Genomic DNA, 55,591 nt, shown 5'->3' with positions numbered 1-55,591 from the left:
GTGGCCCAGGGCAAGAGCGCGAAATCCTGGAACACGAAGGTCAGCGGATTGAGGCTGTCCGCCGGCGGCGTCCCGCGCAGTTCGGGCGCACCGGAGCTCGGCTGCAGCAGGCCGCCCAGGATCGACAGCAGCGTGCTCTTGCCGCAACCGGAGGGACCGACGATCGCCACCACCTCGCCGGCGCTGACCGTAAAGGAGACGTCGTCGAGCACGGCGAGATCGCCGAAGCGGTGGCAGATGTGGTTGGCGATCAGATCCATGCGGCGAGCCCGCCTTCTTCACCCTCCCCTGGAGGGGGAGGGTCGGTTCGTACTGAGCGAAGCGAAATGCGAACCGGGGTGGGGTGACGGTCTATCCGCATTGACGCTGACGATGCCTGCTCTCGCGCTTTCCGCGAACGATCGGTGCAAACGACGGACAGACCGCCGCCGTGGCTCACCCCACCCCGCTCGCCCCGGTCGATGCTGTGCATCGCCGGTGCGATCGACCCTCCCCCTCCAGGGGAGGGTGGCAGATCGCTCGCCGCAAGAGTCTGTATCGTCAACATCAATCCGCCTTCACATAGTCCTTCGCGATGATCGCGTTGGCATCAAAGCCCTTGTCCGCAAAGCCCTGCTCCTGCAGCCATTTGATCTGGTTGTCGACGTTCTTCACGTCCAGCTTGCCCTCGGGGTCGATATAGGCGCAGTTGCCGACCACCTGCTCGACCGGCAAGTTGGTGTACTTGGCAATGATCTCCAAGAGCGGCTTCGTCTTGTCGTTGATCGGCGCGACGCCGTCCTTCATCGCGGCGAGGATGACGTCGTGATATTCGCGGTCGGCCTTCGCGAGCGCGCCGAGCAGTTTTGTCACCAGCACCTTGTTGGTCAGCGTCTTCGGCGAAGCAAACACGGCCCCTAGCTGCCACGGCGTCTCGTCACCGACCCAGCCCAAAAACTTTGCGCCGCCCTCGTCCATCAGCTTGCGCGCGGTGGAGATCGGCAGCAGAGCGGCGTCGACGGTCTCGCCCTTCAGCGCAGCCGCCGCATTCGACAGCGATTGCAGCGGCACGATTTTCACGTCCGTAAGCTTGAAGCCGTATTTGTCGGCGAGCAGGCCGAGCGAATAGTGAAAGCTTGATCCGACCTGCGTCACCGCCACGCGCTTGCCGGCAAGATCCTTCGGCGTCTTCAGGCCGGCGGCATAGGCGTTGTTGCTGGCGAAATAGCCGATCAGGGGATAGCCGGCCTTCTCGCGGCTCATGCCGCCGATCACCTTCAGCGTGCCCTTGCCGGCGAGATTGTAGAGACCTGCGGTGAAGGCGGTGATGCCGAAATCGACGTCACCCGAGGTGGTGGCGACCGCGATCGGCTGTGCCGCGTCGAAGAATTTCAGCTCGACCTCTAAGCCGGCCTCGCGAAAATAGCCCTTGTCCTGGGCGATGAAGACCGGCGCGGAGGACGACAGACGAAGCACGCCGATCTTCGCCTTCAGCGCGTCTTCGGCCCGGGCCGTGCTCATTGCCATGATCGCCAAAAGGCCCACTAGCGCGAGCCGCGCAATCCCGATCATCCCGTTTCCTCCAGTGGTGCTCTTGGTCGTTCTTGCTGTCTGCTACAGGCCCTCGGGCACCATCTGGTCCCGCCCGATGAAGGCGCCCTGTTGTTTCAACGTTTCCTGCAATTTTTCAACGGGGATGTCACGCGGGATCCGGTTTCCGGACAGCGCCAGCGCGGCGGCGGAACCGGCGGCCTCGCCCATCACGAAGCAGGCCCCGGAGACCCGCGCCGCCGACTGGCCCTCATGGGTCATCGAGGCACAGCGGCCAGCGACCAGGAGATTGTCGACGCCTTCGGGCACCAGCATGCGATAAGGCAGCTCGTTATAGCCGCGCGATTCCGGGATCGGCGGGAAGGTGAAGACGACGTCGCCGGGCACATGGGCCTCGATCGGCCAGCCATTGACGCCGATGGAATCCTCGAACGAAGCGCAGCCGAGCACGTCCTCGCCGCTGAGCTGATAGCCGCCCTTGATGCGGCGGGTCTCGCGAATGCCGAGCTGCGGCGGCAGGTCGACGATGTAGGACTTTTCGAAGCCTGGCACGGTGCTACGAAGGAACTCGTACGCGGCAAGCGCCTGCTTGCGGCCCTCGATCTCGCCGCGGGTGAGATCGTCGGGCTCGACGCCGTTGATGGCGTGGCCGTCCTCGCGCGCCACTTGGGTGAAATTCACCCGCCATTCGATGCCGGATTTTTGCGGCCGCACGATCGCGCTCTTGCGCGGGAATGTGTGGGTGCCGGCCGCGATGGCCTTTTCCATCAATTGCGGAATGGTGCGCCAGGCATCGCCCGCCTTCTCCGGATCGATGCCGTTGAGACGCAGCATCATCGAGGGATACATCGGATGGCCGTGCTCGTCGCCGATTTCGAACCGCGCACCGGCCCACACCGCGAGATCGCCGTCGCCGGAGCAGTCGATGAAGATCTCTGATCGCACCGCCTGCCGGCCGGCCTTGGTCTCGACCATCAGCGCGTCGATGCGGCGGTCATCGCCCATCACCACGCCGGCGCCGAGCGCGTGGAAGAGGATGTTCACCTTGTGGCTGGCAAGCAGCTCGTCGGCCGCGATCTTGTAGGCGGCGGTGTCATACGCCTGCGCAAAGACCTTGCCGAGGATCAGGTGCGGCGCATTGAGACCGTTGAGTCGATCGATCCGCGCCAGCAGCTCGGACGCCATGCCCTGCACCAGCCGCCGGTGCTCGCCATGGACATTGCCATGCAGGCCGCAGAAATTGGTGACGCCGGCCGCCGTGCCCATGCCGCCGAGAAAGCCATAGCGCTCGACCAGCAGCGTCTTCCGCCCGGCGCGCGCGGCTGAGGCCCCGGCGACGATGCCGGCGGGGCCGCCGCCGAGCACGACAACTTCGTATTCGCCATAGAGCGGCACCTGTCGTGCCGGTTCTTCGATCATCATGGCCCGCATGGCGCGTCCGCTCCCGAAATCCTTTGCTTAGGGACGACTATGAATTAACGCGCGAGGGGCTACAATCCACCAAAATACGCGATCAGCTTTCGCGAATCGAGAAAGGTCGCCATGGACATCCTCGTGAACCTGCAAGCCTTCCTCGCCACGGCGGATGCGGCGGGCTTCTCCGCCGCCGCGCGAAAACTCAATGTCTCGACCTCGGTCGTCGCCAAGCGCGTCACGCAGCTGGAGGCGCGGATCGGCACGCCGCTGTTTCATCGCTCGACCCGGCAGTTGCGACTGACCGAGGCCGGACAGCGCTACGTGCATCGCGCGCGCGGCCTCGTGGCTGACGCCACCGACCTGCTCTCGCGCATGGGCGAGAAAGGCCACGATCTCGTCGATCACCTCCGCATCAAGGCGCCGACCTCGCTGACTGTGGCGCGTCTCGCCGACGCCTTCAGTGCCTTTCAGACCCAGAACCCGCGGTTGAAGCTCGAGATCGTGCTGATCGATCGCCCGGTTGATCCCGTCACCGAAGGCTTTGACATCGCCATTGGCGCCTTCCCGCATTCCTTCGGCGGCGTGGTCGACGAGCCGCTGTGCCCGCTGAAGCGGCTGCTTTGTGCTTCACCGGCCTATTTGAAGAAGCACGGCACGCCAAAACATCCGCGCGACCTGGTCGAGCATCGCTGCCTCAGCTTCATGCCGACCGGCCCCGAATGGGTCTTCGACGGACCGCGCGGCCGCATCAGCATCCAGGTCAGCCCGCTGCTCTCCTCCAACGAGGGGCACGTGCTGGCGCGCAGCGCCATCGCCGGCAACGGCATCGCGCTGATGTCGCATTATCTCGTCGCGGATGCCTTGCGCGACGGTAGCCTCAAGCCGGTGCTGCGCGATTTCCCGATTCCGGAATTGTGGGTGAAGGCCGCGATTCCCGAACGGCGCCGCAACGCCGCTGCGGTGCAGGCGCTGCTGAACCTGCTGAAAACGTCACTGGCGACGTCGCTGTGAGCCTTGCGGCGCGCCGTAGCCCGCATGGAGCGCAGCGGAATGCGGGGACACCGGCCCCGGATTTCGCTTCCGCTCCATCCGGGCTACATGCTTGCCTCGAGACGGTTGCCCGAGAATGACGGACCTGACAGAAGTGCCAGCATGGACTCGACGCTTATGAAATTTCCCCTCCCCGCTTTGATCGCCCTGCTGATCTCAGTCGCTCCCGTCGCAGCCCTTGAGCAAAACTGCCGCTTCATCCAGGCCAAGGTCGATCGCGAGGCCTGCTACAAACGGCAGGAGGACGAGCTGGCGGCCAAGCGCAAGCCTGCACCGGCCACCGACGAAAGCAAGACACTCGAAACCCTACACCAGATGCGGCAGGAGGACGACGCCGTCCATCGCAGCATCAACAACATCTGCCGCGGCTGCTAACGCTGCGACGACTTCGTATAGATCAGTGAGATCACGAAGGCCTCCACCGGCTTGCTGCCGGGCGGCAGCGGCGGGAACGGCTGCGCCTGCTTGAGGGTATTGAGCGCCGCCTCATCCAGCATGGCCGAGCCTGAGCTAGTTTTCACGCTACTCGCCGCAAGCAATCCCCAGCGGGAGATGCGAAAGGAAAGTTCGGTCGTCCCTTCGACCTTGTCATGAGCGGCCTGCCGCGGATAGGATTTTTCGATCTGCAACCGCGCAAACAACATGCGACCATATTCATCGAGGGATCTCACACTTGCGCCCTTCGCCGCGCGCACACTGTCACGCGCCAGCGTGCTGCGGCCGTCGCTTGGGTCAAGCTTGAGCATGCGGTCATAGTCCGAGATCGCGAGATCGAATTCCTTCTTCCGGCTGTAAGCCCATGCGCGATCCGCATAGGCGTCCCTGGAACGAGGATCGAGCTTGATCGCCCGTGTCATGTCGGCGATCCCAGCATCAAACTGTCGCAGCGAAATGTATCTCCGCCCCCGGGACAACAGGCGCGATGGCGTCGGATCGAGCCGAAGCGCCGCATCAAAATCCTTGAACGCGGCGTCATCTTCGAGACGGTACCAGTGCAGGAAACCGCGACGCATGAAGGCGTCAGCATTCCCCGGATGATTTGCAATCGCTTCGTCGAAATCGGTCAACGCATGTGCGAAGTCGTCCTTGTCAAAATAGGCATCGGCGCGGCGGGCCAGCAGTCGGGATCGGCTCTCCTTGTTCTTTTCGTGATCGAGCAGATTTGTGCAGACCTCGATGCGTATGTTGGAGGCGACCTTCTCGTCGTTGCAGACGACGCTGTCATCGGAGCTTGCATGACCGGGCCAGATTGCGACGATCAACGGTAGTGCAAGAATGAACTTCCGACGCATGACCTCTCAGCCCCACACTCTCGATAGTGGTGGCCATCCTGCACATCGCCGGAGCAAAATCTACCCTTGGTTGCTCCAGCGCCCCGCACGCTTCTCGGCAAACGACGCCAACCCTTCCGCCGCCTCTGCGCTCTGGCGCTTGACCGAATGCAGGTGTACGAGCCGCGTGTACGCGGCATCGTCCACCGCCATGCCGCCGAACGAGCTCTCCAGCGCGAGGCGCTTGGTCTCGGCCATCGCCTCCGGCCCGTTGGCGAGCAGCTGCTCGACCACCTTGGCGCCGGCGACTTCGAGATCGGCGAGCGGCACCACCTCGTGAACGAGGCCGATGCGGCGGGCGTCCTCGGCGCCGAAGCGCTCGCCGGTCAGGGCGTACCGGCGAACCTGGCGTACGCCGATGGCGTCGCAGAGCTGCGGAATGATGATCGCCGCCGTCAGGCCCCAGCGCACCTCGGTGATCGAGAATAGGGCATTTTCGGCCGCGATGACGACATCGCAGGCCGCGATCACGCCGGTGCCGCCACCAAAACAGCCGCCCTGCACCAGCGCGACCGTCGGAACTGGCAGCGTGTTGAGCCGCTGCACGGCCTCGAAGGTCGCTCGCGACGCGGCCTCGTTTGCCTCGGAAGATTGCGGCCGCACGCCATTGATCCATTTGAGGTCGGCGCCGGCCTGGAAATGCTTGCCGTTGCCGCGGAGCACCACGACACGCAAGTTCGGCTTGTTGCCGAGATCGTCCATGGCCGCGAGCACGCCCGCGATCAGCGCGCCGTCATAGGCGTTGTTGACCTCGGGACGGTTCAAGGTGACGGTCGCGACGCCGCGCTCATCTGATGTCCACAGGACGGGGTTGGCGGTCATCGGCGATCCTCCGGTCAGTTTGTTTGCTGTGCACTATGGCCGAGGGTGCGTGTCCTGATCCATATCTTTCCGGCGTAGGGCGGCCGCGTCCATCGCATGGCGGCTTGTGTCATGCTGGCAGCTGATGGCACCAAGGGATCAGGACGGGACATCACATGCGCATCTGCATTTTCGGCGCGGGCGCCGTCGGCAGCCACATTGCGGTCCGGCTCGCACGCGCCGGCCATGAGGTCTCGTGCGTGATGCGGGGCGCACATCTGGAGGCGGCGCGCGCAGGCGGCCTCAAGCTGCGCGTCGGCGATTCCGAGGTCAGCGCCAAGGTAAACGCGTCAGGCGATCCGGCCCAGCTCGGCCCGCAGGACATCGTGATCTCGACGCTGAAGGCAACCGCACTTCAGGGACTGGTTTCCAACATCAAGCCGCTGCTCCAGGACGACACAGCGATCGTGTTCGCGCAGAACGGCATTCCCTGGTGGTACGGCATCGGCCTGCCGCCGCGGCACCCGACGCCGCCGGATATCTCGTTCCTCGACCCCGGCGGTCGGTTGCGTGCCTGCATCCCGAAGGAGCGGATCGTCGGCGGCGTCGTCTTCTCCTCCAACGAGGTGATCGCGCCCGGCGTGGTGCAGAACCTGACGCCGGACCGCAACCGCCTGCTGATCGGGGAATGCGACGACCGCAATTGCGAGCGCATCACCAAGCTGCGCGGCGTCTTCAACGATGCCCGGCTGGAATCGCCGCCGGTGGCCGAGATCCGCGAGGCGATCTGGTCAAAGCTGCTGACCAACATGTCGCTGTCGGTGCTGTGCCTGCTCACCGGCCAGACCGCGCGCGGCGTACGCGACGATCCCGCCTTCACTGAAGTCATTCCGCGCATGCTGAACGAGGCCAACGACATCGCCCAGCATTTCATTCCCGAGGTCAAGCGCGTGACCCGGAGCGGCCCCGCCCCCAACCACAAGCCGTCGCTGCTGCAGGACTACGAGCTCGGCCGCGCCATGGAGATCGACGTCTTGGTGAAAGCGCCTGCCGCTTTCGCCCGCACCGCCGGGCTGTCGACGCCGACGCTCGACCTGATCGCCGCGCTCGCGATCCAGAAGGCGCGCGACAAGGGGCTTTACTCGGCCTGAGATTCAGGCGAGCCCGTCGATCCAGGCCGCCAGCGTGTCGAGCACCTCTGTCAGCGCCTCGTCATTGGTCCGGCCGGACTTCTTTAGCACCGCAAACGAATGGTCGCCGGCTTCGACCTGATGCAGCGTCGCCTTCGGGCCGAGCTTCTCGACGACAGGCTTGAGATAGCTCAGATCGGCAAGCCCATCGCGGGTGCCTTGCAGGAACAGCATGGGAATAGCGATGCCGGCGAGGTGCTCGGCGCGCTCGGAGGACGGCTTCTTGTCGGCGTGCAGGGGGAAGCCGAGGAAGGCGAGCCCTTTGACATCAGGCAATGGGGCCTTGGACTGCGCCTGTGATGTCATGCGCCCGCCGAACGATTTTCCGCCGGCGATGAGCGTGATGCCGGGGCAGAGCCGGGCAGCCTCCGCGACCGCCGCGCGGATGGCGGCGTGCGCGACGGCCGGCTGGTCGGGACGCCCCTTCTTCTCCTCCATGTAGGGGAAATTGAACCGGAATGTCGCAATGCCGCGCTCCGCAAGGCCCGCCGCGACCTTCTCCATGAAGGAATGCCGCATGTCCGCACCCGCGCCATGCGCAAGGACGTAGCAGGCGCGCGCATGGGCCGGCAGCGTCAGGATTGCGGAGACCGTGCCGATGCGTTCGATGTCGAGCTTGAGCTCGGTCGTCTTGCTTGTCATGACGTCGTCGGGCCCTCACTCAACGGCGCGTGCCGCTCGCCGGCCATAGATAGTTCAGGACTTGGTCGAGCGTCATCATGATCTCGCGGCGTCCGGCCTCGTTCTTCACAGAGCCGAATTTCTCCTCGAGCGCAAGCTTGGCAAAGCCGTGAACGGTGGACCAGGCCGCCGCAGCCGCTGTCTTCGCCTCCTTCGCGGTGCCGCCGACCAGCTCGGCGACGACGATCTCGAACGCGTGACCGGCGGCCCTGCTCGCCTGCCTCAGACGCGCATCGTCTGCCATGAGGCGCTTGTTCGCAAACATCATCTGGAACCGGCCGGGATGTGTCAGCGCAAAATCGACATAAGCAAGTCCCTGGGCATGGAGCTTGTCGCGCGCACCCTGCTTGCCGGATGCCGCCTCGCGCAAGGCGCCGGCAAGGGCGTCGTAACCGCGGATCGCGACTTCGGTGAGAAGCCCCTGCGCGTTGCCAAAATGATGCGACGGGGCAGCTGGCGAAACCCCGGCGCGGCGCGCGGCTTCGCGCAGCGTGAAACCCTCGGCACCCTGCTCGGCGAGAATGGCTTCGCTCGCAGCAATCAACGCCTCCTGCAACTCACCGTGATGATAACCGGGCTCCGGCTTTGGCCGCGTCGCACCGGCACCGCGCTTGGCGTGTTTCTTCATGTAACTTGACACTGTTCAGATTGCGGCATATCTATCTTAACACTGTTTAGATAGGTGGCTCCGGAGTTCGAAATGACCGAAATGCAGGATATCACCGCAAGCAGTCCCGTAAAGCGGCGTCATCTGGTCGGAGGCGCCGCGCTCGGCATGCTCGCGGGCGCCGTCGGCGGCCTCGCCGGCGGCGTGGCGCTCGGCCAGAGCGCGACGCTGCCGCAGCAGAAGCCCAGCGGCAAACGCCGGTTCGAGGGCAAGGTCGTCATCGTCACGGGCGGCACCTCCGGCATCGGCCGCGCCGCGACGCTGATGTTCGCGGCCGAAGGCGGCCAGGTCGCCTTCTGCGGCCGCAACGCCGAGCGCGGCAAACAAGTGGAGAACGAGGTGCGCGAGGCCGGCGGCGACGCGATCTTCATTCGCGCCGATGTCCGCAACGAGGCCGAGATCAAGGCGCTGGTCGACAAGACGATCGAACGCTACGGACGGCTCGACGTCGCCTTCAACAACGCCGGCATTTCCATCGAGCGTCCCCTTCACGAATACAGCGCGGCCGAATTCGACGACGTGATCAGCACCGACCTGCGCGGCGTATTCCTGTCGATGAAGTATGAGATCCCTCACATGCTGGAGAAAGGCGGCGCGATCGTCGTCACGGCTTCGTCGAACGCCATTGCCACGACAGCCAAACGCTCGGCCTATTCGGCGGCCAAGCGCGGACTGGTCGGCCTGGTCCAGGCCGCGGCACTCGACTACGCAAAGCATGGCATCCGCATCAACACGCTGGTTCCCGGTACCACGGACACGCCGATGATTCGCCGGCTCGCCGGCATGGAGAATCTGCCCGATGCAGCCTGGCACGTCGGCATTGCACAATGGGCCAAATCCAACGTTCCGGGCTTGCAGCGCGTGGCAACGCCCGAGGAGATCGCCGCATTTGCGCTCGTGCTGGCCTCCGACGATCATCCCTACACGACCGGCGGTCAGTTCGTCATCGACGGCGGCAAGACCGCACATGGCGGCTAGATCGGGCGCAGCCTGAAAACACAATTCGCGGCGATCTCGAATGGCATACCAAGGGGAGTAGCCTTGCGCCCATGCCGGCCGTTGTGGCAGGCCTGACGCGCTGGCTGTCGCAAGGCGCGACATCACCGATCGAGGTTTCCATGTCCTACCGCTCCTCCTGGATGACCGAAGAGCTCGAAATCTTCCGCGACCAGTTCCGGAAATACCTCGCCAAGGACCTGGCGCCGCACGCCGAAAAATGGCGCGAGCAGAAGATGGTCGACCGCTTCGCCTGGCGCGGGCTCGGCGAGATGGGCGCGCTCTTGGCAAGCATGCCGGAGGAATATGGCGGCCTTGGCGCCACTTTCGCCTATGACGCCGCCGTGCTGGACGATCTCGAGAGCACGGTGCCGGAGCTGACGACCGGCGTCTCCGTGCACAGCGCCATCGTCGCGCACTACATCCTCAATTACGGCTCGGAGGAGCAGAAGAAGCGCTGGCTGCCGAAGATGGCCTCGGGCGAGATGGTCGGCGCCATCGCCATGACCGAGCCCGGCACCGGTTCGGATTTGCAGGCCGTGAAGACCACCGCGAAGAAGCAGGGCAATTCCTACGTCATCAACGGCCAGAAGACGTTCATCACCAACGGCCAGGCCGCCGATCTCGTCATCGTGGTCGCACGCACCGGCGATGCTGGTGCCAAGGGTATTTCGCTGATCGCGGTCGAGACCGCCGGCGCGGACGGCTACAAGCGCGGGCGCAACCTCGACAAGATCGGCCTGCACGCCTCCGACACGTCGGAACTGTTCTTCGACAACGTGACCGTGCCGCCGGAAAACCTGCTCGGCAAGGAGGAAGGCCAGGGCTTTGTGCAGCTGATGCAGCAATTGCCGCAGGAGCGCCTTGCGCTCGCGGTCGGCGCCGTTGCAGCGATGGAGCGCGCGATCAAGCTCACCACCGACTACACCAAGGAGCGGAAAGCGTTCGGCAAGCCGCTGATGGACTTCCAGAACACCGCCTTCACCCTCGCCGAGCGCAAGACCGAGGCGATGATCGCCCGCGTCTTCGTCGACTGGTGCATCGAACGCCTGATCGCAAAAGATCTCGACACGGTCACGGCGTCGATGGCGAAATATTGGTGCTCGGAGAAGCAGGTCGAGACCGCCGACGAATGCCTGCAGCTGTTCGGCGGCTACGGATACATGCAGGAATATCCGATCTCGCGCATCTTCATCGATTCCCGCATCCAGAAGATCTACGGCGGCACCAACGAAATCATGAAGCTGTTGATTGCAAGGTCGTTGTAGCCGTTCACTTCATCCGCTTGTCGGCGGCGATGAAGTCGATGAAGGTCCGCACCTTCGCTGAGAGATATTTGCGGCTCGGATACACCGCGAACAGCTTTCCCTCGAAAATGACCTGCTCGGACATGAGGTGCTCGAGACGTCCGGCGGCGATGTCATCAGTGACCAGCCATTTCGGCAGGAAGGCGAGGCCCATGCCCTCCAGCGCGGCCATGTGCAGCAGCGTTTCGTTGGCGCTGCGTAGCACCGGATTGAGCTTTACGGTCTCGGGGCCGTGCTCGCCCTGGAAGGAGAAGCTCTCGCCGGGATAAAGCGCGTAGTGCAACAGCGCTTGTCCGGAGAGATCGGCAAAGGTCGCCGGGCGGCCCGCGCGTTTGAGAAACGCAGGGGCTGCAACCAAATAGAACGGGACTTTGGTGATGGGCCGCGCGATTAGCGCCTCGTCGGGCGCGCCGGTCGCGCGCAAGGCGAGGTCGAATCCCTCCTCGACCAGATTGACCAGCCGTCCGCTGAGATCGACATCGAGGCGCACGTCCGGATAGCGCGCCTGATAGTCTGCCAGCACGCCGGCAAAGATCGCGTTCGCCATCCATACCGGCGCGGTCAGCCGCAGCGTGCCGCGCGGAACAACGGTCGCCTTGCTGACGGCGGCCTCGACCTCGTCGAGCGAGTCGAGCATCTGCCGCGCCTGCTCGAAATAGAGCGCGCCGCTTTCGCTCAGGCTGACGCGCCGGCTGGTCCGATTGAGCAGCCGGGTGCCGAGCCGCTTCTCGAGCTGCATCACATGCTTGCTCGCCATCGCGGGTGAGATGCGCAGGCGCTGCGCCGCGGCCGCAAAGCTCTTCAGCTCGGCGACCAGGCAAAACACCCTCATGCTGACCAGAGTGTCCATGAGATCATCAATATCCAGGAAATGAACCAATCCTGGAGCAGATAATGATCAAGAATAAGGAAACTATCAAATGGTGGCCACCCTCACATCCCCCTGGAGAACCACCATGTCCACCACCATCATCGAGACCGCCGTCCCCGGCCGTGCTTTGCGCATCGGCCTCTGGGTCGCGCAGGTCCTCCTCGCCTTCGTCTTCATCTCGGCGGGGCTGGTCAAGCTGACGACACCCATTCCCCAGCTTGCGGCGATGATGCCCTGGGCCGGCCAATATTCCGAAACGTTCGTTCGCGCGATCGCGCTGGTCGATCTCGCCGGCGGGATCGGCATTCTGCTGCCGGCCCTGACACGGATCCTGCCGCGGCTGACCGTGCTGGCCGCGCTCGGCTGCGCCGTGTTGCAGGTCATTGCGCTCGTCTTCCACCTCTCGCGCGGCGAGGCTCCGATCGCGCCGCTCAACGTCGTCCTGCTGGCGCTCAGCCTGTTCGTGCTGTGGGGACGCAACAGCAAGGCGCCGATCGCACCGCGTCAGTTCTGACCGGTCGCCACAGCCATGATCTCAGCCAACGGATGGTCCCGCAGGGGGCTGCTCGCCGGCGCATCAATCCTCACGGCCGGCGGCACCGCCGCGGCCAAGGAGGATCGTCTCGTCGACGGCGTCGTGATCCTGATCGACAGCAACGAGCCCTACGTCATGGGACACGCGATCAGTTATTCCGCCAATCTCTCCAAGCATTTTGCCGAGAGGGGTGCGAGATTGCTGATCGAGGTCGTCGCCAACGGCAAGGGCATCGACGTCTTCCGGGCCGACAAGACTCCGCTGGTCGAGCCGCTGGCGACGCTAAGACAGTCGCTGTCGAACCTCACCTACAGCATGTGCGCCTCGTCCAAGGCGATCGCGGAGGCCAAGGAGCAGATCTCGATCCCGCTGATATCGGGCGCGAGCCTCGTCCCGTTCGGCATCGGGCGCGTGGTCGACCTGCAACTGAAAGGCTGGGCCTATATCCATGCGTGAGACAGCGCGCGAAGGAGGCTCAGTGCTGTCGCGACGATCGATCCTGATGGCCGCGGCAGCCTCTCTCGCTGTCCCGCATGCAAGCGGCGCGCAGGACAGCTGGCCGCCAGTGTTCGAGGCCGGCCGCAGCCAATTTACTGTGGTGCGGCCCCGCGCGCCGATGCCACAGCTCAGGCTTCAGGACCCGCACGGTCGGGACGCGGTCGTGACGGCCAAGCCGGGCCACATCACATTGGTGAACTTCTGGGCCACCTGGTGCGCAGCCTGCCGGCTCGATCTACCCATGCTCGCAAGTCTGGCGGCATCACGGCCTGACCGGCTCGACATCGTCGCGATCTGCACTGACACCAGGGACCTGCGCAAGATCCGCACATTCCTTGGCGGCCTCGCCGTGCAAAATCTCGCCTGCTATATCGATGCCTATGGCACAGCGGCCGAAGCATCTACCGCGATGTTCTCGCTCGTCGGCATGCCCATCACCTATCTCGTCGGAATGAGCGGCCGCGTCGAGGGCTACATCACCGGTGCGCCCGACTGGCTCTCGCCGGCGGGCGCGCGCCTGCTCCAATTCTATCGCGAGCAGGGCTAGCGATCATCAATTCGGATGCCACCAGCGGCCGCCGATAACGACGCCTTCGGAGACGATCTTCCTGTTACCGATCAGGTGCTCGCCGACGACGTCCTCATAATCGAACTGACCTTGTTTGACCGAGATCAGCGTGGCGTCGCCGACGCTGCCCGGCTTGAGGCTGCCGAGCTCCGGGCGCCGCAGCGCCATCGCCGCATTCACCGTCGAGGCGGCGATCACATCCGGCAGCTCCATGCCCATGCACAGGAATTTCGACATGGTCGTGACTTGGTCATAGGCGGGACCGTCGATGCACAGCATGTGGATGTCGGAGGAGATCGTGTCCGGATAGAAGCCGTTGGCGAGCATGGCGCGCGCGGTCTTGAACGCGAACGAGCCCTTGCCGTGGCCGATGTCGAACAGCACGCCGCGCTCGCGTGCGTCCAGCACCGCCTTCTTCACCGTGCCCTGCGCGGTCGCCGGCGTGTTGGGGAACGGCCGGAACGCGTGGGTGAGCACGTCGCCGGGACGCAGGCGCGCCAGCACCTCCTCATAGCTCGGCGGCGGATGATCGATATGCGCCATCAGGGGCATGCCGACCTCGTCGGCAACCTGAAGCGCAATGTCGAGCGGCACCGTCCCCGATGTGCCCGAGGAATGCAGGCCGACGCGCACCTTGATGCCGACGATGAGGTCGCGGTTGGCATCGGCCACCTTGGCGGCATCGACCGGATTCATCAGTCGCAGTTCCTCGCTCTCGCCGACCATGATCCGGTGCGAGAAGCCGAAGATGCCGGCATGCGAGACGTGCAAATAGGCAAGGATGCGGACCTGGCTCGGCTCGATCACATGCTTGCGGAAGCCGGCGAAATTGCCCGGCCCCGCGCTGCCGGTGTCGATCGCCGTGGTGACGCCGGAGAGGCGGCAGAATTCCTCGGCATCGATGCCGAGCGAGGTGCCGCCCCAATAGACATGGGTGTGGAGATCGATCAGCCCCGGCGTGACGATGTATTTCGAAACGTCGCGCACATCCGTGCCGGGATCCGCCTTGAGTCCTGTGCCAATGGCGGCGACCTTGCCACCGGCAAAGGCGACATCGGTCACGGCATCGAGCTTCTGGGACGGATCGACCACACGGCCGCCGCGCAGGATCAAGTCGAAAGGCATTGTGGTCTCCGGAATTGTGGCCAGGCATTGCAGATGGCGGCCGTGCGACCTTAGTCGCCGTCCTGCCTATAGCAAATCTTGTAGCAAATCTTGCACCAACCGGGCAAAGCGCGGAGGTGATCGGAGCCCGCCGCTCGCCGGTCAACCGTTTCTGCGCCACTCCTTGAAATCATCTTCGACGAATGCGGCGGCGGCCTTTGCAGCAGCATGCAGCCAATCGTTGTCGCGTTTAATCAGGTCTGCGGCGATCGTGGTCGATGCGCCTGCCGTCGCGGCGTGAATGGCGCCGATGTCAAAGCCCATGACGTTGAGCAGATCGAGCTCCAGGCTCATGTTCGCGTGATCCCCGAGATTGATCTTGCGGGAGTCGGGCGCAAGGCGCCGGATCACGAAGCCATTTTGGCGTTCGAGCACGAGATGTGGATCGGGAGCTCGATACGAACCTTTTGCGAGGTCGAGAAAGCGCAGCTTGCCTTTCCGATCATGCGCCCAATCCCAGGCCGACGGCACCAGCGCCTTAGCTTCCCTGACGATTTGGCCGCCGCACCAATCGGCAATGGCGAGGAATCGCGGCCGGCCCAAGCTGCCGACACCTGCCACGCGCGTCGCGAAGCGATCGAATGCGGCATCGGGCGGTAATTTCTTGCGGAGTGTTGCGGCAACAGCAGACGGTGGCTTCGCTCGCGGATATTTCTCCACGTCGCCCCAGAACTCATGGCGTTCGTCGTCGGTGCATGTCACGTAAGCGCGCATCCAGCTCGCCTGCTCATCCAGGAGCGAGGGCCGCGGTTGTTTGAGACCCTTCTTGTAACCATCGAGAATCGCCTTTGCGGCGTCACCATTGCCGACGTGGGTCATGGCCCTCGCCTTCTTTTTCTTGGCCTTTGGCGCGAGCCGGGCGCTTGTCGCAAGGCGCACGAGGTCGAAGGGATAGGCAATGCTCGCGGCCTCGTCGAAATCGTTGACGCCCCAGACGAGGCGTCCCTCCGCGTCGCGCCAAGTCCCGAAATTTTCGATATGGGTGTCCCCCACGGACGGCACGCGCGGCGCGTCCGTCAACTCCGGGCAGAGCGCTTCGATAGACCTGGCCCAGCGGAAGAAGGTTGCACGAAGGAAGACGAACGGGTCGTCCTTCATCTTTTTGTGCTTTTCGTCGAGGTCGCGCTCGACGACCTTGCATTGGGAACGCAGCCAGCGCTCGAACTCTCTATTGTCGTCCAGAAATGAACGCGGCCCGATCCCGCCGCGGCTATTTGACTTCTGCTTGATCACCGCCAGAACTTTCCAAAAAGAATGATGATGAGCGAGTTCGCGGAAATGATTGCGGGCTGTTTCGCTATGAACAGGCGTCCAGATATTCAACCGCAGAGCGAGCACGATAGACCCGGCGCTATTTTCGCGCTAGTCGGATGATGTTGCGTTGCAATTGGCCCCCGCAGGGTCACAGCAAGCGAACGCGAGGGCGAAACTAAAAGATAGGGAATATGCGCGCGAGCCCACCCAGCATCTGGCGAGCAATACGTTAAGTATCTGAGATTATGGCGATCCCGGGAAGACTCGAACTTCCGACCTACGGTTTAGGAAACCGTCGCTCTATCCGGCTGAGCTACGGGACCGCGGAACCCGAACGCTGCGGGTTCGGTCCCCTCTTAGCAGAGCAGGATGCCGTTCGCCAGCCGCATCGCGGGCCCAGATTGTCGTCAAGGAAAGCGAGGCGGCTGTACAATCTCCTCCCGGATCCCTCTCTGCGGAGCAGCCCACATGATCGAAAGCATCAGCGCCATCACGCTCGGCACGCACGACATGGGGCGTGCCGTGCACTTCTATCGTTCGCTGGGGTTCGAGCTCCTCCATGGCGGCGAAGCCGCAGCATTTACCAGCTTTCGCGCCGGGACCGGCTATCTCAACCTGACGGCGCAGCCGGACGACAAGCGCTGGTCCTGGTGGGGCCGTGTCATCTTCTATGTCGCCGATGTCGATGCGACCTTTGCGCAGGCGCGCGCCGCCGGATGGCAGCCGTCGACCACGCCGCGCGATGCGGAATGGGGCGAACGCTATTTCCATCTCACCGACCCCGACGGCCATGAGCTCAGCTTCGCACGCCCCCTGCGCGGGCCATGAAACCGCGCTCGGCTACGCCCTGATATTGTTGTCCCTGACCACCTTGCCCCAATAGGCGACCTGCTTGTCGAAGAAGGTCTTGAAAGCGGCGCCGCCTTCGAGCAGCAACGTCATGTGCTGCGTGTCCGTGAGCTGAGCGGCGGTCGCAGGCTCGCTCAGGATCTCCTTGGAGGCCGTGGCCATCGCAGCCACGATGTCGGGTGGCGTGCCCGCGGGCGCGAAGATGCCCCACCAGGCAAGCGTCTCGAAATCCGGAAAGCCTGCCTCGATCGCGGTCTGCGTGTCCGGCAAGGCCGGCAGCCGCGTGCGGCCGAGCTGCAGGATCGGCCGCAGCATGTTGGTGCCGAGCTGGGCTGCAACCAGCGCCGCCGATCCCGCGATGAGATCGACATGGCCGCCGAGCACGTCGTTCATGGCCGGCCCGCCGCCACGATAGGGCACGTGCATGATCTCGACGCCGGCCTTGCTGCCGAGCACGGTCATGGCGAGATGGCCGAGCGTGCCGATGCCGACGGAGGCGTATTTCACCGCACCGGGGGACGCCTTGCAGGCCGCCACCACGTCCGCGAAGCTCTTATAGGGACGGCCGGCGCCCGCGGCGATCACATAAGGAGCGGTGCCCACCAGCAGGACCGGCATCAGCTCGCGCTCGACGTCGACCGGCGGCTTGTCGAGGATGGCCGGGATCACTGCGTGGGAATCGAATGTCACGAGGAACGTCGAGCCGTCCGCCGGGCTCTTGGCGACCTGTGCCGCACCGAGCGCGCCGGCGGCGCCCGACTTGTTCTCGACCACGACGATGCGGCCAAGCTTGGTTTGCAGATTGGACTGCAACAGCCGCGCCATGGCGTCGGTCGATCCGCCCGGCGGGAACGGCACCACCAGCGTGATCTTGCCGGCCTGCGCCGCTGCCGGCGCCATTGCGAGAATGGCCGGTGCGGCCAAGAGCGTGCGTCGTGTGATCGTCATGGTCCCCTCCCTTTGATCTTTGCGCCCCGCTTTTGCTCGTTGGCGCTAGAGCATGATCCGGACCCGAAGGGCCGCGTTAGTGCAAAGTGCGCAGCGGTTTTCCGAAAGATCACGCTCAAGAGAATAACCTAAGCGCGAAGCGCTTAGGTCGTCCCGAAGCCCGACCCCGGTTTTCTGTATTCTGGCCGCGGCGGGCTGAAGATGTCCAGCACGCGGGCGCCGTCGGGGCCGGCGCGCATGGTGTGCGGCACATTGCCAGGCGTGCGCCAGAAATCGCCCTTCTTCACCGGGATCTCCTCGTCGCCCTGGACGCGGACGGCGGAGCCGTCGAGCAACACACCCCATTGCTCCTCGGGATGATGATGCAGCGTGCCCTGCGCATGCGGCGCCAGCGTCACCACCGACAGCATCGCCTGCTCGCCCGAGAAGATGCGCGTGGTCACTCCCGCCGCGAGCTCGCGAAACAAGCCGTCGCTGGGATTATCAATGTTATGGAATTCGTCCTTCTGGCTCACGCCATCCTCCCCTTCGTTCTCGCCTGATCAGGATTTTCCATACGAGCCCTGGTAACGGCCCTCCCGGATCGCCTTCAGTGTCTCCTCTTCGCGCGCGACCTGGGTGCGGACGGCTTCGAGCAGCGCGGCGGCACCCGCGGCGGGAAACGACACCACGCCGTCCTCGTCGCCGACGACGATGTCGCCGGGCACAATCACGCTGCCGCCGATCGTCACCGGCACGTTGATCTCGCCGGGACCGTTCTTGTAGGGGCCGCGGTGGATCACGCCGCGGGCGTAGCAGGGAAAGTCATCGGCTGCGAACGCCGCGACATCGCGGATCGCGCCGTCGATGACGTAGCCCTCGGCTTTGCGCCATTGCGCGATGTTCTTCATGATCTCGCCGACCAGGGCCCGGGTCTCGTCGCCGCCGCCGTCGACCACGATGACGTCACCGGGACCGACCAGCTCGAGCGCGCGATGGATGGCGAGATTGTCGCCGGGACGGGTGCGCACGGTGAAGGCCGTCCCCACCAGCTTGCCGCCACGGTGATAAGGCTTCAGCCCCACCGCGCCCGGCAACCGGGCGAGATTGTCTGAAATGACGGAGGTCGGCGCACCGCGGAAGCCCTCGATGATGTCAACGGGCGGCTTCGGCACGCTGTTGGCAGCGATGGTGATGGTCATCTCGTCAGTCCTTCCGTGATGTGTCTCAGTCGGCGTGCGCTCGCGCCTTGGCCGGCCAAATCCGGAAGGCGCGCCCCTGCTTCATCCACGCCGCGCGCTCGTCGCGCAACAGGGTGCGGCGGACTTTTCCGGAATCATCGCGCGGCGGGGCGCTGACGATCTCGAAGCTCTCCGGATGCTTGTAGCGGCTGAGCCTGTCCCTCAAAAACTCCGCCATGCCGTCGGCGAGCGCCTGACCGTCCACGCCCGGCTCCGGCTCGATGATGGCGTGGACACGCTGGCCCAATTCCGGATCGGGCAATCCCACTACGACGCAGGAGCGCACGCCGGGGCAGGCGGAGACGGCGGCCTCGACCTCGGCCGGATAGATGTTGGCGCCGCCGCGCAGCACCATGTCGGCGAGGCGGTCGCCGAGATAGAGATAGCCTTCCGCATCCAGCCGGCCGATATCGCCGAGCGATTCCCAGCCGTCGGCGCGGCGCTTCGGCTCGGCGCCGAGATAGTGATAGGTGGCGTCCTTGCCGTCATTGTTGAGGAAATAGATCTCGCCGGTTTCGCCCGGCGCGACGTCGTTGCCGTCCTCGCCGATGATGCGAAGCTTCGCCATGTCGCCGATCTTGCCGACCGACCCCTTGTGCGTCAGCCATTCCGTACCGGAGATGACGCAGGAGCCCTGGCGCTCGGTGCCGCCATAGAGCTCCCAGATCCTGTCAGGGCCGAGCCAGGCGATCCAGTTCTCCTTCAGCCAGGGCGGCATCGGCGCTGCCATGTGAAAGACCGTCTGAAGACTCGACAAATCGTAAGCATTGCGCACGCTCTCCGGCAGCGCCCAGATCCGGTGCATCATGGTCGGCACGAAATTGACCCATTGCACGCGCTCGCGTTCGATCTGCCGCAGCGTCTCCTCGGCGTCGAACTTGACGAGGCCGGTGAGCTGGCCGCCCGTGAACAGCGCGTAATGCGACACGATGAACGGCGCATTGTGATAGAGCGGACCGGGATTGAGCAGCGAGACGCCGAAGGGGATGTTGAGCGGCGGCGCGGCCACCGTGTCGGTCACCGCCGGATGGTGATCGAGGATCACCTTCGGCCGGCCGGTCGAGCCGCCTGAGGTCATGGCCTTCCAGTAGCGCGCCACCGGCGGATCGAGCGGCTCGTCCGAAAAACCTTGCGGCACGAAATCCGCAGGCAAGCGGTTCGGCGCGTTCCAATCGGCCTCGCCGCCGACCACCAGCGCCGGCTTGAGGATGTCGAGCACCGCGGCGGCTTCGCCGCGCGGCAGCCGCCACGACAGTGAGGTCGGCGTCGCCCCGCACTTCCACACCGCAAAAGACGTCTCGAAAAACGCATTGCTGTTCGGCAATCCGATCGCGACGAAGTCACCGGGCTTGACGCCCCTGGCCATGAACGCCCGCGCGCGCCGGTTGGCGCGGCGCTCGAGCTCGTCCCATGTCAGCGTATCCTGCCCATGACGAACGGCGATCGTGCCGTGTGGTTTGCGTTCAGCGTACCAGCGCGGCACGTCGGACAGGGGCAGCAGCATCAGGCGTTTCCACTTCATCTTCTTGGCGCCGCCTCACGATGAGGCGCTCACGATGCGAAGTGTAACAGCCGGCGCCAAGCCTTCAAGCCGCAAGCCTTCAAGACGTAAGCCTTCAACGCATGCGCATCAGCGCTCCGCGCCGCAGCCCGGACTATCGAACAGTGCCGCGAGCCCGCATGTCGAGGTCAGCATCTTGTCGGCGTCGTGGCCGACGCCCGCGACGGCCCAAACCCGGTGATTGGGCGTGCCGTGGTTGCGCTTGGCCATCGTCTCCGCATAGGCGTGACCGCGGGCGTAGCGCGTGGCCCCTTGCGCCTTCGCCATGCAGCTCTTGTCGAGCGCGGGATGCTCCGGATTGGTGTCGAGGGTGCCGAGCAGATAGATCACCTCGCGCTCGACATAGCGCTGTTCGAGCGCAGCCGGCGCGACGTTCGCAAGATAGGGCGGCCGCTCGTCGATGCCGTATTTCCAATTGTTGTAGCCCGGGCAGGAGGCGGCGATGGCGGGCACCGGCCGCTCGGCGCTGAAATAGGCATAGGACGACGGGTTGGCGACGACGTAGCGGATATCGATGTGCTGGCGCGACAGCGCCGCCTCGCCCTTGCCGGCGATGGCGTAGCGCTGCGCGACCTGGCCGCCGCCGGAATGGCCGACGATCACGACCTGCTTCAGGTTCGGGAAGATGCGCCGGTCGGCGAGCTTTGCCAGGATCGCATCGAGCGCTTCGAACGAGGAGACCGGATTGGGCGCCAGCGCGGCGTCCCCGCCCTCCCATCCCTCCAGCGACCAACGCAGCACATCTGCCGGCAGCTTGTGGGCCTCGACGTCGATCTCCGCCAAGAACTGCGGCACGATCATGAGCGCGCGCTTGCCGTCGTCGCCCGCTGCCACCTGCGCGGTGTGGGCCGAGAGATAATATTCGTCGGCATTGCGCAGCCGTCCATGCAGCACGATGATGGCGCGCGAGATCGCCGGCAGCGGCATCGACCAGTCGCTGGAGAGGTAGAGCGGCAGAATGCCCTGGGCGCCGACCGCGAGCCGCGCGTCGGCAATCGCCCTCACCGGCTTGCGGTTGGGCGCAGCTTCGTCCGCCGCGAAGGCATGGCCGCAAATCAGCACCAGCGCGATTGCGACGAGACCGGCCAACGCTCGCATGACGGACATTCCCCTTCGAATTCAAATCGATAAAAGTCTAAGCACATCATCTGCGCGCGGCTGTGACTCGCGCGCCACGTCAAGCAAAAAATGTCAGCAGCCCAGCCATGAAATTCCCGGGTTCCATGGGTGACAAGCCGGCGATAAAGAGGCAAAAATCCGACTCGACTCGGGGCGGGTTGAGTTTTGCAGGGAATGCTCTCGTAGAATGTCGGTCGTAGTTGCATCGCGTCGTGCGGCGCTTCTCGTTGCCGCAGCAGGATTTTTTCTGCTGACCTTGCCGCATGCCCAGGCGCAATGGTGGAAGCGCGCGCCCGTCGACTTCGAGGAATGCGCCGACGCCGCCGAAAAATCCCCGACCAAGGCTGAGAAGACCGCGGCGCTTGCCGACTGCAACGCCAAATTCGCCGGCCGCCGCAAGGCTGGCGGCGGCTATTCCTATTACGACTTCCTCCAGGATCGCACCTTCGACATCGCCGGGCCGAATCCGACCCCGGAGGAGCAGAAGAAGATCGACGCAGCCTACACCGCCTATCTCGCCAACCAGCGCCGCATTAATGAAGCCGCCCAGGCCACCGCGCGCCAGCAGCGCGAGCAGCAGGAACAACAGGTACAGCAGTTCCAGCAGGTCGCGCTGCGAACCGACATCGAGCGCGTGCCCGTCCCGGTCCAGCGGCCGAAAGTGCAGCAGACTGCCGGCCAGCGAAAGGGCGCGCCCTGCACCAAGGGCTCCTTCTCCTGCGAATGGCCGCGGCTGTCGGAAAGCTTGAACGATTTGAAGAAGTTGTTCAATCCAACGCCGAGCAAGCCGGCGAAGAAGGGCTGAGTTTCGCTGTTTTTGTAACGCTCCGCAGTCGTCCCGGCGAAGGCCGGGACCCATAACCACCAAATTGAGTTTGGCGAAGACTCGTGGTGACCAGTCTCGCGCCCCAACTACTCCCTGGGGTAATGGGTCCCGGCCTTCGCCGGGACGACAGCGGAGGTTGTTGCGCCGAGGCTGGCATCAATTCGCGTGCTTCTTGCTCCGCTTCGGTTTGATCGCCGGCGCATTTGCCGGCGCTGCCGTTGGCGAAGCGCTCAACGCCTTGCGGCTCTCCTGCAAGCGCGCGTCATAGCCCGGAGAGTTCACGACCGTCGGCGGTCTTGCATGAGCGAGCGTCGATGCGCCGCACAGTGCAGCCAGCGCGATCCCAATCGTCAAACAACGCTTCATCGCGCTCCTCCTTCGCACTCACGCTGCCCCCCGAATCTGCTGCGGCGTCAGCCCGGGCGGGCCGTTGCCCGCGGCTTCGGCTTCCTTGATCAGCGCAACAATGCGGCGCATCAGCGGCACATCCACATTGCTTTGCTCGGCCAGCGCGATGACGGCGCCCTGGAGATAGTCGATCTCGGTCTTGCGCCCCTGCTTCAGGTCCTGCCACATCGAGGAGCGCGCTTCGGGATCGATCTTCATCGTGCGTCCCAGGATGGCGTTGAAGATCACGTCGGGCAGCCGCAGCAAGGCCGGCGTCCACCCCATTGGGATCGGCGTTGCCGAGACCGGCGCGATGCCGGCGGCCTTCAGCGCGGCGAGGCCCTCCGCCATCTGGTCGGCGAACAGCCGTCGCCAGTCGCGGTTCGCCAGTTGCGCCGCGAGCGGCATGTCGGACAGCGCGCTGAGCGCATTGTTCAGATTGATGATCAGCTTGCCCCATTGCACGCCGGCGATGTCACGGCTCGCGCGTACCGTGAGGCCGGCCACCGACAGCGCGAGAGCTGTGTTCGCATCGTCCTCACCAACATGGATGTCGCCGGAGGTCGAGCGGTGGAAACGGCCCTCGCCCATCGCGATCACGTTGAACGGCACCATGCCGGCGAGCACGCGCCGATCGCCGAGATGCTCGCGCAGCACCGCGACATTGCCAATGCCGTTCTGAAGCGAGACGATAACGGCGTCGTGCGGCGCATGCTGCGCGATCTGCTCCGCGACATCGGCGGTGTCGGCGCTCTTCACCGTCACCAGCACGATGCCGGCGCTGTGGAAGATCGAAGGATCCTCCGACAACGCGAGCTGGCCAGCACCGAGCTTGTTCTCGGAGCCGTCGAAATCGGTCAGCCGCAGGCCGAACCGCTCGATCTCGGTCTTCACCCGCGGCCGCACCAGCAGCGCGACGCGGCGGCCCGCGGCTGCCAGCATGCCGCCGACGAAACAGCCGATGGCACCGGCGCCGGCCACCACGATCGGTCGATCCGTAACCACTGACCTCGCTCCCTGAATGACCGGCCTTCGATAGCAGAGGCGAGGCCGGCTGCCCATCGCGTCGCGGCCGCCTTGTAACCGTCATGACCGCCCCATATGTTTTCGCCCCGGGGGAGCCTGTCAGCGGCGAGCGCTCGCCGAACGAGACGCCAAAGGAGAGCACCATGGGTCTACTCGACGTCCTCAACGGCATGCAGAACGGCCCGCGCGGCCCCAGCGCGCCCAGCTCCGAGAAATCCTCCGGCGGCATGTCGCCGATGACCATGGCGCTGCTCGGCCTGCTCGCCTGGAAGGCGTTCAAGCACATCACCGCAAACCAATCCGGCACGGCGCCGCAACCGTCGCCGACGCCTGCACCGCCGCCGGTCAACGCCGGCGCGGGCGGTGGCCTCAGCGATTTGCTCAAGGGCGGTCTCGGCGGCCTGCTCGCGGGCGGCGCGGCTGGCACTGTGCTCAGCGGCGGGCTCGGCGATCTCCTCAACCAGCTCCAGCAGAGCGGACACGGCGACACCGCAAATTCCTGGGTTGGCAAGGGCGAGAACAAGCCGATTGCGCCGGGCGATCTCGCCAGCGCGCTCGGCGCCGACCAGATCGACAGCCTGTCCGCCCAGAGCGGCCTGTCACGCGAGGAGCTGCTGTCCGGCCTCAGCCAGTATCTACCGCAGGTGATCGATCATTTGACGCCGGACGGAAGGTTGCCGACCGAGAACGAGCTCTCGGGTCGCATCTGATTGTCGACAAAGGGAGGGGAGCACTGTCATGAGCATGGGCGGCCTGTTGTGGATCATCCTCGTCGGCTTCGTCGCCGGCCTCATCGCGCGCTGGCTCGCACCGGGGCCGAACAATCCGAGCGGCTTCATCCTCACCACCATCCTCGGCATCGCCGGCGCGTTTCTGGCGACCTTCGTCGGCCAGGCCATCGGCCATTACAGCCCCGACCAGGGCGCCGGCTTCATCATGGCCACGGTCGGCGCAGTGGTGGTGCTGTTCATCTGGCACCGCCTGGTGGCCAGCGGCGTGATCAAGGGGTAACGGCATAGGCCGTGGGGCACGCTACCACCCCACACTCCGTCATTGCGAGGAGCCCGCGACAAAATTGCGAAGCAATTTTGCGCTGGTGCGACGAAGCAATCCAGAATGTCTCCGCGGAGAGATTACTGGATTGCTTCGCTTCGCTCGCAATGACGAGCTAAGTAATCAAATGCATCCCCGCATCCATGCGCACGACCTCGCCGGTCATGTTGCTGGAGGCCGGCATCGCGAGGAAGCAGACGAGCTGCGCGATGTCTTCGGCGCTTGAGGCGACCTTGAGCGGCACCTTCGCTACCACGCTGTCGCGCACCTGCTTGGCCCCGGCCTCGCCGCGGCCCTTGGTGAACCAGGGCGTGTCGATGTAGCCGGGGCACACCGTGTTGACGCGGATCAGCGGCGCCAGCGCGCGCGACAGCGACAGCGTCATGGTGTTGAGCGCGCCCTTGCTCGCGGCATAGGCGATCGACGAGCCGACACCGCTGATGCCGGCGACGGAGGACACGTTGACCACCGCCGAGGGGCGCCCCGAGGCCTTGGCGCCGGCCTCGAGCAGGCTGCGCGCTGCGCGCACCATCTGGAAGGGGCCGATGGTGTTGACGCCGTAGAGGCGCTGGAAATCTTCCGCCGACAAGCCATCGAGATCGGCATGGGCAACGTGCTTGGTGGTGCCGGCGTTGTTGACGAGCACGTCGAGCCGGCCCCAACCGGCCGTCGTCGCGACGATCTTGCGGCAATCGTCATCCTTCGAGACGTCGCCCTGCGCGACCAGGACTTCCGCGGCGCCGGCCTTGCGGCAGAGCTCAGCCGTGGCCTCGGCTTCCTTCTGGCTCGAGGAATAGTTGATGACGAGCCGGGCCCCGTTCCGCGCGAGAATTTCCGCGGTCGCGGCACCAAGGCCGGATGCCGATCCCGTCACGATTGCGCACAAACTGTCCTTGGCCATCCTGGTTTCCTTCCCCTGTCTCTGACGTCGGCGCCTTGTTTAGCGAGTTTGCCGCGCCCTGCAAATCGAGCAAACTCCGCTAAGCGGAATTTGCTGATCGCCCATGCCCACGCCGCAGGTTGACCTGCGATCAACGCTTGTCAGGGCCATGGCTTTTTCCGATCATCGGGCGCAAGAAGAACCCGCGCGGTGGCCCACCGGGGGCGGACGCGCCAATGGCAAAACACGGGGAACGCTGTGGCGGAGAGTGACAATATCGTCGTCGAGACCGCGGAAAAAATCTTCGCCGATCTCGCCGATCCGCAAACCATCAACAACGACAAGAAGAATTCGTGGCAGGCACCGCTGTGGCAGGCGCTGAGCGAGGCCGGCCTGCCGCTATCGTGGGTGCCTGACGACCTCGGCGGCTCCGGCGCCAGCCTTGCCGACGGTTTTGCGCTTCTGAACGCTGCGGGCCGCTTTGCGGTCGCCGTTCCCCTGGCCGAGACCATGCTGGCCGGCTGGCTGCTCGCGCAGGCCAAGATCGCATCGCCCGAGGGCGAGATGACCGTGCTGCCGGCCTCGCCAAAGGATCGCATCACGCTCGGTGCCGACGGCGCGCTCTCCGGCCGCGCGCGCGGCGTGCCCTTTGCCAAGGCGGCGAAGCATTTTGCGGTGCTGGCGCACGGCAAGGACGGCGTTTGCATCGCGCTGGTCGATGCGGCCAAGGCGCGGATCGAAGCCGGGCTCAACGTCGGCTACGACCACAGCGACACCGTGACGCTCGACAAGGTTCAGCCCGTCACCGTCAAGCCCGCGCCGAAAGGTTTTGATCAGACCACCTTGATGCTGATGGGCGGCGTCGCGCGCAGCCTCCAGATCGCCGGCGCGTTGGAATCGATGCTCGATATCTCCGTGCGCTATTCCAACGAGCGCGTCGCCTTCGAGAAGAAGATCTCGAAATTCCAGGCCGTGCAGCATAATCTCGCACGCCTCGCCGGTGAATCCGCCGCAGCGCTTGCGGCGGCGACCTCGGCGGCCGATGCCATCGCCAACGCAAAATCGTTCGACGACGAGGTCTATCTCGAAGCCGCCTCCGCAAAGATCCGCTGCGCAGAAGCCGCGGAGAAAGGCGGCGGCATCGCCCACCAAGTTCACGGCGCAATCGGCTTCACCATGGAGCACATCCTGCACCGCTATTCGCTGCGGGCACTGGCCTGGCGCGACGATTTCGGCTCGGAAAGCCACTGGGCCGTCGAGCTCGGCAAGCTCGTTGCAAGCCGCGGCGCCGATGAATTGTGGCCGCTCGTGGCTTCGCGCTGATCAGGGGACGACCACAATGACCGCTGCCCTCCGTTTCGATCCGATCCGCCTGCCGGAAAAATGCGAGCAATTGCGCAAGGAAGTCCGCGCCTTCCTCGCCGAGGAAATCGCCGCCGGCACTTTCGATCCGCACAAGCCCAATCGCGAAGACACTGACGCGCCGGAATTTTCCCGCCGGGTCGGCGCCAAGGGCTGGCTCGGCATGACCTGGCCCAAAAAATACGGCGGCCAGGAGCGCTCCTTCCTCGAACGTTACGTGGTGACCGAGGAGATGCGCGTCGCCAATGCGCCGACGCGGCGGTTCTTCGTCGCCGATCGCCAGAGCGGGCCGGTGCTGCTGAAATACGCGCCCGAGCACATCAAGATGGAGATTTTGCCGCGCATCTGCCGCGGCGAGATCTGCTTTGCCATCGGCATGAGCGAGCCGAACTCCGGCTCCGACCTGTTCGCCGCGAAAACGCGCGCGACCAAGACCGACGGCGGCTATCTCATCAACGGCACCAAGATCTGGACCTCGTCGGCGCATATCGCCGACTACATGATCGCGATCTTCCGGACGTCGCCGCCGACCAAGGAAAACCGCCGCCACGGCCTGACCCAGTTCCTGGTCAAGATGAAGCAGCCCGGCATCCAGGTGAACCCGATCGGGCAGATCACCGGCCAGTACGAGTTCAACGAGGTCGTCTTCACCGATCACTTCATCCCCGACGATCATGTGCTCGGCGAGGTCGATGGCGCCTGGAAGCAGGCGACATCCGAACTTGCCTATGAGCGTTCGGGCCCCGAACGCTTCCTCGAAACCTATTACGTGCTGACCGAGCTGGTCCGCGCGATCGGTCCCAACCCGGACACGCGCAGTGCCGAGGGCATCGGGCGCCTCGTCGCGCAGCTCCACACCATGCGGCGCATGTCGGTCTCGGTCGCCGGCATGCTGCAGGCCGGCAAGGAGCCGGTGGTGGAGGCGTCGATCGTCAAGGACATCGGCACGGTCTGGGAGCAGCAGCTGCCGCACCGCGTGCGCGATCTCGCCGCCTTCGTTGAGGAGACCGCGACCAACCGCGAGACGCTGGAGCGCCAGCTCGACTTCGCCATCAAGACCGCACCCAAACTCACCATCCAGGGCGGTACCACCGAGGTGCTGCGCGGCATCATCGCCCGCGGACTGGGACTTCGATAGTGCGGATGAGAGCGATGCTCTGGCAGCGCGCGCCCTTCACCTCTCCCATCGGGAGAGGTCGGCGCGTAGCGCCGGGTGAGGGGTTAGGATCCCACGATAGAGCTGAGCCCCTCACCCGATTTGCTGGCGCAAATCGACCTCTCCCTATGGGAGAGGTGGTTCTTCGCTACTGAGATACTGGAGGCACAAAATGACCACGTACAAAGATATCGGCGTCGAGAAGGTTGGACACGTCGGCACCATCGAGATCCGCAGGCCGCCGCTCAATTTCTTCGACATCTCGCTGATCAACCAGATCGCGGATGCGCTCGACGCGTTCGACCGCGACATCGAGATTCGCGCCTCCGTTCTCTCGGCACAGGGCAAGGCGTTCTGCGCTGGCGCCAATTTCCAGGATCCGGCGCGGCAGGCGCAGGAGGCGCGCGAGGCCGAGAAGAAGGGCGATCCGGCCGACAGTCTCGGGCCGATCAACCATCTCTACATTCAGGCCGTGCGCATCTTCCGCGCCAAGAAGCCGATCGTCGCCGCCGTGCAGGGCGCCGCCATCGGCGGCGGATTGGGCCTCGCGGTGTCCGCGGACTTCCGCGTCACCTGCCCCGAAGCGCGCTTCTCCGCGAATTTCACCAAGCTCGGCTTCCATCCCGGCTTCGGCTTGACCGTGACGCTGCCCGAGCTGATCGGCAAGAACAACGCCGAGCTGATGTTCTACACCAGCCGCCGCGTCACCGGCGAAGAAGCGCTGAAGTGGGGCCTCGCCAACGAGCTGGTGCCGCAGAACCAGGTGAAATCAGCCGCGATGAAGCTCGCCGGCGAGATCGCCGAATGCTCCCCGCTCGGCCTGCTCTCCACCCGCGCCACGATGCGCGCCGGCCTCGCCGACCGTGTGATGGCCGCGACCAACCACGAGCTCGCCGAGCAGACACGCCTGCGCGCGACGGAAGACTTCAAGGAAGGCGTGAAGGCGACGGAGGAGCGGCGCGTGGCCAATTTTAAGGGAAGGTGATTGCGGCCGCGCCGCGGCGCTGCGACACCCTTCGCTGTCGTCCTGGCGAAAGCCAGGATCCATTACCCCAGGGAGAAGTTGCGGCGCGAAGCTGGTAACAACGAGTCTTCGCCAAATTACCCCATGGGGTAATGGGTCCTGGATCAGCGCTCGCTTGTCCAGGACGACCAGTGTTGTTTGATGCTCCTACACTCCCCAATGTCGTCCCGGCGGCCGCCTACTTCCGCCCCACCACCAGCGCGTCGACGATCGTCACACCCTGCCCGTCCGGGTGTACCAGCACCGGGTTGAGCTCGATCTCCGCAATCTCCTGCGCATGTCGTGCGGCGAGCACCGAGACATCCGCGATCAATTGCGCCAGCGCTGCGACATCCGCCTTCGCCGCGCCGCGAAATCCGTTCAGCAGCGGCGCCGCCTTCAATCCCGCCAGCATTGCGCCGGCCTCTTCTGCACCGACAGGCGCCGGACGATAGACCACGTCGCGGAACAGCTCGGTAGTGACGCCGCCGAGCCCGACCATCACCATCGGCCCAAACGTCTGGTCCATCATTGTTCCCACGATGATCTCGACGCCCCGCCTCGCCATCGGACCAACCAGCACACCCTGGATCGCCGCCTCCGGCCGCTGCTCACGCGCATTGTCCAGCAGCGCTTCGAATGCCAGGAAGACCTCGCCCTTGGTGGTGATGTTGACGCGCACGCCGCCGACCTCGCTCTTGTGCGCGATGTCGGGCGACTGGATCTTCATCACCAGTGGAAAGCCCACGCGGGCGACGGCTTCATCCAGCCCGGCCTTGTCCGTCACCAGCACTTCGTCCGGCAGCGCGATGCCGGCGGCACGGAGCAATGTCTTGCTGTCGGCCTCGGACAATACTTGCGACTTCAAATACGCAGAGAGATCCCGCACCGGCAACCCCGTCTCGTCCGCGGGTTTCGGCAGATTGAATTTCGCGTAGTCGACGAGCCGCCGCAGCGCGACGCCGACATGAGTCAGACCCGAGAGGACCACGACAGCGGATTTCGCGAGCTCCCGCCGCGCGAAGTCGGAGGGGACCGTGTAGGAATAGAACACGACCGGCTTCCTCTGCGCCGCCAACACCGGCGTCAGCTCGGCCTCGTCGAACGGCTTGCGCACCTCACTCGACAGTGACAGCACGATCAGCACCGCATCGACCTCGTCGGAGGCGGTGAGCAGGTCGACGCTCTTTTGCAATCCGCCGGAGGTCACGCCTTGCGCGGTGACGTCGATCGGGTTGCGCGCGGTGCCGTAGGACGGCATCAGCGTTCGGATCCCCGCCTGGATCGTTTCTGAGAGCTCCGGCACCTGCAAGCCTTGCAGTGCCACGGCATCCGCGCCCCAGATGCCGGCGCCGCCGGAGACAGTGACGACGGCGACGCGATCGCCCTTGGGCAGCGGATTGCTGGCGAGCAGCGCCGCGATCGTCAACGCCTCGTCGAGATCGTTGGAGACGATGAAACCGTATTGCGCGAACACCGCGTCATAGGCCGCCGACCAGCCGGCCATGCTCGCCGTGTGCGAGGCCGCCGCGCGCTGGCCGGCGCCGGAGCGGCCGACTTTTGTCACGATGACGGGCTTCCTCGTCTCGGCGGCGCGCCGCGCCGCGGCCAGAAACTTGTCGACGTCGCGGATGCCTTCGATGAACAGCAGGATCACGTCGGTCGAGGTGTCCTGCACCAGATAATCTAGGAACTCGCCGGCGCCGAGATCGGATTCGTTGCCGGCGCTGACGACGTAGCTCACGGCGATGCCGATCGCCCGCGCGCGATGATAATAGGCAAAGCCGATGCCGCCGCTCTGCGCGACGATGCCGATCCGCTTGTGCGTAGCGACCAGCGGCACCACACCCGGCTTGACGTCCACCGCGGGACTGAAGGTGGCCGCCACGCGCTGCACCTCGCTGAAAAATCCCTCGGCGTTGGGGCCGGAGATCCGCATGCCGGTACGCCTCGCCAGCGCAGCGATCGCATCCTGCATCGCGGCGCTGTCGCCGCCCTCCTCCGCGAAGCCGGAAGAGATGATGACGGCGTTCCTGACGCCGGCGACGGCGCATTGCTCGAGCGCAGGCAGCACCGCGCGGGCCGGGATGACGATGACGGCGAGATCAATCGGCGCGCCGATCTCGGCGACCGATGTGTAACAGGCGAGCCCGTCGATGTCGGCATAGTTCGGGTTCACCGGATAGATCTTGCCGGGATAATCGTTCTTGCGCAGCATCGACAGCAGCCGCCCCGGAATCTTCTCGTGATCGCGCGAGGCCCCGATCAGCGCGATGCTGGCGGGCGCGAAGAAGCTGTCGAGCGGATGCGGCATGTGCAGATTCCAGTTGTTGATCTGGTGCTATCCCCGTCATGGCCGGGCTTGTCCCGGCCATCCACGTCTTGCTTCTCAACGATCGTCAAGAACGTGGATGCCCGGGACAAGCCCGGGCATGACGACACAACGAGAAATGTCGCAAGTGGTCAAGCAACGAGCCGGAACGTTACCCCACCTAACAAGAACTCGTTGCCGGCAACCGCATGCCCCTTCTCCCGCGCGGCATGCAGCACGCGTGCCGCATCAGTCACCCGAAACTCCAGTGCGCTCATGATTTCGCTGGCGCCCTTGACGAAACGGAAGGTTGCGTTGGGCAGCCTCAGTTCGGCGTCGCGAGCTGCAACCCCGATGATCTTGCCCCAGTGCTCCGCCAGCCCAACCGGATCGGGGCTCTGCATCTCCACGGCCGTCAGCGCCTGCGTCACATCCTTGCGGATGAATTTTTGCCAATCGGGTCCCGCCGGTGGATAGGCACCCAGAATGTCGTCGCTGCCTTCGGTGTGGTTGAACTCGATGAAGGCGGCGCGGCAGTCGCGCGGGTGGAGCTGCACGCCGTGATACGGTGCATGGTCGATGACGTTGGCCGTGCGCACGCCAAGCGCGTTGGCGTTGCGGCCGCGCTCGTCCGGATCGTCGCAGCAGAAGATCGCCATGTAGCCGCCGCGGCCGCCGGTCTTCTCGATGAAGCGGCCGGCCGTGGTGCCGTCCTTTAACGGCGCCACGACCTCCAGCAGGATCGTGTCGACCGGGAGCAGCGCGTTCTCCAGACCGTATTTCGCGACATTGCCGTCGCGATAGCACACAGTGAGACCCATGATCCTGGCGATATCGGTGATGACAGGCTCAAGCTGCGGCGCAACCAGGCAGACCTGACGCAGCCGGATATAGGGCGCCATCGTCACGCGCCCTTGAACGTCGGCTTGCGCTTCTCGACGAAGGCCTTGGCGGCCTCCTTGTGGTCCTCGGTGTCGCCGCAACGGGTGTGATGGATCGCCTCGCCATCGAAGCAATCCTCCAGTGCCAGATGCTCGGCATTGTTGATGTTGCGCTTGATGAAGCCGAGCGCGATCGATGGCCCCTGCGCCAGCGACAGCGCAAGCTCGCGCGCGGCGGCGTCGATCTCGGCATCGGGCACGACCTTGGTCACCATGCCGATCGCATGCGCCTCCTTCGCCGTGAGGACCGGCGACATCAGATAGAGCTCGCGCGCCCGCGCGCTGCCGAGCAGTTGCGTCAGGAAATAGGTCCCGCCGTAATCACCGGAGAAGCCGACCTTGGCGAAGGCCGTCGTGATCTTGCAGGATTCGCTGGCAATGCGCAGGTCGCAGGACAGCGCCATCGACAGGCCAGCGCCGGCCGCCGCGCCGTCGAGCTGCGCCACGACGGGCTTTGGCATCTGGTGCAGGATGCGCGAGACCTCCATGCCGCGGCGCAGGTTGGCGAGTTTCTGCTCGAACGGCAGCGGCGCCCGGCCCTCCGCCATCGACTTGACGTCGCCGCCGACACAGAAGCTGCCGCCCGCGCCCTTGAACAGCACCGCGCGCACCTCCGCATCGTCAGCCGCGCGCCGCGCCGCCTCGACCAGCCCGCGCACCATGTCCGGGTTGAGCGCGTTCTTGCGCTCCGGCCGGTTCATGGTGATGGTGAGCAGCCCGCCTTCGAGCTTTTGCAGGACCATGTCGTTGCTCATGGGGTGTCTCCCTTGTTGTTGTCTAGCCGAGCTATCACCACGCCGTCATTGCGAGCGAAGCGAAGCAATCCAGGAATGTTTCCGCGGAGACAGTCTGGATTGCTTCGTCGCAAGAGCTCCTCGCAATGACGTCATGACTACGTCACGCCGTCACTTCTTCACCAGCGGGCAGCGCGACTGCTCCAGCGACTGGAACGCCTCATTGCCGGGCACGGTGGCGAGCAGCTTGTAATCGTCCCAGCGGCCCTTGGATTCCGACGGCTTCTTCACCTCGAACAGGTACATGTCGTGGATCATGCGACCGTCCTCGCGGATCTTGCCGTTATGAGCAAAGAAGTCGTTGATCGGCGTCTCCTTCATCACCTTCATCACCGCCGCAGCGTCGGTCGTGCCGGCTGCCTTCACCGCCTTCAGATAATGCGTCACGGAGGAATAGACCCCGGCCTGTGCCGAGGTCGGCGGCCGCTTCACGCGCTCCTGGAAGCGCTTGGAGAAGGCGCGCGTCTCGTCGTTCATGTCCCAGTAGAACGCTTCGGCCAGCAACAGGCCCTGCGCGGTCTCAAGCCCGATCGAGTCGATATCGGTGACGAAGGCGAGCAGCGGCGAGACCTTCTGGCCGCCCTTCATGATGCCGAACTCCGCCGACTGCTTGATGGCGTTGACGGTGTCGCCGCCGGCATTGGCAAGACCAATCACCTTGGCCTTCGAGGCCTGCGCCTGGAGCAGGAACGACGAGAAGTCCGAGGTGTTGAGCGGATGACGGACGTTGCCGAGCACCTTGCCACCGGTCTTGGTGACGACGTTGCTGGTGTCCTTCTCCAGGTCCTGGCCGAAGGCATAATCGGCGGTGAGGAAGAACCAGGTGTCGAGGCCCGACTTCACGGCTGCAAGCCCGGTCACGTTGGCCTGGGCGAACGTGTCGAACACGTAGTGCACGGTATAGGGGCCGCAGGCTTCGTTGCTGAGGCGGATCGAGCCGGGGCCGTTGAAGACGATGATCTTGTTGCGCGCCTTCGCGATCTCGCCGGCGGCGAGCGCGGTCGCGGAGGCCGCGACGTCGTAGATCATCTCGACGCCCTGGTTGTCGAGCATGTCGCGGGCGATGTTGGCGGAGAGATCGGCCTTGTTGAGATGGTCGGCCGCCAGCACCTGAATCTTGCGACCCAGCACCTCGCCGCCAAAGTCCTCGACAGCCATCTTGGCCGCGGTCTCGCTGCCGGGGCCGGTGATGTCCGCGTAGAGGCTCGACATGTCGAGGATGCCGCCGATCTTGAGCGGCGGCTTGTCCTCCGCCTGCACGACGCTCGCACTGAGAGCAAACGCGGCAGCAAAAATGCCCGACAGAATATGCTTCATCGAAAAAGACCTCCCTTATCGCGCCGTGCTCTGATGGCGGCTTGGTTATTGCTCTTGGCCATTGGTCTTGGCTATCGCTATTGGCGGCAATCATGCCGCATGCGCGAGAGGGCAGCAAGCGCGAGGTGCCGTTACAAGCGCATGATTACCGCGCATGTTTTCCGCAAAGCGGAATGGTGGAGTGCGGCGAAATATTTCCACGTCATTGCGAGCGCAGCGAAGCAATCCAGAATCTTTCAGCGGAAGGACTCTGGATTGCTCCGCTCCTCGCAATGACGGCGTGTGAGGCAATGGCGAAGCATCACATGATCTGCCGTAGGGTGGGCAAAGGCGCGCTCTTCGCGCCGTGCCCACCGCCCGCGCGGTTGGCCAAAGACGTGGGCACGCTTCGCTTTGCCCACCCTACGACAGCCCTTCGTCGTTCGCTACATTTGGGTTAGAACTGGAGCGTAACACAACCTGTCCGGGTCACGTGGCGCAACGGCTTCATCTCATCGTCGCATGTCTTCTCGTCGCAAGTCGCGCTGCGTTCGCCGCGCCATGTCAGTTCGAGTCCCAAGGCGAGGGCCGTGTCGCCCCGATCGTCGATGCGCGCAGCATCCGCCTCGACGACGGCCGCGAGATCCGCCTCGCCGGCATCGAGCCGACGGCGACGACGAAGCAGGCGCTGACCGCGCTGCTCGCCGGCCGCGACGTGACACTGCGGAGCCCTGACGACACGCCCGACCGTTACGGCCGCCAGAACGCGCTGGTCTTCGTCGGCGAAAGCGACGCCTCCGTGCAGGCGACGCTGCTCGCCCAGGGCGATGCCATCGTCTCCGCCGAGATCGCGGACAGGGACTGCGCGGCCGCCCTGATGGCGTCGGAGGCCGAGGCGCGGCGCCAAAAAAAGGGCAGCTGGGCTGACCCGTCGGCCATAAAAAACGCGGAAAGTCCGGACGATATTTTGGCGGGGATCGGGCGCTTTATGGTGGTCGAGGGCAAAGTCCTGTCGGTCCGGCAAGCTGGGGCAATGACCTACCTCAACTTCGGACGAAACTGGACACGCGGCTTTGCGGCGACTATCTCAAAGCGCACGTTACCGGCGTTTGAAAGCGCCGGAATTGCCCTTAAGTCCCTGGAAAATAAACGTATTCGAGTTCGGGGCTGGGTCGAGGGGAACACGGGGCCGCGGATCGATATACGCCTCGTGGGACAGGTCGAGTTGCTAGGCGCAAACGAGCCGACAGGGGTAAGGCCCTAAAAGGGCCGGGCACGGGTTAAGCGACGTGAATGGGGTGCTAGAACGGCACGAACGAGGTGATGGCCGCCGCCTGCGGGCTGCGCCGGCCGCGCTATGCCTTGTCCTGGGCACCGCGTTGGCGGGCTGCGGCGACATGGGCCGGTTCCAAACCGCCGCGACCCCGCCGGTTGTGGCGATGCCCAAGCCGAAGCCTGCGGTGGCGCAGACCCCCGCCACCGAGAAGGAGCATGAGCGCATCCTGGCGAGCTATGGCGGAACTTATGACGATCCCAGGCTGGAATCGCTCGTCAGCAAGACCGTCGACCGGCTGGTCGCAGCCTCCGACCGCCCCGATCAGGGATACAAGGTCACCATCCTGAATTCCGGCGCGGTGAATGCGTTCGCGCTGCCGAACGGCCAGCTCTACGTCACGCGCGGCCTGCTCGCGCTCGCCAGCGACACTTCGGAATTGTCGTCCGTGCTCAGCCACGAGATGGCGCACGTGCTGTCCAAGCACGCCGCGATGCGGGAGGACCAAGCGCGCCAGGCCGCGATCGTCACCCGCGTCGTCACCGACATGAGCAACGATCCCGATCTCACCGCGCTGGCGCTGGCCAAGACCAAGCTCACCATGGCGAGCTTCTCGCGCAAGCAGGAGATCGAGGCCGACGGCATCGGCGTCGGCATTTCCGCCCGCGCACATTTCGACCCCTACGGTGCGGCCCGCTTCCTTTCGGCGATGGAGCGCAATGCCGAGCTGAAGGCCGGCAAGAGCTCGCTCGATCCGCGCGCGCAGGATTTCACATCGTCGCATCCGGCGACCCCGGAGCGCGTGCAGAATGCGCAGACCATCGCGCGGCAATATTCAGCGCCCGAGGGCGCCGAACGCGACCGCGAAACCTATCTCGCCGCGATCGACAACCTCGTCTATGGCGAAGATCCCAGCGAAGGCTTTGTCCGCGGCCGCAGGTTCCTGCATCCGAAGCTCGGCTTCACCTTCCAGGCGCCGGACAATTTCACGCTCGACAACACCGCGCAGGCCGTGATCGGCGTGCGCGACGGCGGCTCGCAGGCGATGCGCTTCGACGTGGTGCGGGTGCCGGCCGAGCAGTCGCTCGGCGATTACCTGAACTCCGGCTGGATGGAGGGCGTCGAGAAGGCCTCGACCGAAGACCTCACCATCAACGGTTTTCCGGCAGCGTCCGCCACCGCCAAGGGCGATCAGTGGCAGTTCAAGGTCTATGCGCTGCGCTTCGGCAGCGACGTCTACCGCTTCATTTTCGCGACACGGCAGAAGTCGACCGAGAGCGACCGCAACGCGCGCGAGACCGTCAACTCATTCCGCCGCCTGACGCTCGACGAGATCCAGGCCGCGCGCCCGCTGCGCATCAAGGTGATTACGGTGCAGCCCGGCGACACCGTGGAATCGCTGTCCCACCGCATGGCCGGCGTCGATCACCCCGCCGAACGTTTCCGCGTGCTGAACGGACTCGATCGCAACGCCCAGGTGAAGGTGCGTGATCGCGTGAAGATCGTGGCGGATTGACGTGCGCTAAGCGCGCGTCATCCCGGAGGCGCTTGAGCGGCGAACGCGAGATCTAGAGCTACGAGCTTCGCTGCCGTAGGGTGGGCAAAGCGTAGCGTGCCCACCCTTCCCGAGCACGATCGTTGAAAGATGGTGGGCACGGCGCTTACGCGCCTTTGCCCACCCTACGAAACCTGTGATGTGGGGACGGCGCGAGCCCTACCGCCCCGCATCCATATCGCCCGCCTCGCGCTGGCCGCTGAGCCAGAGAGCGAGCAGGGTCCAGAACGCGCCCGACAACAGGTACGCACCCGAGGCGATGACGCCGAGATTGGTCGCGAGCAGCAGCGCCACCAGCGGAGCGAAGCCGGCGCCGAACAGCCAGGCCATGTCCGAAGTCAGCGCCGAAGCCGTGTAACGGTACGTCTGCTTGAAGTTCGAGGCGATCGCGCCCGAGGACTGGCCGAAGGAGAGGCCGAGCAAGATGAAGCCGATCACCATGTAGATGGTCTCGCCGAACGCACCGGCATCGAGCAGCTGCGGGGCAAAGCCGCTATAGATCGCGATCGCGATCGCCGATCCCATCAGCAGCGATTTGCGGCCGACGCGGTCGGCGATGATGCCGGAGAGCACGATCGCGACGACCCCGAACACGGCGGCGACGATCTCGATGATCAGGAAGCGCACTGGGCTTTCGCGGGTGAACAGGAACACCCAGGACAGCGGAAACACTGTGACCATGTGAAACAGCGCGAAGCTCGCCAGCGGCGCGAAGGCGCCGAGCATGATGTTCTGGCCTTCGCGCGCGACGGTGTCGGAGATGCGCGCCGGCTGCAATTCGCGGGTCTCGAACAGCGAGGAATATTCTTCCGTCGTCACCATGCGCAGGCGGGCGAACAGCGCCACGACGTTGATGGCGAAGGCGACGAAGAACGGATAGCGCCAGCCCCAATCGAAGAAATCATCGGCCGAGAGGTTGCCGGCGAAATAGGCGAACAGCGCGCTCGCCACGATCAGGCCGAGCGGGGCCCCGAGCTGCGGCACCATCGCGTACCAGCCGCGCTTCGAAGACGGCGCATTCAGCGCCAGCAGCGAAGCGAGACCGTCCCAGGCGCCGCCCCAGGCCAGACCCTGGGCGAGACGCGCCAGCGCCAGCAGCCAGATCGCCGCGACCCCGATCTCGTGATAGCCGGGCAGGAACGCGAGCGCGACGGTGGCGGTGCCGAGCAGGAACAGCGCCGAGATCAGCTTGGCGGTCTTGCCGTAGGCGCGGTCGACCGTCATGAAAATGACGGTGCCGATCGGCCGGGCCATGAAGGCCAGCGCGAAGATCATGAAGGAATAGAGGGTACCGGTCAGCTCGCTCGCGAACGGGAACACCAGGCGCGGGAACACGATCACCGAGGCGATCGCGAAGACGAAGAAGTCGAAGAATTCCGAGGTGCGGCCAATGATGACGCCGATGGCGATCTCGCCGGGACTGGCCTGGTCGTGGCCATGCTCGCCCGAGTGGAGGTCTGCCATTGCGGGGGTCTGTGCCGTCGCCATTCGTGCGCCCTTAACGTCCTGAAAACCAAAGCCGACCGCCCGGCGGGACGCCAGGCAATCTGGTTCTCTCTGACCCAACATTCCGCACTGCAACATTGGACAAATTGTCCAATGTCCGGATTGTTGCGCCGCAGCTACCCCTTGGCCCCGCAAAGGAAACTCATTCTCATAAGGCTCGGCCCGTGTCCCGTCTCAAGATCCTGGCGCTGCTACCCCTGGCAGTTGCGCTCAGCGGCTGCAACTACATCGTGCTGGCGCCCGCCGGCGACATCGCAGCGCAACAGCGCGACCTCGTCATCATCTCCACCGTCCTGATGCTCCTGATCGTCGTCCCCGTGATGGCGCTGACGGTGCTGTTCGCCTGGCGCTACCGCCAGTCCAACAACTCGGCCCGCTACGAGCCGGAATGGGACCACTCGACCAAGCTCGAGCTGGTGATCTGGTCGGCGCCGCTCTTGATCATCGTCTGCCTGGGCGCGCTGACCTGGATGGGCACGCATCTGCTCGACCCCTATCGCACGCTCGGCCGCATCCATGCGGAGCGTGCCGTTGACCAGTCGAAGGCTCCGCTCGAGGTTGACGTTGTCGCGCTCGATTGGAAGTGGCTCTTCATCTATCCGGACTACGGCATCGCCACCGTCAATGAGCTGGCAGCTCCGATCGATCGTCCGATCACCTTCCGCATCACCGCGTCCTCGGTGATGAACTCGTTCTACATCCCCGCGCTCGCCGGCCAGATCTACGCGATGCCGGGCATGGAGACCAAGCTCCACGCCGTCGTCAACCACGCCGGCACCTACAAGGGTTTTTCGGCGAACTATAGCGGCGCCGGCTTCTCCGGCATGCACTTCAACTTCCAGGGCCTCGACGACAAGGGCTTCGACGCCTGGATCGCCAGCGCCAAGTCGGCCGGCGGCTCGCTCGACCGCGCCGGATATCTCCAGCTCGAAAAGCCCAGCCAGAACGAACCGGTGCGCCGCTACGGCACCGTCGATTCCGATCTCTACCGCCTGATCCTCAACATGTGCGTCGAGACCGGCAAGATGTGCCAGAGCGAGATGATGGCGATCGACGCCAAGGGCGGCAACGGCCACGAGGGCCTGAACAACACCTTGCCACTCACTTACGACAAATACGCCCGCCGCGGCACGGTGCTTGGGCCGGAGCCGAGCTTCGTCGCCGGCACCTGCACGCCGGATGCGCCGCAAGGCGCCGCGACCACCGCGTCGATCAAGGCTCCGACCGACACCGCGCCGCTGCTCGGTGCCGGCCTGAAGCGGCCGAGCTTCGCGCCGCTGAAGTCCTCGTCCTTCTTCCTCGGACAGCGTCCGAAGTCAGACTCCTAAAGAGATCCCGCATGTCTCCTGATCTTCTCAAGCTCATCTTCGGCCGGCTCGGCTTCGAATCGCTGCCGCTGCACGAGCCGATCGTCGTCGGCACCTTCGCGGTGGTCGCGCTCGGCGGCGCCGCATTGCTCGGCGGCCTCACCTATTTCCGCCTCTGGGGCTATCTCTGGCGCGAGTGGTTCACCACCGTGGACCACAAGCGTATCGGCATCATGTACATGATCCTCGGCATCGTGATGCTGCTGCGCGGCTTTGCCGACGCGCTGATGATGCGTGGCCAGCAGATGCTCGCCTTTGGCGGCTCCGAAGGCTATCTCAACGCCCATCACTACGATCAGGTCTTCACCGCCCACGGCGTGATCATGATCTTCTTCGTGGCGATGCCGCTGGTCACCGGCCTGATGAACTACGTCGTGCCGCTCCAGATCGGCGCGCGCGACGTGTCGTTCCCGTTCCTGAACAATTTCAGCTTCTGGATGACGGTCGGCGGCGCGGTGCTGGTGATGGCCTCGCTGTTCATCGGCGAATTCGCCCGCACCGGCTGGCTGGCTTATCCGCCGCTGTCGAACATCGGCTACAGCCCCGACGTCGGCGTCGACTATTACATCTGGGCGCTGCAGGTCGCCGGCGTCGGCACGACGTTATCCGGCATCAACCTGATCTGCACCATCGTCAAGCTGCGCTGCCCCGGCATGACCATGATGAAGATGCCGGTGTTCACCTGGACCTCGCTCTGCACCAACGTCCTGATCGTCGCCTCCTTCCCGGTCCTGACCGTCGTGCTCGCGCTGCTCTCGCTCGACCGCTATGTCGGCACCAACTTCTTCACGAACGATTTCGGCGGCAGCCCGATGATGTACGTGAACCTGATCTGGATCTGGGGCCATCCCGAGGTCTACATCCTGGTTCTCCCGGCGTTCGGCATCTTCTCTGAGGTCACCTCGACCTTCTCCGGCAAGCGGCTGTTCGGCTACACCTCGATGGTCTACGCCACGGTCGTCATCACCATCCTGTCGTACCTCGTCTGGCTGCACCACTTCTTCACGATGGGCTCGGGCGCCAGCGTCAACTCATTCTTCGGCATCACCACGATGATCATCTCGATCCCGACGGGCGCGAAGATGTTCAACTGGCTGTTCACGATGTATCGCGGTCGCATCCGCTACGAGTTGCCGATGATGTGGACCATCGCCTTCATGCTGACCTTCGTGATCGGCGGCATGACCGGCGTGCTGCTCGCGGTGCCGCCGGCCGACTTCGTCCTGCACAACAGCCTGTTCCTGATCGCGCACTTCCACAACGTGATCATCGGCGGCGTGGTGTTCGGCGCCTTCGCCGGCATCAACTACTGGTTCCCGAAGGCGTTCGGCTTCAAGCTCGATCCGTTCTGGGGCAAGATGTCGTTCTGGTTCTGGGTCACCGGCTTCTACCTCGCCTTCATGCCGCTCTACGTGCTCGGCCTGATGGGCGTGACCCGCCGCCTGCGCGTGTTTGATGATCCGTCCTTGCAGATCTGGTTCATCATCGCAGCGATCGGTGCCGTCTTCATCTTCATCGGTATTCTCTCGATGCTGATGCAGTTCGCGGTCAGCCTCCTCAAGCGCGAGCAGCTCAAGGACGTCACCGGCGATCCCTGGGATGCGCGCACGCTGGAATGGGCGACCTCCTCGCCCCCGCCGGACTACAACTTCGCCTTCACGCCCGTCGTGCACGACAACGACGCGTGGTGGGACATGAAGAAGCGCGGCTACCAGCGTCCGCTCACCGGGTTCAAGCCGATCCACATGCCGAGCAGCACCGGCACCGGCATCATCCTCGCCGGCCTTGCCACCGCGATGGGATTTGGCCTGATCTGGTACATCTGGTGGCTGGCCGCGGTGAGCTTCATCGCGATGCTCGCCGTCGGTATCGGTCACACCTTCAACTATCACCGCGACTTCGACATTCCGGCTGAAGACGTCATCCGGACCGAGGACGCGCGCACCAAACTGCTCGCCGGAGCCAAGTAAATGACTGTCGCGATCAATCCTTCGCAGACCGGCGAGCCGGTCTTCTATCTCGCCGACGAGCATCCGCATCCGGAAGGCTGGAGCACCTCGCTCGGCTTCTGGATCTATCTGATGAGCGACTGCCTCATCTTCGCGATCCTGTTCGCCACCTTCGGCGTGCTCGGCGGCAACTATGCCGCCGGTCCCGCGCCAAAGGATCTGTTCGACCTCGACCTGGTCGCGGTGAACACCTCGATGCTGCTGCTGTCATCGATCACCTATGGCTTTGCCATGCTGACGATGCAGCAGAACAAGGTTGCCCAGACCCAGATGTGGCTGGCGATCACCGGCCTGTTCGGCCTCGCCTTCATCGGCATCGAGCTCACCGAGTTCGCCCACATGATCCATGAAGGCGCAACGCCGCAGCGCAGCGCCTTCCTGTCCGCCTTCTTCACTTTGGTCGGCACCCACGGTCTGCACGTCTCTTGCGGCCTGATCTGGCTGGTGACGCTGATGGTGCAGGTTTGGAAGTTCGGCCTGATCGAGGCCAACCGCCGCCGCCTGATGTGCCTGTCGATGTTCTGGCACTTCCTCGACGTGGTCTGGATCGGCGTCTTCACCTTCGTCTATCTCCTGGGAGTTCTGCGATGAACACCGATACTCACGCCGCCCACGCCGACAACCATCACCACGGCGACAGCCACGCCCACGGCACGTTCTCGACCTACATGCTCGGCTTCGTGCTCTCGGTCGTGCTGACCGCGATCCCGTTCTGGCTGGTGATGAGCGGCGCGCTGCCGAGCAAGCAGATCACCGCGCTCGTCATTATGGCCTTCGCGGTCGTGCAGATCGTCGTGCATATGATCTACTTCCTGCACATGAACACGACGTCCGAGAACGGCTGGAGCATGATGGCGCTGATCTTCACCATCGTCATGGTGGTGATCGCGCTGTCCGGTTCGCTGTGGGTGATGAACCACCTCAACAGCAACATGATGCCGATCCACCAGATGACGGGAATGAAGTGAGCGGCACTCTGACGTGAGCAGGACCCGGACCGTGACGGGCAAGGCGAGTGGGGCGCACAGCAAGGCTGCGCGCTCCCCGTCCCTGTGGCTCACGGTCCTCTCGCTCACGGCCTTTGTGCTTTTGATCGCGCTTGGCGTCTGGCAGATCGAGCGCCGCGCCTGGAAATTGGCGCTGATCGACCGCGTCGAGCAGCGCGTTCATGCCCCGGCGGTGCCGATCCCCTCGGCCGCTTCGTGGCCCAGGATCAGCGCCGCGAACGACGAATACAGGCATGTCAGCGTCACCGGCCGCTTCCTGCACGACCGCGAGACGCTGGTTCAGGCCGTCACCGAGGAAGGCCCCGGTTATTGGGTGCTGACGCCGCTTCTGCGCGACGACGGCACGCAGGTCCTGGTCAACCGCGGCTTCGTGCCGTCCGAGCGGCGCGACGCATCGACGCGCCGGGACGGCAATCCCGACGGCCAGGTCGAGATCACCGGCCTGTTGCGCATGACGGAGCCGAAGGGTGGCTTCCTGCGGAACAACGTGCCCCAGCACAACCGCTGGTACTCGCGGGATGTCGCCGCGATCGCAGCGGCACGCGGCCTCCGCGAGGTCGCGCCCTTTTTCGTGGATGCCGACGCCGGATCACAAATTGCCGGCGGTCCGATCGGCGGATTGACCGTGATCCGCTTTCCCAATAACCACCTGATCTACGCGCTGACGTGGTTTGCCCTGGCTTTCATGCTGGTCGGCAGGCTTTTCGTCACATTCGGCGGCGGGCTGTTCCGCCGCAAACGCTTCGTCCATGAACCGGCCGGCGGCTCCGAGGCCGCTGCCCGCAGGACGGGATCAGATGCTGGAACGATCGTCGAGCCGACCTGACGACGCAAAGTCGAGTCCCCGGACGCTTGCCCATGGCGGCGAGCTGGCCGTGACGCTGCAGTCGCAGGCGGACGCGCGCGGCGGGCTGATCGGCACTGCTCCCACCGACGACGAGACCAACCGCAAGAACATGGCGCTGCTGATCCAGCTGCGCTGGACCGCGGTGGTCGGCCAGATCGTGACCATCGGCGTCGTGCATTTTGGCCTGGGTATTGCCTTGCCGTTGGAACGGATGGGCGCGGTGATCGGCGCGCTGGTGCTGCTCAACGTCTCCAGCCTGGTCTGGGTGCGCCATCGCGCGGCAATCACCAACAATGAGCTCTTGGTCGCGCTGATGCTGGATGTCGCCGCACTGACCGCGCAGCTCTACCTCTCCGGCGGCGCCACCAACCCCTTCACCTCGCTGTTCCTGCTCCAGGTGACACTGGGCGCGGTGCTGCTCGACGCCCGCTCGACCTGGTCGCTGGTGGCACTGACCTGCGCGAGTTTTGTGTGGCTGACGCTCGCTTACCGGCCGCTCGACCTGCCGCCAAATCCCATCAGCGAGACCTACAGCCTCACCGTGACAGGCATGCTGCTGGGCTTCGTTCTCAACGCGGTGCTGCTGGTGGTGTTCGTCACCCGCATCAACAGGAATTTGCGCGAGCGCGACGCGCATCTGGCGGCGCTGCGCCAGCACGCGGCCGAGCAGGATCACATCGTGCGCATGGGCCTGCTCGCCTCCGGCGCGGCCCATGAGCTCGGCACCCCGCTGGCCTCGCTCTCGGTGATCCTCAGCGACTGGCGCCGCATGCCCGATCTCGCCGCCGATCAGGAACTCGCCGAAGATCTCGCGGAGATGGAAACCTCGCTGCAACGCTGCAAATCGATCGTCACGGGCATCCTGGTGTCGGCGGGCGAAGCGCGCGGCGAAGGCTCCTCGCCGACGACGGTGACGGCCTTTGTCACTGCACTGGTGGAGGAATGGCGCGACGCGCGCTCGGCGCGCACGCTCTACTTCGTCAATACGTTCGGCGAGGACGTCGCGATCGTCTCCGACGTCGCGCTGAAGCAGGTGATCTTCAACGTGCTCGACAATGCCTACGAGGTCTCGCGGGAATGGGTCGAGCTCGTCGCCGAGCGCGAGGGCGACAATCTCGTGCTGGCGATCAGCGATCGCGGCCCGGGCTTTGCGCCGGAGATGCTGGCGCAGCTCGGAAAGCCCTATCAGTCGAGCAAGGGTCGTGCCGGCGGCGGGCTCGGCCTGTTCCTGGTGGTGAACGTCGTGCGCAAGTTAGGGGGCAGCGTGACCGCCGAGAACCACAGGAAGCGCGGCGCCACCGTTCGCCTCACGCTGCCGCTCGCAACGCTTGCGATCGGAGGGAATTTTGACGCCTGACCGCTCGCTCATCGTCGTCGAGGACGATGCCGGCTTCGCCCGCACGCTGAAGCGCTCGTTCGAGCGCCGCAGCTACGAGGTCGTGCTCGCCGCCTCGATCGAGGAGGTGCGCCAAGTGCTGGAGGAGCGATCCTTCGGCCATGCCGTGGTCGACCTCAAGCTCGGCGGCGCCTCGGGGCTCGCCTGCGTCGAACTTCTGCACACGCATGATCCCGACATGCTGATCGTGGTGCTGACCGGCTTTGCCAGCATCTCCACCGCCGTCGAGGCCATCAAGCTGGGCGCCTGCCACTATCTGGCGAAGCCGTCGAACACCGACGACATCGAGGCCGCCTTCAACAAGGCCGAAGGCAACGCCGAGGTCGCGCTCGACACCCGGCCGACATCGATCAAGACGCTGGAATGGGAACGCATCCATCAGACCCTGATCGAGACGGATTTCAACATCTCGGAGGCAGCGCGGCGATTGGGGATGCATCGGCGCACGCTGGCGCGGAAGCTGGAGAAGCGGCCGGTGAAGTGAGGCGAAGGCCGGGACCCATAACCACAGTGAGTAGTTTGGCGCGAGATGATCATTGGTAGTCTTTGCCAAATGCAATTCGGTGGTTATGGGTCCCGGCCCCCCGCGCGCAATTGCGCGCTAGGCTGGGACGACACCGCATTTCTTGAACCGGCTTCGCTCCCATTCTCTCCTCGTTGTTCTGGACCAGCGAGCACCGATCCAGTATCTCCGCGCGAGTGCAGACCCAAACAAAAAGCCCGGCCAAACGGCCGGGCTTTTGATCTCTTGCAATCGACTGAGGCGCTTACGCGGCCTCGTCGGCGACGGTGGTATCGTCGCCATCGGTGTCGTCGGTATCGCCCTCGGCATCCGAATCGGCTTCGCCGTCGGCGGCTTCCGCCTTGGCGTTGGCGCGGCGCGGGCTCTTGGCGAGTTGGGCCTCGATCTCCTTGACCGCTTCGGTCTCGGTCGAGTGCTGCACCACCGCGATCTCGCGGGACAGACGATCGAGCGCCGCTTCATAGAGCTGGCGTTCGCTGTAGGACTGCTCCGGCTGCGACTCCGAGCGGTAGAGGTCGCGCACGACTTCCGCGATCGCGACGATGTCGCCCGAATTGATCTTTGCTTCGTATTCCTGGGCGCGGCGCGACCACATGGTGCGCTTGACGCGGGCGCGGCCCTTGAGTGTCTCCAGCGCCTTCTTGACCAGCGCCGGATCGGACAGCTTGCGCATGCCGACATTGGCGACCTTGGCGGTCGGAACGCGCAGCGTCATCTTGTCCTTGATGAAGTTGATGACGAACAGCTCGAGCTTGGCACCGGCGATCTCCTGCTCCTCGATGGCCAGGATCTGGCCGACGCCGTGAGCGGGATAAACCACGAATTCGTTGGCCTTGAAGCCCTGACGCTGGGTCACGACCTTCTTTTCCTCGACCTTCGGCGCAGCAGCGGGCTTGGCGGCCGGCTTGGCAGCGGCAGGAGCCTTGGCATGAGCAGCAGCAACGGGAGCCTTCGGCGCGGCGGGCTTGGCAGCGTGAGCCTTCGCAGGATGAGCCTTGGCAGCAGCAGGCTTGGCAACGGTCGCTTTCGCGGCCGGTTTGGCAGTCTTGTTAGGCATTGCGCTTCTTTTGTTCTTCGAGGACTTTGCAGCCGGCGCCTTCGTCGCGGTCCGACCCTTGGATGCGCTACGGCTGGCCGCGGCGACTTTTTTGGCCTCCTTATGGGAAGCCCTCGCTGAAGTACTCTTTTTACGCGTTTTCTGTGACACAGCCTGCGCGCGGAAAACTGCCACGCCCCTGTTCGACATTTGGTTTCACGGGAACCCAGAGGGGCCAACGGGGCTGACGGGGTTCGGCTTAATGTGCCCAATATAGCACATTTCCCGCAAAAATCAATGATTTAGGGGTCTTGAGGGCTGGTTTTCGGCGGCAACGCCGCTAATAGGGTTAAGTTTGGGCCCTAATTAGTCTCCCGAACCCGGGTTCGGAGAAAAATATTTCTCGAACTTGCCTTCCATGCCGTCGAATTCCTTGGCGTCAGCGGGTGATTCTTTCTTCTGGGTGATGTTCGGCCAGCTCTTGGCATAGTCGGCGTTGACCTGGAGCCACTTTTCCAGGCCCGGTTCCGTGTCCGGCTTGATGGCGTCGGCGGGGCATTCCGGCTCGCACACGCCGCAGTCGATGCACTCGTCGGGATGGATGACGAGCATGTTCTCGCCCTCGTAGAAACAGTCGACCGGGCAGACCTCGACGCAGTCGGTGTACTTGCACTTGATGCAGGCTTCAGTGACGACGTAAGTCATCCAACGCTCCGAAAAGCTCTTTTAAAAGTCGCGGCTTGCGTAGCGCGGATGGCCCGGCGCTGCAAGGTCGGCAACAGCCGATCATGACACTTGTGTGCGTTGATCGGCCAAGAAATGAATACCAAGCGCAATTAATTGCGCTCGCCGAGCTCTTCATAGAGCACGCGGGCCGAGGCGGCATCGCCGCGGCGTTCGCTGAAGGCTGTGACCTTCAACACGCGCACGGTGCGATCGAGCGCGATGGTGACGACATCGCCGAGCTTGATCGCATGCCCCGGCGATGTCTCGCGCGTACCGTTGACGCGAACATGGCCGGTAACGACCAGCTCAGCGGCGGAGGTCCGCGCCTTCACCACCCGCGCGTGCCACAGCCATTTGTCGATGCGCTGCCGCTCGGTCGCCGTGGGATCACTCCTTCCGGCCGGACAGCTGCTCTTTCAGCGCGGCAAGCTTGGCGAACGGCGAGTTCGGATCGACCGGGCGATCGCGCTCGCGCGGGTTCGCGCTGGAGGCATAGGGACGCAGCGACGGACCGGACTCACGGTCGCGGCGGTCGCGGCCCTTGTCGCGGTCGCGGCCCCGATGCTCGCGACCACCGTCGCGATCGCCGGGCTTACCCTTGTTGCGATCGCGGTCCTTGCCCTGGAAGCTGCGATTCCTATCCTCGCGGCGATCACCGCCCTCGCCACCTTCGCGCGGCTTGCGAAAATCCTTGGCCCCATCGCGGCGATGACCACCATGACGATGGCGCTCGCCGCGTTTCTCGCCGTCGGCTGACTGCGCGGCTTCGCCCGGCGCGGCCGTGGCGCCCTCTGCAGCCGCCTGCGGACGGTGATGGTGACGCTGGTGGCGATGGCGCTCGTGGCGCGGCTTGCGGTCCTCGTGACGGCCGCCGGGACGCCAGACCTCGACGAGTTCGGGCTCCGCCGGCGTCGCCGCAGCCTCAGGCGCGGCAGCGTCAGGCGATGCGGCAGCTTCCGTTGCCGCGGTCTCGGCGGCGGCGGCTTCGAGGCCGGCAGCCTCCGCCGGCGCAGCGGTCTCTTCCACCGGCGGCGCGATGCCGGGGGCATCTTCGGGCGTGACGGGAGCCTCGGGCGAAGCTTCCAGCGCCGGCTCCGCGGGCGCCGCCTCGTCCTGCGGCTCCACGCCGGGCGCGTCTTCGACGGTGACGGGTTCAGCGGCGGCATCCGTGGATGCCTCCGCGGGCAGGCCCGCAACGGCCTCCGCCGCGGTCTCGGTCTCGGTTTCGGTCGAGGTCTCCGCGCTGCCCTCGGCGGGCGGCGTCTCTGCCGCGATGGTCTCGGTCACCACAGGCTTTTGTGGCAGCGGTGGACGCTTCTCCATGCGATAGCCGAGCGCGCGCAGCACGGACGCAAAATCCTCGCCGGCCGATCCCGTGAGCGAGGTCATCGCCTGCGTCACCACGAAGCTGCGGCCGTCGAACGCGCCGGCGGGCTTTTCGCCGGGCGAATTCTCGCGCCAGGCCAGCGCGGGGCGGATCAGATCGGCAAGCCGCTCCAAAATGTCGACGCGCACGGCGCGCTCGCCGGCCTGCTTGTAGCCGAGCACGCGATAGGCATCGCGCGGCAGCTGCTTGTCGACCGGGAACGAGGTGCGGCCCGACGATGCCAGATGCTGCGCGCCCGAGAGCGCGGAGAGATCGACATTGTCCTGCTTCAGCGCCCAGAGCAGCGCTGCCAGCGCGCGCGCGGCGGGCTTGAGCAGACCGGGGAAATAGATGTGATAGGCGCCGAAGCGGACGCCGTATTTGCGCAAGACCGCGCGCGAGGGCTGATCGAGATCCTTCAGCTCGTTCGCGATTCGGGGACGCTCGAGCACGCCGAGCGCCTCGACCAGCTGATAGGCGATGCCGCGGGCGATGCCGGTGACATCCTCGGCCTTCGACAGCTCGAACATCGGCCCGAGCAGCTTTTCGATATGCGTCTTGAGCCAGAGCTCGAGCCGCGCCTGCACTTTTTCGCGCGGCGCCCCAGTCAATCTCTCGTCGGAGATGATGCGGATGCGCGGATGCAGCGCGTCGTCGGCGGCGGAGAGGCGCGCCACGGCATCGCCGGTCCAGCGGATGATTCCTTCCGAGGTCAGCACGAACTGCTCGTCCGGCGCGTTGCCAAGCTTCTCGGCGCGCGTGTTGATCTCGCCGGCGAGCACCGCTTGCGCTGCAGCCTGCAAGGCTTTCGCATCGGAGCCGGCTTCCGCCACGTCCGGTGCAAAGGTGAAGCCGTCGAGGCGGCCGATGACATGGCCTTCGACGATGACTTCGCCGGTCTTGCCGATTTCAGTATTCAAGCTCGTGTTCTCCCGCAGGCGGCGCATCAATACACTGGTCCGACGATCAACGAAACGCTCAGTCAAGCGTTCATGGAGCGCATCCGATAATTTATTTTCGACCTCCCGCGCGATCCCCTGCCAGCGCTCGGGGTCTTTCAGCCAGTCCGGGCGGTTGGCGACGAAGGTCCAGGTGCGAATCTGCGCGATCCGGGCCGACAGCGTGTCGATGTCGCCGTCGGTGCGGTCGGCCTGGTCGACCTGGGCGGCAAACCAGGCATCGGGGACGCATCCCTTCTGCATCAGGAAGCCGTAGAGCGTCGTCACCAGCTCAGCATGGGCGGCGGGCGACAGCTTTCGGTAATCGGGGACCTGGCAGGCCTCCCAGAGGCGTTCCACGGCGTCTTTGCCATGCGCGATATCGCGCACCTCGCCGTCGCGGGCGGCGTGGTCGAGGACGCGCGTGTCCTCGGCAACCGGCGCGCGCGTCAGCGCCTCATGGCCCGGGGCCAAGTTCAACGACACCTGGAGCGCGCCGAGCGAGGAGAAATCCAGCTTCGAGTTGCGCCATTGCAGCATCTTCACGGCATCGAAGGTGTGGTTCTGCAGCGCGTTGACGAGCTCGGGCTCGAACGGGGCGCAGCGGCCGGTGGTGCCGAAGGTGCCGTTGCGCGTGGCACGGCCGGCGCGGCCCGCGACCTGCGCGAACTCGGCCGGGGTGAGGCGGCGGAACTGGTAGCCGTCGAACTTGCGGTCGGAGGCAAAGGCGACGTGGTCGACATCGAGATTGAGGCCCATGCCGACTGCGTCGGTGGCGACGAGATAGTCGACATCGCCGTTCTGGAACATCGCCACCTGCGCATTGCGCGTGCGAGGGCTGAGCGAGCCCAGCACCACGGCGGCGCCGCCATGCTGGCGGCGGATCAGCTCGGCGATGGCGTAGACCTCGTCGGCCGAGAACGCGACGATGGCGGTGCGGCGCGGCTGGCGCGTGATCTTGCGGTCGCCGGCGAATTCGAGGCTGGACAGGCGCGGCCGCGTGATCATGGACACGCCCGGCAACAGCCGCTCGATGATCGGGCGCATGGTGGCAGCGCCGAGCAGCAGCGTCTCGTTGCGGCCGCGGCGGTTGAGGATGCGGTCGGTGAAGACGTGGCCGCGTTCGAGGTCAGAAGCGATCTGGACCTCGTCGATGGCGAGGAACGAGACATCGAGGTCGCGCGGCATCGCCTCGACGGTCGAGACCCAATAGCGCGGCTTCTTCGGCTTGATCTTCTCTTCGCCGGTGACGAGTGCGACGCTCTCTGGCCCCGCGCGATCGGCGATCTTGTTGTAGACCTCGCGCGCCAGCAGGCGCAGCGGCAGCCCGATCATGCCGGAGGGATGCGCCAGCATCCGCTCGATGGCGAGATGGGTCTTGCCGGTGTTGGTCGGCCCGAGCACTGCAGTGACGCCGGCGCCGGGCGCGCGCTCGGAAGCGAAGGGGGAGGGAGAGAAAGCCATATCCAGGGATTAGGTAGTGGCGATTTGGGCGAATGTCAGTGCCGTTTTGGGGCGGGAGCGCGAAGCGCTTGAAAGTCACCTCACCCCGCTTGCGGGGAGAGGTCGGCGCGAAGCGCCGGGTGAGGGGGCTCTCCGCGAGTCGAACTGTCTCCGTTTTCGCGGATGCAGCCCCTCACCCCAACCCTCTCCCCGTAAGAACGGGGAGAGGGAGAAGAGAGCGCTCCCCAAACCTCGCGCAACTGTCTCACTTTGCGACGCTTTTCCCGTTGGCCTTAAGCTTCGGAACGACTCTAGAACGAATCGCGGCCGAATCGCTGACTCCCTGATGAGTCCTGTTCCGTTCACGCAACATGTCGCGGGACTCTTATTGGTTGCGCACTAGATGGAGTTTTGCCCGACTGCACAAGCGACGTTTCGGTGGCGGGTTTCTTAAAATTGGGGATGGCGCGGAGTCGAATCAGAATCGGGCGGGAGTCAAATGGATTCCCGTCTCGCCGGCCTGCCACAACAAAAAGTGCGAAAACGACCCCATGCACAGTAGCACATCATTGAATTTGCACACTTTCTTACCCTCCCCTGGAGGGGGAGGGTCGGCGCACATGGAGCGCAGCGAAATGCGCGACGGGGTGGGGTGATCTCTCCCCACGGGCACTGTTCGTGCGGAGAGATCACCCCACCCCGCTCGCGCTACGCGCGATCGACCCTCCCCCTCCAGGGGAGGGTGAAGGCGCTACTGCGTCTTCGCCACGCGCGGCGGCTGGGGGGAGGTGATGAAGCTGGTCGCTTCCAGCATGGCCGGCCCCAGCGGCGTCGGCACTTTCAGCCAGAACGGGACCAGGATGCGCGTGCCCGCAACCGGCGCAAACGCGATCTCGATGTTGCGCTGGGCGGCGAGGTATTTGATCACGGGGCGGTCGGGGATGTAGCCGGCGACAGGGACGAAATAGAGCGCGCAGACCACGACCGGGCCCCTATACCCCTTCTCGGCCTTGACGCTCTCCATGCGCTTGAAATCGAGTTTTAGGTCGTAGCGCATGCGGCCGTCGAACACGGGCGCGGCGTTGTGGCAGGCCTCCGGCGAGACCGGATCGCCGGTGCCGGGCACGCGCAGCAGCGAGGCCGTCATCGGATCCCAGACGCCGCGGCGATGCGCCTCGGTGACGACGATACGGTCGGGATCGACCGGCGGCTCCGGCAGGATCGCGAACTCCTTCACATTGCCCTTGTCGAGGGTGATGCGGATCTCTTCGGTCTTCTTCGAGGTGGTGGTGGAGGCCTGGTAGCCGGTCGCAACCAGCGCGCCGTTGACGACGCGGCCCTGCGAGGCGCCGGTGCCGGAGCCGCCGGTGAACGACTTCAAGATCCCGGTGGTGCCGCCGGAAGCCGCGGCCGCGAACACGTCGTCCTGGATGTCGATGTTCCAGGCGCCCCTGCCGACGGGAATGCCCGCCAGCGTCGCCTCATACTGCGCCTCGAGCTTGCCCTGCGCCGCCACGGGCTCGGCCGCCCACGCCACGGCGAGGCCGCACAGGGCCGCCAGGGCCAGCTGGCCGGCAGAGCGCCGCCGGGGCGAAACGGGGGACGAGGTGGGCACGAAGCTTTCCAATCGGGGCGCCAATCGATGCGTTACTTAAGCCGAAATCGGCGGCAGGCAATGCGTCCGGGCGCGCAGGTGCGGAACTCCACCGGATTCTTCCGGTGCGATTACGCCCTTTATGTGATGGTAAGGCGTTCCGATCATTGCCGTTTTGGTGATTGGGGCGGGTCAGAAGCGCACACCTCTCCCCACCCCCTCCGCCGTCATGCCCCGGCTTGACCGGGGCATCCAGTACGCCGCGCCCCCTCGACTCCGGCCGCGCCGTCTCGGAATACTGGATCGCCCGCCTGCGCGCGCGATGACACCGCGGGTGGGCATTGCGCCGGGCACGAAACCCACCCCAAATCCTTGACTACCCGCCCCTTCCCCCCTATACGTCCGCCCGCTCCCTGCAAGGACAGAGAATTCGCCCCCGTGGCGCCCAGAATGGCGGCCGCAACTCGTTGGGGGTTTAGGATAAGGATTTTTGCCATGTCTCGCCGCTGCGAACTGACGGCCAAGGGCCCCCTCGTCGGCCACAAGGTCAGCCACTCCAACATCAAGACCAAGCGCCGCTTCCTGCCGAACCTCGTCAACGTGACGTTCATCTCGGAAGCCCTGGGCCGCAACGTGCGCCTGCGCGTCTCCACCACCGCGGTCAAGAGCGTCGACCACAATGGCGGCCTCGATGCCTTCCTGCTCAAGGCCAAGACCGACGCCCTCTCCCCGCGCGCCCTCGAGCTGAAGCGCGCCATCCAGAAAAAGGTCGGCGACACCGCGCCGGTCAAGAAGGCCAGCTAAGTTTTTCAGAATTGGGCGGGGGCTAAGTTACGTCGCGTGGCGTAGGCTTAGCCAGTAGAGTTTTGCGTTACGGCCGGATCGGAAGATCCGGCCGTTTTTGTTTTGGGGAGCCCAGGCCCCACAGTCCCGAAGATCACAAACCAGTGGATGCCCGACTTGATGGTGCACCGCGTTACAGCCTAGAGTTTAGCCAGAGAATCGTCGCCACTTTCCTCATACCTTTTGGGAAAATTTCTATTGCACCGAACGTTTCCAATACACGATCTTTCAGACGACGAGTTCGAGACGCTCGTCGCAGCAATCTGCTACCATGTTCTAGGTACAGGCATCATCGTTTTTGCTACCGGTCCCGACGGTGGAAGAGACGGCCTCTTCAGTGGAACGGCGAGCAAGTTTCCTAGTACCGCGGCTCCGCTCGCTGGCAAGTTCGTCGTCCAAGCCAAACACACACAGAACCCTGCCGCCTCCTGCGCAGATTCCATTTTTGGAAGGATACTGACCGGCGAACACTCGAAGATTACGAAGCTCATCGAAACTGGGGAGCTGGAGCACTATCTCGTATTCACAAACCGCAAAAAACCAGCGAACGACGCCGTCGCCAAGGAACAGGCGTTACTGGCGTTAGGCCTCGCATCCGCGCACCTTCTCGGAGCCGAACAACTACGGTTCTGGCTTACACTCCATCCAGACATCTGGTCGAAGCTTGGATTTGATCGATTTGAAACACCACTGCGAATTCAAGTTGATGACCTCACCGCAGTAGTAATTGCATTCCATCAGACCGTCAGCGGCACACTCGCAGCCGCGGACGGCACGGATTTTACATACGTCTCGAAGCCAAAAAAGAACAAGATCAACAAACTGAGTGATGCCTATTGGGAAGAAATTCGAACTCGGTCCCTACCGTACTTCAAGACCATAGAGGACTTCCTAAAAAACCCGCGCAACATTGACTTCAGAGAGATGTATGAGGACACCGCCGACGAGATCAGGCGCAAACTGATCGCTAAGGATACTCCATTCGAAAGTTTCGATGATGCACTCACTTTCATCATAGACCTAGTCACAACCAACAATCCAAGCCTGAACAAACGTCGGCGATTCGCGTCTCTCTTTCTGCACTACATGTATTACACTTGCGACATAGGCCAACATGCTGATCCCCTCGAAGCATCTTGATCTAGATAGAGCTGTCGTTCGGGTCGCCAGCGAGCTTCTGGTCGAGCTGCGTCGAAGACGAATCATGGAATACGATTCGGCGATGCGATTGATCAAGCGTCGAATAGGAGACGATGGCGAAGCCGTAATCGCGCCCGCGATAAGCTTTCTATTCCTCATAGGCCGGCTCGAATATCATTCGAAGAACGATACGTTCGAATATCGAGCATGATGAAGTCACAGCCGTGCAACTAAACCGATTGTATTCAAATCTTGATCATCTCTTTACCCCGATCCACTTCAACGCGGGCCCCGCCTCTTCGTTGCTCAACGTAGTGTTTGCGGAGGTAACACGAAAGCGCGCGCGAGATGGAGATTCGCACAATCTCGGCAAGACAACTTTGATCGCGCTGATTGACTTTGTGCTGCTGAAAGACATCTCTGGCGCAGAT

At 64.6% G+C, this 55,591-nt stretch carries 55 protein-coding genes and 1 tRNA gene (2 of these 56 cut by a window edge); 28 read left to right on the top strand and 28 right to left on the bottom strand.

Going from position 1 to position 55,591, the window contains the following annotated elements; translation table 11 throughout:
- The 3 genes from AAE027_RS22675 to AAE027_RS22665 all read right to left on the bottom strand — a co-directional run.
- Positions 1-260 carry the 5' end (the start) of an ABC transporter ATP-binding protein gene (locus AAE027_RS22675; RefSeq protein ID WP_370989560.1) on the bottom strand. 514 nt of this gene lie to the left of the window's left edge, so the window shows 260 of its 774 coding nt (coding positions 1-260); the start codon lies at positions 258-260; its stop codon lies off the left edge, out of view.
- 286 nt (positions 261-546) lie between these two features.
- Positions 547-1,551: an ABC transporter substrate-binding protein gene (locus AAE027_RS22670; protein WP_370989559.1), complete on the bottom strand. Its 1,005-nt coding sequence runs from the start codon at positions 1,549-1,551 to the stop codon at positions 547-549.
- Between the two features lie 42 nt (positions 1,552-1,593).
- Positions 1,594-2,961, bottom strand: a complete 1,368-nt coding sequence (locus AAE027_RS22665) for an FAD-dependent oxidoreductase (RefSeq protein WP_370989558.1) — start codon at positions 2,959-2,961, stop codon at positions 1,594-1,596.
- A 111-nt stretch (positions 2,962-3,072) separates the two neighbouring features.
- Here AAE027_RS22665 and AAE027_RS22660 point away from each other — a divergent pair, with 111 nt between their 5' ends.
- Entirely contained in the window at positions 3,073-3,957 is an 885-nt protein-coding gene (locus AAE027_RS22660; RefSeq protein ID WP_370989557.1) for a LysR family transcriptional regulator, read from the top strand.
- A 141-nt stretch (positions 3,958-4,098) separates the two neighbouring features.
- A complete protein-coding gene (locus AAE027_RS22655) occupies positions 4,099-4,371 on the top strand; it encodes a hypothetical protein (RefSeq protein ID WP_479714241.1) in 273 nt (90 codons plus the stop codon).
- Here the strand turns inward: AAE027_RS22655 and AAE027_RS22650 are convergent.
- Positions 4,368-5,288: a TonB family protein gene (locus AAE027_RS22650; protein ID WP_370989555.1), complete on the bottom strand. Its 921-nt coding sequence runs from the start codon at positions 5,286-5,288 to the stop codon at positions 4,368-4,370. The genes AAE027_RS22655 and AAE027_RS22650 overlap by 4 nt on opposite strands.
- Positions 5,289-5,348: 60 nt before the next feature.
- Entirely contained in the window at positions 5,349-6,149 is an 801-nt protein-coding gene (locus tag AAE027_RS22645) for an enoyl-CoA hydratase-related protein (protein WP_370989554.1), read from the bottom strand.
- Between the two features lie 155 nt (positions 6,150-6,304).
- On the opposite strand from AAE027_RS22645, the gene AAE027_RS22640 reads away from it, so the two are divergent.
- On the top strand, positions 6,305-7,279 hold the full coding sequence (locus tag AAE027_RS22640; protein WP_370989553.1) for a ketopantoate reductase family protein: 975 nt from the start codon (positions 6,305-6,307) through the stop codon (positions 7,277-7,279).
- Between the two features lie 3 nt (positions 7,280-7,282).
- Here the strand turns inward: AAE027_RS22640 and AAE027_RS22635 are convergent, their stop codons facing one another.
- Both AAE027_RS22635 and AAE027_RS22630 read right to left on the bottom strand, forming a co-directional pair.
- A complete protein-coding gene (locus AAE027_RS22635; protein ID WP_370989552.1) occupies positions 7,283-7,960 on the bottom strand; it encodes an alpha/beta hydrolase family protein in 678 nt (225 codons plus the stop codon).
- A gap of 19 nt (positions 7,961-7,979) precedes the next feature.
- Entirely contained in the window at positions 7,980-8,627 is a 648-nt protein-coding gene (locus AAE027_RS22630; RefSeq protein ID WP_370989551.1) for a TetR/AcrR family transcriptional regulator, read from the bottom strand.
- Between the two features lie 72 nt (positions 8,628-8,699).
- Here AAE027_RS22630 and AAE027_RS22625 point away from each other — a divergent pair, with 72 nt between their 5' ends.
- On the top strand, positions 8,700-9,644 hold the full coding sequence (locus tag AAE027_RS22625; RefSeq protein ID WP_370989550.1) for an SDR family NAD(P)-dependent oxidoreductase: 945 nt from the start codon (positions 8,700-8,702) through the stop codon (positions 9,642-9,644).
- Between the two features lie 140 nt (positions 9,645-9,784).
- A complete protein-coding gene (locus AAE027_RS22620; protein WP_370989601.1) occupies positions 9,785-10,930 on the top strand; it encodes an acyl-CoA dehydrogenase family protein in 1,146 nt (381 codons plus the stop codon).
- Positions 10,931-10,934: 4 nt separating this feature from the next.
- On the opposite strand, the gene AAE027_RS22615 is transcribed toward AAE027_RS22620, so the two are convergent.
- Positions 10,935-11,819, bottom strand: a complete 885-nt coding sequence (locus AAE027_RS22615; protein WP_370989549.1) for a LysR family transcriptional regulator — start codon at positions 11,817-11,819, stop codon at positions 10,935-10,937.
- Positions 11,820-11,925: 106 nt separating this feature from the next.
- Here AAE027_RS22615 and AAE027_RS22610 point away from each other — a divergent pair, with 106 nt between their 5' ends.
- The 3 genes from AAE027_RS22610 to AAE027_RS22600 are packed head-to-tail and all read left to right on the top strand — an operon-like array spanning position 11,926 to position 13,420.
- A complete protein-coding gene (locus tag AAE027_RS22610) occupies positions 11,926-12,354 on the top strand; it encodes a DoxX family protein (RefSeq protein ID WP_370989548.1) in 429 nt (142 codons plus the stop codon).
- A 15-nt stretch (positions 12,355-12,369) separates the two neighbouring features.
- Positions 12,370-12,831 (top strand): DsrE family protein, encoded by a 462-nt coding sequence (locus tag AAE027_RS22605; protein ID WP_370989547.1) that lies wholly within the window; start codon positions 12,370-12,372, stop codon positions 12,829-12,831.
- The gene (locus AAE027_RS22600; RefSeq protein WP_370989546.1) at positions 12,824-13,420 is read left to right on the top strand and encodes a TlpA family protein disulfide reductase; all 597 of its coding nucleotides are present in this window, start codon (positions 12,824-12,826) and stop codon (positions 13,418-13,420) included. The genes AAE027_RS22605 and AAE027_RS22600 overlap by 8 nt, the downstream gene beginning before the upstream one ends.
- 6 nt (positions 13,421-13,426) lie before the next feature.
- On the opposite strand, the gene AAE027_RS22595 is transcribed toward AAE027_RS22600, so the two are convergent.
- The 3 genes from AAE027_RS22595 to AAE027_RS22585 all read right to left on the bottom strand — a co-directional run bounded on the left by AAE027_RS22595 (position 13,427) and on the right by AAE027_RS22585 (position 16,182).
- Positions 13,427-14,566, bottom strand: a complete 1,140-nt coding sequence (locus AAE027_RS22595) for an amidohydrolase/deacetylase family metallohydrolase (protein ID WP_370989545.1) — start codon at positions 14,564-14,566, stop codon at positions 13,427-13,429.
- 141 nt (positions 14,567-14,707) lie between these two features.
- Positions 14,708-15,943, bottom strand: coding sequence for a DUF2252 family protein (locus tag AAE027_RS22590; RefSeq protein WP_370989544.1), 1,236 nt, complete (start codon positions 15,941-15,943; stop codon positions 14,708-14,710).
- 162 nt (positions 15,944-16,105) lie between these two features.
- Positions 16,106-16,182 (bottom strand) — tRNA-Arg (locus AAE027_RS22585).
- A 145-nt stretch (positions 16,183-16,327) separates the two neighbouring features.
- Between AAE027_RS22585 and AAE027_RS22580 the strand changes: the two genes are divergently transcribed.
- On the top strand, positions 16,328-16,687 hold the full coding sequence (locus tag AAE027_RS22580) for a VOC family protein (RefSeq protein WP_370989543.1): 360 nt from the start codon (positions 16,328-16,330) through the stop codon (positions 16,685-16,687).
- A gap of 12 nt (positions 16,688-16,699) precedes the next feature.
- Here the strand turns inward: AAE027_RS22580 and AAE027_RS22575 are convergent, their stop codons facing one another.
- The 5 genes from AAE027_RS22575 to AAE027_RS22555 all read right to left on the bottom strand — a co-directional run bounded on the left by AAE027_RS22575 (position 16,700) and on the right by AAE027_RS22555 (position 21,535).
- Positions 16,700-17,656 carry a tripartite tricarboxylate transporter substrate-binding protein gene (locus AAE027_RS22575; RefSeq protein WP_370989542.1) on the bottom strand — a complete coding sequence of 319 codons (957 nt, stop codon included), beginning with the start codon at positions 17,654-17,656 and terminating at the stop codon, positions 16,700-16,702.
- Between the two features lie 143 nt (positions 17,657-17,799).
- Complete coding sequence (locus AAE027_RS22570) at positions 17,800-18,171, bottom strand: cupin domain-containing protein (protein ID WP_130213649.1); 372 nt, start codon at positions 18,169-18,171, stop codon at positions 17,800-17,802.
- Between the two features lie 27 nt (positions 18,172-18,198).
- Positions 18,199-18,837: an RraA family protein gene (locus AAE027_RS22565; RefSeq protein WP_370989541.1), complete on the bottom strand. Its 639-nt coding sequence runs from the start codon at positions 18,835-18,837 to the stop codon at positions 18,199-18,201.
- Positions 18,838-18,862: 25 nt separating this feature from the next.
- On the bottom strand, positions 18,863-20,380 hold the full coding sequence (locus AAE027_RS22560) for an AMP-binding protein (protein WP_370989600.1): 1,518 nt from the start codon (positions 20,378-20,380) through the stop codon (positions 18,863-18,865).
- A gap of 126 nt (positions 20,381-20,506) precedes the next feature.
- Positions 20,507-21,535 carry an alpha/beta fold hydrolase gene (locus AAE027_RS22555; protein ID WP_370989540.1) on the bottom strand — a complete coding sequence of 343 codons (1,029 nt, stop codon included), beginning with the start codon at positions 21,533-21,535 and terminating at the stop codon, positions 20,507-20,509.
- Between the two features lie 208 nt (positions 21,536-21,743).
- Here AAE027_RS22555 and AAE027_RS22550 point away from each other — a divergent pair, with 208 nt between their 5' ends.
- Positions 21,744-22,361: a hypothetical protein gene (locus AAE027_RS22550; RefSeq protein WP_370989539.1), complete on the top strand. Its 618-nt coding sequence runs from the start codon at positions 21,744-21,746 to the stop codon at positions 22,359-22,361.
- A gap of 405 nt (positions 22,362-22,766) precedes the next feature.
- Here the strand turns inward: AAE027_RS22550 and AAE027_RS22545 are convergent, their stop codons facing one another.
- Positions 22,767-23,774, bottom strand: a complete 1,008-nt coding sequence (locus tag AAE027_RS22545; RefSeq protein ID WP_370989538.1) for a 2-dehydropantoate 2-reductase — start codon at positions 23,772-23,774, stop codon at positions 22,767-22,769.
- A 164-nt stretch (positions 23,775-23,938) separates the two neighbouring features.
- Here AAE027_RS22545 and AAE027_RS22540 point away from each other — a divergent pair, with 164 nt between their 5' ends.
- On the top strand, positions 23,939-24,505 hold the full coding sequence (locus AAE027_RS22540; protein WP_370989537.1) for a YidB family protein: 567 nt from the start codon (positions 23,939-23,941) through the stop codon (positions 24,503-24,505).
- A gap of 28 nt (positions 24,506-24,533) precedes the next feature.
- On the top strand, positions 24,534-24,806 hold the full coding sequence (locus AAE027_RS22535) for a GlsB/YeaQ/YmgE family stress response membrane protein (protein ID WP_206732771.1): 273 nt from the start codon (positions 24,534-24,536) through the stop codon (positions 24,804-24,806).
- Positions 24,807-24,963: 157 nt separating this feature from the next.
- Here the strand turns inward: AAE027_RS22535 and AAE027_RS22530 are convergent, their stop codons facing one another.
- Positions 24,964-25,749 (bottom strand): SDR family NAD(P)-dependent oxidoreductase, encoded by a 786-nt coding sequence (locus AAE027_RS22530; RefSeq protein WP_370989535.1) that lies wholly within the window; start codon positions 25,747-25,749, stop codon positions 24,964-24,966.
- A gap of 237 nt (positions 25,750-25,986) precedes the next feature.
- Here AAE027_RS22530 and AAE027_RS22525 point away from each other — a divergent pair, with 237 nt between their 5' ends.
- The 3 genes from AAE027_RS22525 (at position 25,987) to AAE027_RS22515 (ending at position 29,231) form a co-directional block, all read left to right on the top strand.
- Entirely contained in the window at positions 25,987-27,051 is a 1,065-nt protein-coding gene (locus AAE027_RS22525) for an acyl-CoA dehydrogenase family protein (protein ID WP_370989534.1), read from the top strand.
- Between the two features lie 16 nt (positions 27,052-27,067).
- Entirely contained in the window at positions 27,068-28,228 is a 1,161-nt protein-coding gene (locus AAE027_RS22520; protein ID WP_128940312.1) for an acyl-CoA dehydrogenase family protein, read from the top strand.
- A gap of 190 nt (positions 28,229-28,418) precedes the next feature.
- The gene (locus AAE027_RS22515) at positions 28,419-29,231 is read left to right on the top strand and encodes an enoyl-CoA hydratase/isomerase family protein (protein ID WP_370989533.1); all 813 of its coding nucleotides are present in this window, start codon (positions 28,419-28,421) and stop codon (positions 29,229-29,231) included.
- Between the two features lie 217 nt (positions 29,232-29,448).
- Here AAE027_RS22515 and AAE027_RS22510 read toward each other — a convergent pair whose 3' ends face one another.
- The 4 genes from AAE027_RS22510 to AAE027_RS22495 form a co-directional block, all read right to left on the bottom strand.
- A complete protein-coding gene (locus AAE027_RS22510; protein WP_370989532.1) occupies positions 29,449-31,563 on the bottom strand; it encodes an acetate--CoA ligase family protein in 2,115 nt (704 codons plus the stop codon).
- 149 nt (positions 31,564-31,712) lie between these two features.
- Positions 31,713-32,462, bottom strand: a complete 750-nt coding sequence (locus tag AAE027_RS22505) for a VOC family protein (protein WP_370989530.1) — start codon at positions 32,460-32,462, stop codon at positions 31,713-31,715.
- 2 nt (positions 32,463-32,464) lie between these two features.
- Complete coding sequence (locus tag AAE027_RS22500) at positions 32,465-33,256, bottom strand: enoyl-CoA hydratase (protein ID WP_370989529.1); 792 nt, start codon at positions 33,254-33,256, stop codon at positions 32,465-32,467.
- Between the two features lie 150 nt (positions 33,257-33,406).
- The gene (locus AAE027_RS22495) at positions 33,407-34,612 is read right to left on the bottom strand and encodes an ABC transporter substrate-binding protein (RefSeq protein ID WP_370989528.1); all 1,206 of its coding nucleotides are present in this window, start codon (positions 34,610-34,612) and stop codon (positions 33,407-33,409) included.
- Between the two features lie 472 nt (positions 34,613-35,084).
- Between AAE027_RS22495 and AAE027_RS22490 the strand changes: the two genes are divergently transcribed.
- Positions 35,085-35,855, top strand: a complete 771-nt coding sequence (locus AAE027_RS22490; protein ID WP_370989527.1) for a thermonuclease family protein — start codon at positions 35,085-35,087, stop codon at positions 35,853-35,855.
- A gap of 133 nt (positions 35,856-35,988) precedes the next feature.
- Positions 35,989-37,380, top strand: coding sequence for a M48 family metalloprotease (locus AAE027_RS22485; protein ID WP_370989526.1), 1,392 nt, complete (start codon positions 35,989-35,991; stop codon positions 37,378-37,380).
- Between the two features lie 198 nt (positions 37,381-37,578).
- Here AAE027_RS22485 and AAE027_RS22480 read toward each other — a convergent pair whose 3' ends face one another.
- Positions 37,579-38,907, bottom strand: coding sequence for an MFS transporter (locus AAE027_RS22480; protein WP_091893495.1), 1,329 nt, complete (start codon positions 38,905-38,907; stop codon positions 37,579-37,581).
- Positions 38,908-39,089: 182 nt separating this feature from the next.
- Between AAE027_RS22480 and cyoA the strand changes: the two genes are divergently transcribed.
- Genes cyoA through AAE027_RS22445 form a run of 7 tightly spaced genes read left to right on the top strand, consistent with a single transcriptional unit; the run spans position 39,090 to position 46,035 of the window.
- A complete protein-coding gene (gene cyoA / locus AAE027_RS22475) occupies positions 39,090-40,253 on the top strand; it encodes a ubiquinol oxidase subunit II (protein ID WP_370989524.1) in 1,164 nt (387 codons plus the stop codon).
- 11 nt (positions 40,254-40,264) lie between these two features.
- Positions 40,265-42,262: a cytochrome o ubiquinol oxidase subunit I gene (gene cyoB, locus AAE027_RS22470; RefSeq protein ID WP_370989523.1), complete on the top strand. Its 1,998-nt coding sequence runs from the start codon at positions 40,265-40,267 to the stop codon at positions 42,260-42,262.
- Positions 42,263-42,892, top strand: a complete 630-nt coding sequence (cyoC, locus tag AAE027_RS22465; protein ID WP_091893490.1) for a cytochrome o ubiquinol oxidase subunit III — start codon at positions 42,263-42,265, stop codon at positions 42,890-42,892. It abuts the gene before it with no gap.
- The gene (cyoD, locus tag AAE027_RS22460) at positions 42,889-43,269 is read left to right on the top strand and encodes a cytochrome o ubiquinol oxidase subunit IV (RefSeq protein ID WP_370989522.1); all 381 of its coding nucleotides are present in this window, start codon (positions 42,889-42,891) and stop codon (positions 43,267-43,269) included. The genes cyoC and cyoD overlap by 4 nt, the downstream gene beginning before the upstream one ends.
- 13 nt (positions 43,270-43,282) lie before the next feature.
- A complete protein-coding gene (locus tag AAE027_RS22455; protein ID WP_370989520.1) occupies positions 43,283-44,134 on the top strand; it encodes an SURF1 family protein in 852 nt (283 codons plus the stop codon).
- Positions 44,106-45,512, top strand: coding sequence for an ATP-binding protein (locus AAE027_RS22450; protein WP_370989518.1), 1,407 nt, complete (start codon positions 44,106-44,108; stop codon positions 45,510-45,512). The genes AAE027_RS22455 and AAE027_RS22450 overlap by 29 nt, the downstream gene beginning before the upstream one ends.
- Positions 45,502-46,035 carry a response regulator transcription factor gene (locus tag AAE027_RS22445; protein WP_370989516.1) on the top strand — a complete coding sequence of 178 codons (534 nt, stop codon included), beginning with the start codon at positions 45,502-45,504 and terminating at the stop codon, positions 46,033-46,035. Before AAE027_RS22450 ends, AAE027_RS22445 begins: the two co-directional genes overlap by 11 nt.
- 283 nt (positions 46,036-46,318) lie before the next feature.
- On the opposite strand, the gene AAE027_RS22440 is transcribed toward AAE027_RS22445, so the two are convergent.
- From AAE027_RS22440 to AAE027_RS22420, 5 genes are all read right to left on the bottom strand, one after another.
- Entirely contained in the window at positions 46,319-47,131 is an 813-nt protein-coding gene (locus AAE027_RS22440; RefSeq protein ID WP_091893477.1) for a CarD family transcriptional regulator, read from the bottom strand.
- Positions 47,132-47,476: 345 nt separating this feature from the next.
- Entirely contained in the window at positions 47,477-47,815 is a 339-nt protein-coding gene (fdxA, locus tag AAE027_RS22435) for a ferredoxin FdxA (RefSeq protein WP_091893472.1), read from the bottom strand.
- A gap of 131 nt (positions 47,816-47,946) precedes the next feature.
- Positions 47,947-48,198, bottom strand: coding sequence for an RNA-binding S4 domain-containing protein (locus AAE027_RS22430; RefSeq protein WP_370989599.1), 252 nt, complete (start codon positions 48,196-48,198; stop codon positions 47,947-47,949).
- Between the two features lie 25 nt (positions 48,199-48,223).
- Positions 48,224-51,604 carry a helicase-related protein gene (locus AAE027_RS22425; protein ID WP_370989515.1) on the bottom strand — a complete coding sequence of 1,127 codons (3,381 nt, stop codon included), beginning with the start codon at positions 51,602-51,604 and terminating at the stop codon, positions 48,224-48,226.
- A gap of 730 nt (positions 51,605-52,334) precedes the next feature.
- Entirely contained in the window at positions 52,335-53,144 is an 810-nt protein-coding gene (locus tag AAE027_RS22420; protein ID WP_164939671.1) for a DUF3108 domain-containing protein, read from the bottom strand.
- A 528-nt stretch (positions 53,145-53,672) separates the two neighbouring features.
- Here AAE027_RS22420 and rpmB point away from each other — a divergent pair.
- From rpmB to AAE027_RS22400, 4 genes are all read left to right on the top strand, one after another.
- On the top strand, positions 53,673-53,981 hold the full coding sequence (gene rpmB / locus AAE027_RS22415; RefSeq protein WP_091893463.1) for a 50S ribosomal protein L28: 309 nt from the start codon (positions 53,673-53,675) through the stop codon (positions 53,979-53,981).
- Positions 53,982-54,218: 237 nt separating this feature from the next.
- The gene (locus tag AAE027_RS22410; protein ID WP_370989514.1) at positions 54,219-55,160 is read left to right on the top strand and encodes an ABC-three component system protein; all 942 of its coding nucleotides are present in this window, start codon (positions 54,219-54,221) and stop codon (positions 55,158-55,160) included.
- Positions 55,135-55,371, top strand: a complete 237-nt coding sequence (locus AAE027_RS22405) for an ABC-three component system middle component 8 (RefSeq protein ID WP_370989513.1) — start codon at positions 55,135-55,137, stop codon at positions 55,369-55,371. Before AAE027_RS22410 ends, AAE027_RS22405 begins: the two co-directional genes overlap by 26 nt.
- 13 nt (positions 55,372-55,384) lie before the next feature.
- Positions 55,385-55,591: the 5' portion of a DUF2326 domain-containing protein gene (locus AAE027_RS22400; protein ID WP_370989512.1), read on the top strand. The gene runs 1,602 nt beyond the window's last position; the window shows 207 of its 1,809 coding nt (coding positions 1-207); its start codon is at positions 55,385-55,387; its stop codon lies beyond the right edge, outside the window.

It is taken from the genome of Bradyrhizobium sp. DN3 (genome assembly GCF_041357655.1).
Taxonomy (GTDB): domain Bacteria; phylum Pseudomonadota; class Alphaproteobacteria; order Rhizobiales; family Xanthobacteraceae; genus Bradyrhizobium.
Note: the sequence above shows the minus strand (reverse complement) of the source record. Positions and strands in the feature narration are given on the sequence as shown.

Bases quoted from the DNA above. Each gene is read 5' to 3' on its own strand.
- AAE027_RS22670 (WP_370989559.1), bottom strand. From the start codon at position 1,551: ATGATCGGGATTGCGCGGCTCGCGCTAGTGGGCCTTTTGGCGATCATG.
- AAE027_RS22640 (WP_370989553.1), top strand. From the start codon at position 6,305: ATGCGCATCTGCATTTTCGGCGCGGGCGCCGTCGGCAGCCACATTGCG.
- AAE027_RS22405 (WP_370989513.1), top strand. From the start codon at position 55,135: ATGCTGATCCCCTCGAAGCATCTTGATCTAGATAGAGCTGTCGTTCGG.
- AAE027_RS22530 (WP_370989535.1), bottom strand. From the start codon at position 25,749: ATGGCCAAGGACAGTTTGTGCGCAATCGTGACGGGATCGGCATCCGGC.
- AAE027_RS22575 (WP_370989542.1), bottom strand. From the start codon at position 17,656: ATGACGATCACACGACGCACGCTCTTGGCCGCACCGGCCATTCTCGCA.
- AAE027_RS22480 (WP_091893495.1), bottom strand. From the start codon at position 38,907: ATGGCGACGGCACAGACCCCCGCAATGGCAGACCTCCACTCGGGCGAG.
- AAE027_RS22520 (WP_128940312.1), top strand. From the start codon at position 27,068: ATGACCGCTGCCCTCCGTTTCGATCCGATCCGCCTGCCGGAAAAATGC.
- AAE027_RS22425 (WP_370989515.1), bottom strand. From the start codon at position 51,604: ATGGCTTTCTCTCCCTCCCCCTTCGCTTCCGAGCGCGCGCCCGGCGCC.
- AAE027_RS22485 (WP_370989526.1), top strand. From the start codon at position 35,989: ATGGGCCGGTTCCAAACCGCCGCGACCCCGCCGGTTGTGGCGATGCCC.
- AAE027_RS22645 (WP_370989554.1), bottom strand. From the start codon at position 6,149: ATGACCGCCAACCCCGTCCTGTGGACATCAGATGAGCGCGGCGTCGCG.
- AAE027_RS22665 (WP_370989558.1), bottom strand. From the start codon at position 2,961: ATGCGGGCCATGATGATCGAAGAACCGGCACGACAGGTGCCGCTCTAT.
- AAE027_RS22500 (WP_370989529.1), bottom strand. From the start codon at position 33,256: ATGAGCAACGACATGGTCCTGCAAAAGCTCGAAGGCGGGCTGCTCACC.
- AAE027_RS22620 (WP_370989601.1), top strand. From the start codon at position 9,785: ATGTCCTACCGCTCCTCCTGGATGACCGAAGAGCTCGAAATCTTCCGC.
- AAE027_RS22550 (WP_370989539.1), top strand. From the start codon at position 21,744: ATGTCGGTCGTAGTTGCATCGCGTCGTGCGGCGCTTCTCGTTGCCGCA.
- AAE027_RS22565 (WP_370989541.1), bottom strand. From the start codon at position 18,837: ATGACCATCACCATCGCTGCCAACAGCGTGCCGAAGCCGCCCGTTGAC.
- cyoD (WP_370989522.1), top strand. From the start codon at position 42,889: ATGAACACCGATACTCACGCCGCCCACGCCGACAACCATCACCACGGC.
- fdxA (WP_091893472.1), bottom strand. From the start codon at position 47,815: ATGACTTACGTCGTCACTGAAGCCTGCATCAAGTGCAAGTACACCGAC.
- AAE027_RS22440 (WP_091893477.1), bottom strand. From the start codon at position 47,131: ATGCCTAACAAGACTGCCAAACCGGCCGCGAAAGCGACCGTTGCCAAG.
- AAE027_RS22560 (WP_370989600.1), bottom strand. From the start codon at position 20,380: ATGCTGCTGCCCCTGTCCGACGTGCCGCGCTGGTACGCTGAACGCAAA.
- AAE027_RS22580 (WP_370989543.1), top strand. From the start codon at position 16,328: ATGATCGAAAGCATCAGCGCCATCACGCTCGGCACGCACGACATGGGG.
- AAE027_RS22650 (WP_370989555.1), bottom strand. From the start codon at position 5,288: ATGCGTCGGAAGTTCATTCTTGCACTACCGTTGATCGTCGCAATCTGG.
- AAE027_RS22535 (WP_206732771.1), top strand. From the start codon at position 24,534: ATGAGCATGGGCGGCCTGTTGTGGATCATCCTCGTCGGCTTCGTCGCC.
- AAE027_RS22450 (WP_370989518.1), top strand. From the start codon at position 44,106: ATGCTGGAACGATCGTCGAGCCGACCTGACGACGCAAAGTCGAGTCCC.
- AAE027_RS22625 (WP_370989550.1), top strand. From the start codon at position 8,700: ATGACCGAAATGCAGGATATCACCGCAAGCAGTCCCGTAAAGCGGCGT.
- AAE027_RS22600 (WP_370989546.1), top strand. From the start codon at position 12,824: ATGCGTGAGACAGCGCGCGAAGGAGGCTCAGTGCTGTCGCGACGATCG.
- AAE027_RS22515 (WP_370989533.1), top strand. From the start codon at position 28,419: ATGACCACGTACAAAGATATCGGCGTCGAGAAGGTTGGACACGTCGGC.
- AAE027_RS22635 (WP_370989552.1), bottom strand. From the start codon at position 7,960: ATGACAAGCAAGACGACCGAGCTCAAGCTCGACATCGAACGCATCGGC.
- rpmB (WP_091893463.1), top strand. From the start codon at position 53,673: ATGTCTCGCCGCTGCGAACTGACGGCCAAGGGCCCCCTCGTCGGCCAC.
- cyoB (WP_370989523.1), top strand. From the start codon at position 40,265: ATGTCTCCTGATCTTCTCAAGCTCATCTTCGGCCGGCTCGGCTTCGAA.
- AAE027_RS22555 (WP_370989540.1), bottom strand. From the start codon at position 21,535: ATGCGAGCGTTGGCCGGTCTCGTCGCAATCGCGCTGGTGCTGATTTGC.
- AAE027_RS22615 (WP_370989549.1), bottom strand. From the start codon at position 11,819: ATGGACACTCTGGTCAGCATGAGGGTGTTTTGCCTGGTCGCCGAGCTG.
- AAE027_RS22505 (WP_370989530.1), bottom strand. From the start codon at position 32,462: ATGGCGCCCTATATCCGGCTGCGTCAGGTCTGCCTGGTTGCGCCGCAG.
- AAE027_RS22655 (WP_479714241.1), top strand. From the start codon at position 4,099: ATGGACTCGACGCTTATGAAATTTCCCCTCCCCGCTTTGATCGCCCTG.
- AAE027_RS22595 (WP_370989545.1), bottom strand. From the start codon at position 14,566: ATGCCTTTCGACTTGATCCTGCGCGGCGGCCGTGTGGTCGATCCGTCC.
- AAE027_RS22660 (WP_370989557.1), top strand. From the start codon at position 3,073: ATGGACATCCTCGTGAACCTGCAAGCCTTCCTCGCCACGGCGGATGCG.
- AAE027_RS22495 (WP_370989528.1), bottom strand. From the start codon at position 34,612: ATGAAGCATATTCTGTCGGGCATTTTTGCTGCCGCGTTTGCTCTCAGT.
- AAE027_RS22630 (WP_370989551.1), bottom strand. From the start codon at position 8,627: ATGAAGAAACACGCCAAGCGCGGTGCCGGTGCGACGCGGCCAAAGCCG.
- cyoC (WP_091893490.1), top strand. From the start codon at position 42,263: ATGACTGTCGCGATCAATCCTTCGCAGACCGGCGAGCCGGTCTTCTAT.
- AAE027_RS22510 (WP_370989532.1), bottom strand. From the start codon at position 31,563: ATGCCGCATCCGCTCGACAGCTTCTTCGCGCCCGCCAGCATCGCGCTG.
- AAE027_RS22540 (WP_370989537.1), top strand. From the start codon at position 23,939: ATGGGTCTACTCGACGTCCTCAACGGCATGCAGAACGGCCCGCGCGGC.
- AAE027_RS22605 (WP_370989547.1), top strand. From the start codon at position 12,370: ATGATCTCAGCCAACGGATGGTCCCGCAGGGGGCTGCTCGCCGGCGCA.
- AAE027_RS22610 (WP_370989548.1), top strand. From the start codon at position 11,926: ATGTCCACCACCATCATCGAGACCGCCGTCCCCGGCCGTGCTTTGCGC.